Below are 57,671 nucleotides of genomic sequence, written 5' to 3'. Positions count from 1 at the left end.
ACTTGATCAAAAACTGCATAACCCAAGGCAACATAAGGTTGGGCACTGCTGGGCCTGAAACTGACAAAACGTTGTTCTGGCACGGTGCGTTGCTCGGCCAGTTCTGCCGACGCATATTCCCGCGGGTAAGCCCACATTAACACCGGCAATGGCCCCATTGAGACATCATACCCGGCTGGCAGATATAACCTGCCGCTAAGCTTAACGCCATCAGAGCGCTGATATTCCAGCCATTGCTGCGTTATCTGCTGATAAGCCGGTGCCGGGTGGTGCCGGGCCACCAGCTTTAATGTCGTGCCATCTGTATCCAGTTTAAATAGCTCCGGCGGCTGTGTTGGCGTTTGCCGGGTAAATAAGATGCCACCGAGCGGTAACATTTGCAGCATAGTGTCTTCGGTGTCACTGGCAGAGCGCCAGATAAGCTGCTGCTCACCGGATTGCGGCTGCACTGTATGCAGCTCTGCCTGCAAGGCGTTGTTGCGCCGTGTGGCAAAAAAAGCAGCGCTGTCTGTTTGCTGAATTACCCGCTGCTGATAGCGGTTATTAGCCATTACCGGCTCTCCCGGCAAAGCCTGATGATCTTTGCTATTGCGCTGATACCAAAGCTGAGGATTACTGGCAAAACCGGCAGGAAAAAACCAGGCTCGCTCCTGGTCGGTGTCAGAATCACTTTCATATAAAATAGCCAGTGCAGTGTCTGACCATAAAACACGCCGAAAACGCCAGGCAGTATCATACAACTTATGCGGTACCGCAGAAAAAGGCGCTGGCCACTGCCAGAGCGCGTCTTTGCTGGCTTTGTCATCACTTTTTTCTACCCAGTATAAGGTTGCAGGCTGCATAGGCTGCCAGGCTATGATACGCCGCCCATCTCTGGTTTTGCTGCTCTCATGCAACGCCAGCTCGCCAGCCTCTGCTATTTTTTCACCGCGCAGGTTATACACCTCGGCCTGGCGCGGAAAGTTGCTATAACGCACACGATAGGAATAAGGCCTGACAATACGCTGTGTCAGAATAAAGCGGTTGTCCGGCGATAGTGAAAAGCTGTGTAGCGGCAGCTCGGCAATAACAGTGCTTTTCAGGCGGGTTGAAATTCGCACCAGCTTTGCCTGAATTAACTGTTCAAAGTAAGCTGCATCGCTTTCTGACTGCAGCAATAACTGCAAAGTACGTAGTGCTGTTTTTTTACCGGTGGTTTCCCGTGCTTTCGGCTGCAAACCTGGCGCAGGTTCGGCTGGTGTACTGGCGGATGGCGCCACTGCCGCAATCAGGCCGGAGCTGTCAGCTAACCACTGGTATTGAATACCCAACACAGCATTCAGCCGTTGACGTACCCGTTTACGTTTACCGTTTTTAAGCTCAAGCAGTTCGATAAACAGCCCATTCTGTTCTGCCACTACTACACTCAGCCAATTGTCGTCTGGTGATAAACGGGGGCTAAACAAGCGCTGATGAGCTTGCGCCACGATTTGATAGCGCTTTTGCTGTTGCAGATGCTGCACACTGATTTGCTGATAACCCCGGCCCAAACCGGCACTAAGCTGGGCCAGATTAATATGCAGCCCTGCCAGCCCAACCGAGTGTTGCTGTATAACCTCCAACGCCGGGTTAACCGCTGTTTCAGTTTGAATTAACCAGTTACCACTGGCCGATACCTGCCAATCAATGCTGGAGCCCGCATCAACCAGTTGCACCAGCCGCTGATCCGGTTGCTGGTATGTTGAAGCAACTGCTGGCGGTAAAAACCAGCAGCAAAATAAAAATAACCCAATACGGTACATCAGTTGCTAACCTTAAAAAGAATAAAGCCCCGTTACCGGGGCTAAAACAAACAGCTTACAATCAGAAACGGTGTTCCAATGCAGCATAGAAGGTGCGGCCAATCACGTTGTAGCCCATGTTACTGCGGTAATACGGGTGATCATTACGATTGGGGTGACCTTCGGCATAAACTGGCGGCATGTTGTCGGTCAGGTTATTAATGCCTAATGTAAGCTTGGTGTCCCGGCTAAAGCGGTAGCTACTGTTCAGGTTAAGAGTTTTGTTCGCATCCAGCTTACTCCAGACCCGCTCCTGATAGCTGTTACCAGTGCCGTCAGGCAATGTCCAGGTACTCCAGCCTTCTGCAGTGCCAAGATAATACCAGCTCAGGTTTACGCTCAGATCTTGCAAGCTCCAGTTCAGCGATACCGTACTCTTCCATGCTGGCAGGTAGTCATCTTGTGTTTCTTCAACCCGCTCGCCGCCATCAAATGCCTGATACTCTTTTTTCATGGTATAGGACAAATTGGTTTTTAAGCGGAATTTACCAAAGCTGTTCAGATCCAGGTTGTAAGCCAGCTCGCCGTCAATACCCTGAGAAGACTCGTAAGAACTGTTAATAATACCGCGGCGTACGCATAAAACATCGCGGTAATCCTGTCCCGGCAATTGCTGTGTAATATAGCCGATAGACGTCAGATCATTACAAGATGACGCTTGTCCGGTCATGTCGTAGGCAGGATTTTGCAAAATCCGGTCAACAGTTTCAGTGTATACGGCGCCATCCAGCGAAATACGCCAGAAATCTACTGTAGTGCTGATGCTTTCGGTTAACTGCCCTACCACGCCAATATTCCAGAACTTGCCTTTTTCCTCCGACAGATTCAGGTTGCCAGCACTGATAGAATCATAGTTGTCATCCAGGCCAACCGGGTGGTTAGGGTCAACCTTAATAGTGGTACTGGAAAACGAACGGCTGACACCTGCATACATACGGTGTAAATCCGGCGCCCGGAAACTGCGACCGGCGTTTGCTCTTAGCAACCAGTCTTCATGCGGCTGATACGTCACCCCTACCTGTGGTGTCAGAGCCCCACCCACATCTGATTTGTCGTCATACTTGTCATAACGCACGGCAATGCTGGCGTCCATTTTGCCTAAACCTGATGAGCGGTCCAATACCGGAATAGCCAGCTCACCGGCAGCAGCATAGCGTTTGCGTTCTCCACGGCCATGAGTTCCACCCTGGCCTAACAAATTGCCGCTAAGCGTATGTTCGTCTTTGTTGTCGTAATACCAGTCACGGGCCCATTCTGCAGATACTGCAAACTGTATAGGACCGTTGGCGGTATCCAGCAGATCACCGGTCAGTACTGCCTGTACCTGGTTCATACCCGATCCGGCATCCGTCAGTGTTTCCGCGTATAAATACTCGGCTTGCTCCGGTGTCATCTTATCCAGCGGATACCATTTATCCGGATCGGCTGAATCTGCCGGGTTAAAGCTGATAATATCCAACAGCCGGTCTGCCCGCATCTGATTGCGGCCATAGCGGTCAAACTTACTCTTACCGTATGCCCAGCTTAGTTCCAGATCATAGTCACCGATCTGGCCGTTAATGCCAGCCGACAGGTTCATATTCTTTTCTTTGCCGGTGTAATCGCGGATCTGGCCATAATCATCCAGCCGGCGGTAAACGCGGAACTCACGCGTGCGATTAAAGTCTGTTGCGCTATAGCTGTAGTTGCCCGGATTATCCCGATCCATATAAAAGGTCGGGCTAACGCTTTTCTGGCCATTACCACGGGTGGTTTCTTTATCGCTGCCTTGCAGCAACAGGTTATACTGCCAGTTACTGCTTAACTCACCAGACTGGTTCAATACCAGATTGTATTCTTTCTTACCAGGGTGCAGACCGTCGTCCGTTGTTGCATCATAACGGCACTTGTACCGGCTTTCTTCGTCATTCCAGATGCCACGGTCGCCAAACAGGTCTGCACACTGCTGCTGGTTAGCCATAATGTAGCTGGCCGCAGAGCCTGACACGCCAACGTTATGAAACACTTTGTCGTAATCACGCAGATAAGCAGAAGTAGAGCTGTGAGTGTCTGTACCGTCAGGGCCGCCTTTTTGCGTAAAGTTACGCTGCCCTGCACGTAGAATTTCATCATCACTGTATTCCAGCACCAGCATGGTTTGGCCAAGCCGGGTTTCAAAGCCAGAAGTTAACGATGCCTTAGTGCGATCCCGTCCGCCGTGCTGTGGGTTATCATGGCGTAGGTTCAAAGTAGTACGGTCATACTTTTTCTTCAGGATAATATTAACCACACCGCCTACAGCGTCTGAACCATAAATAGCTGAAGCGCCACCGGTAAGAATTTCTACCCGCTCTACTGCGCTGGTCGGAAAGGTAGAAGTATCAACAAAGTTTGACGTACCCCCTGTTGCAGCCGGATATTGTGGTACGCGCTTACCATTTACCAGCACTAATGTCCGGTTGGCGCCCATGCCTCGCAGGTTGATGGTGGTGGCACCTTGTGTCCAGCTACTTTCATTGCCTTCAATGGTACGGCCCGCATTGGCTACAGACGCCTGCAGCACCTCTTCTACATTGCTAAAACCACTGAGCTCCATATCTTCAGCTGTAATAACAGTAACAGGTGCAACGCCTTCCATATCTGTACGTTTGATACGGGACCCCGTTACTTCAATACGCTCTACGGCATTTGCTGCCGTCTCCTGTGCATAACTGCCGGCGGTAAAAGCAACACTGCCAAACAACCCTGTCAGCATTGCTGTTTTAATGGCCAGAGCCACTGGTGTGTTTTTATTCATTATGTTATTCCCAAGTTCTTGTCACTGAATTTTTGTATGTAACATCCTGACGCGCTATCAGGCAGGTAAACCAGCAACGGAAAAACCACCGGCTTACTCTGAGCAGGTTTATCTCTCTGGTGTATGTCAATGCAATGACAACCAACTCCTTTCTTCACCAGTTCTAACTCTATTTAATATCTATCACTTATTAATCAGTACGATAGAAATGCCACTGCAAAATAAACAGCGGCAAAATGCCAGAAGGAAACGGGGTATTTAATTAGCCTGAATGTCTTTTTCCAACAAAGTACGCATTGGCAATTGCTCACCGGACACAGTACCACGTAGTAAAACACCGGCTTGCCACAGTAATATTTCACCACCTTTACCGTGTTTAATATTGCTGTCGACAGAGATAACCTTGCCACCAAAGTGTGAGAACACACCATCCATTGAGGTATGCCCTACCACTATTCTATTTACATTCAGCGTAGATAGCAGTTGTGTTAATACTGGCTCCGTCACGGCGTTCTCTTCACGAAAGTAACCGCGATACCATAAGGGCCCCAACGAACCATATAAGAAGTTCAGCACCGGCACCTCTTTCAACTTATCACGGGCAATGCCTAACGATTGCCGGAACTGCTCATTAACTTCCGACATCGACATGCCCAGCGAAAGATAGTCCGGATGCAGGCCTCCATGTACAAACAACATATCGTTTACCTGTGCTAATACAGGCCTGCTGCGTAGCCATTGGCCCAATACGGAGTTTTCATTGTAAAGCCCGGTATAATCAGTACCCAGACGCGTGGCAACCTGCTGATACTTTTTATTGATGTAGCGTAAGTCATTGTACAGCACCATAGTTTCATGGTTGCCCAACAGCAAATGCACCCTGCCACCTGCCGCTGCGGCCTGTTGCTCTAACTGATACAACCACCACAAAATCTCCGTTACTTTATCGCCACGGTCCATTACATCACCCACCACCACCAGATGACCATTACCGAACGCCCAGTTCAGCTGGCTATCAACTACTGCATTAGCAGTAAGTAGCTGTGTCATAACGTCATACTGGCCGTGAACATCGCTAATCACTGCCAGTTTCTCTGCACTGTAACGAAACAATGGCTCCAGCGCGTATTGCTGACGAACATTGATTTCTCTGGGGTAGGCACAAACAGGTTTAATAACCTCGGTTACCTGTTGTGTTTTTTCAATCAGTTGTTCGTTACACACCCATTTCAGCTCAAGTTGTTGATCATTCTTGCTGAAAAAAGCATAGGGTCCGTCGTCCAAAGCAGTATTTAAGCCCGGCGTTGCCGGTTCATTGTGAATGGAAGCAGGCATTTCATTGGGGTTTATGCTGTTGTCATACAAATACCAGCAATATGCCAGAACCGGGAAAATGATAATAAAACTGAATATCCATCGAACCATAGTCTTTTCCTGTGTTGTACTCAGATAAATAGATTACTGCAGGCACAGACATCGCCAGGCAGTGTGGCAGGCAGCATGAAGTAAGAAGGCAGGCAGAACAATCAACAGCCAGTGTCAGCAGCACTATTTTCAGCCGTTTTATTATCTATTGTTAATCTATTTGATATGATTCATAAGGTTATATAACCTTCGTCTTTCAAGATGCACGGTTGTTGGCTGCGCTCACTCACCCCAATCACATAGTATTGCTATGCTCATGGGGATTCACTCACTTGCCGCCTACGTGCATCTTGAAATTCATTGGTTATAAGTTTTGGTTTAGCTATTTAGCAATATAAAGCAAGGTTAAGCCTGTTGTAGAGATTGTTTGATCTGCGGCTCGGTAGCAGCCTGATAATAACCGGCAATAACATTACGGCGCAGTTGCATTTGCGCTGAGCTGGCCAGGGTATCGCGCTGCGGGTACACTGCGGTGCTGCCACCGTTATCATCTGACACACTGTAGCTAATATCGGTTTGCGCGACCTGTTCAGCAAAACCGGTACCGGTTGTTGTTTGTTCAGCTCCGTTGCTCTGCCCTGTGGCAGAATTTTGCTTAACCAGTTCGGCCTGTGCCTGAATTTGGCGCTGAGCGGCTTCTGCTGCAATACGTCTGTCTGCCGCCGAAGGCTCTGCCGGGGCCAAGGCAGCAGCACGTACCTGCTGCATTTTTTGTACTGTTGCCTGAGGGTCGCCAGGTATCGGCGAAATGTCTATCTGTACTTCACCGCCGACAGCATACTGCTTGCCATCAGGGCCCAGCTCGTAAGTGTAACCTGGTGCACCGGCATAACGGCCTCCCACTGCCGCATGAGCCTGCTCATGGGTTTTTACTTCCTGATCCCGTGCTTTAAGCTCGCGGATCTCTTGTTGTTCCTGCTGTTCGGCTTGTTGCTTTGGCGCCTGTTCACCTTTCCCGTCTTGCTGCTGGCTATCAGAGTTTTCACCACGACCATCTATCGCCTGCTGCGTTTCTGTTTCTTTGCCGCTGGCGTCGTACAGGCTAACCTGAGCCCCGCTGCTACCACCGGGCCGGGCTTTTTCATCGCTAGCAGCCGGTTTTTCTGCACCGGATTTGGCAGTTTCTTTTACCGGCTCAAATAAATCCCGCCGTACAGCATCACGCCGCGCCATCTCCGTTGGCGGGTTGGCGGTGTTAATACTGACATTAGGATAATGTGATACCAGCATTGTGCTCAGACCCGGATATCAATCACAGTACCCAATACCTCGTCAGCGGTTTGAATACTTTTTACATTAGCCTGAGCGTTACGCTCTTCCTGGCCTAACTGCACTAAGCTGCTGGTTAGTGAGCCGGGTTGTTCAGCGGTTTGTATCTGGCGCGGCTGCTCTGTAGCCTGGGTTGGTGTAACGGCCTGTTCAGTTTCATTCAGCCGGTTAGCACGGGTTTGGCGATTAATATCAATTGTCGCATCCGTGACACCGGCACTGGCACGCTGAAACCCCTGCATGCCTGAATACAACGCGGATTGAATGTCCATGGTACAACTCCTGCAACATCTGCTGATAATGGTTAATTATTAACCAAAACCCGCTAAAAAGAAAGCCAGCCCTGAGTACAGCACTTTAGCTGTACCACAGAATTCAGTTAAGCCACAGCCTGAGCCATTGGATAAACTCGTCCTGATGTGAAATAAAAGGCGCGTGCGATGCATGAGCTGCCACGACAAACCGGCCTTGCGGCTGCAACTGTTGCAGTAAATCAGTCACTTTTACCGGCACAAGCGAATCCAGGCGGCCAAAAAAGCCTGCAACAGGCTGGGTTAATGCCGCAAACTGCTGTCGTAGGTCAAGTTTAAGCAATTGCAATGCACCTTCCACCGCAGCGATATCTGCCATTGGGTATGCCATTATGGCCTGTTTCAGTACTTTTATATCTGCGCGGGCGCTGCTGCTGCCCATAGCCTGAATAGCCAGAAAACGCTCAATGGTAAGTGGCAGGTTTTCACTTAACGCATGAGCAAACTGCTGCATAATGGCTTCTGCCATACCGGGCCAGTTTTGTTGCGCCATAAAGCAGGGCGAAGCAGCAATTAAACCCAGCTGTTTTACTTTGTGCGGGTAACGGTGCGCCAGCGCTATAGCCAGCAGGCCGCCTAACGACCAGCCACACACATAACTTTGCGCCGGGATCTGCGCCGCCAGCATATCCACCACAGCATCCAGTTGATAAGGCTGCGGATAGTCGCGGCATAAGCCAAAGCCGGGTAAGTCCGGTGTCAGTAACTGCATTTTGTCGTCCAGTTGGTCTTCCAGTTGTTGCACTACACCGTGCCAGACGCCCTGGTTTACTCCCCAGCCATGTAACAATACCAATACCGGTTTGTCTGAAGTCATTTTCCCTGCCATAGTTACAAAGTTGTAAATTAAAATGGAGTTTGATTTGCTAAAGCAGCTTTTGTCTCAGTTTGGCCGCATGTGGCACCTACTGCTGCCCTCGCCATGCCTGTGGTGCAGTTTACCGGTACACAGCTCCGGCTGCCAGCTTTGCCACTGTTGCCAGCAAGCATTGCCGCAATTGCCGTATCAGCTTTGTCATTTTAATTTGTTGTGGCTGCCGCAGGTAAGCAGAGGCCTGAAAAAACCGGGGTTTGACACCCTGCTCAGCCTTGGGTATTACCAGCAGCCTTATCAGCACTGGTTACAGCGCTGGAAGTTTCAACAGGATTATGGTGCTGCAGAGTTGTTGCAACAGCAATTTGCAGCGTTACTGACATTATACAAAGCACAGTGCCAGCAATTGCCTGAAGCGGTAGTGTATGTGCCCATGCACCCTGCCAGACAGCGCAAACGGGGCTTTAACCAGGCAGAACTATTGGCAAAAACAGCGGCGGTAACCCTCGGCATACCGCTGCTGCCGTTATTGCAACGCCCTGGCAAACAAAAAGCTCAGGTTGGCCTTAGCCGCAAACAGCGCCAGGCTAACCTGCGTTATGCTTTTACCCTGCACCCTGAGTTTACTGTACCTGCCCACCTGGCATTGGTGGATGATGTTATTACCACCGGCGCTACCGCCAATGAGCTGTGCCGTTTGCTACGCCGCCATGGCGCTAAGCAGATCAGCCTGTGGACCATAGCAGTAACGCTGGCAGACTAATTTACCGCCGTGCTGAAACTACTGCCTAAATACAGTGCATTTACCAATAAACGGCTTGAGCCATAAAAATAACCCCGGAATACCGGATTGTCAGACATGGCTATCACCCGGCCTTTGCCGACATTGTGCGCCAGCAAAACTGCACTCTGGCCAATACGTGGTACATACTCTGGCGCAGTGTAACCGGCCAGTTGCGGCGCAGCGCTGTACAATGCCACATTAACAAAAGGGAATCCTGATGGCTGCAACAGGAAGGTGCTGTTTTTAAATACCGGCAAGGTGGTGCGGGTATAACCAAATGTCAGCGGGTGGCTTAAATCCAGCTCGGCCTGATAAATAGCCCCGGCAATACGTTGTTTGCCTGCCAACAACTCTTTGTCTTTGTAACTCAGGTCGTTGGCTGGAATAAGACTGCTCATCTCCGCACCCTGCCATACATCAGCTTTAAGCAAACCGGTTTGTGCCAGCCAGGCTGCACCACGCTTATGGCCCCACAGTACACCGCCGTTATCCAGCCACTGTTTTAACAAGCTCACTTCACTGTCGCGCCAGCTGCTGTAGTTACCATCCGGCAGCACTATATGGCTATACCGGGTAAGATCTAATTGCCTTAACTGCTGCGGTTCAGCCATTGATGGTGATACGCCTGCCAGCCGCTCCAGGTTGTACCAGACTTCACCGGCTTCGGTCGAATTAATACCCGGCCCGGCCATCAGTAATACCCTGGGTAAATTAACTACCGCAAAATTATGGCTGCCCAAATCGCTGCCCTGCGGCGTTAGGCCAGAATTAATGGCATACACCGGCAGCGAGAAACGTTGCTGTACACGTTGCAAACGGTTAAACCAGTCATCTTGCTGCTGCAAGCCTGCAGCAATTACCATAGTGCCGGCAGGCAGGCTAACTTCGCCATTGCCACTGAGTGCAGTAAAGTTTGCCATGGCAGAGCGCACTACCAGCTTTTCAGCTAACAGGGCATGTAACAGCAAAGGTGCTTGTTGGTCCTGCCAGCTAAACGCATAAGCATAGGCACCAGTGGGCAACACTGCTGGCTCAGCCGGGCGGGTTTGCCAGGTTTCGCTCAGACCCGATTGCGCCGGTTCACGGTTTACTGTATCAAAGCTTATGTTATAAGCATGGGGTAAAGTCCAGGCCGACACATCATAAAAGGTGTTATCCGGGAAGTTTTTCTCTGTGCTGAACATTGCTTTAATCAGCCGGTATTGGGGTTGTTGCAGTGGCACATAGTAGCTGCTGAACGCCGGGTATTTTTCGTTGTCTTCCTGCCAGTCGCGGCTTAACTGATACACCTCAACATGATGGCGTTGCAGTATGTCCAGCAGTGCAGCCAATCTTGTCTGATCCGCACTTTCGGTCAGCATATAGCCTTTAACTTTACTGTTTTTCGCTTGCTGCAGCGCAGATTTATAAAATTCCTGCTGATAAGACAACAGCTCACGCCGTTGCTCTACCGCACCGCGGATAGTCGATAAAGAGGTAGTAAGCTGGTTTTGAATAGTGGCACTGAAACTTAGCGGGCCATTGATACTGTCCTGTAGGTGGCCACGGCTACTGGCCTGTTCAAATAAAATGCCAACGCTGCCCTGAATATCAGGATAGGTAGAGCCTTTGCCCACATAAAAATCGTCAAAACTTTCTTCGGTGTAATACAGCTGCCCGGCCTGATCTAAAGCCGCAGCATGGTATTTTGCCAGTACACTGGTTAGCTCAAAATTACGCTTAGGCGTTAACGGGTAATTGCGGCTGGGAATACCCGGCTGAAAGAAGTAACTGCTGTTGGTGCCCATTTCATGGTAGTCGCCCACCACGTTGGGTAGCCATTGCTGATACTGGGCGATACGGGCCCAGCTTTCCGGGTGCTGCAATAATAACCAGTCACGGTTTAGGTCAAACCAGTAATGGTTGGGCCGGCCATTTGGCCACGGTTCGTTATGCTCGCGGTGCTGTGGATCTGCTACCGGTGATGCACCTTTATGCATATTGGCCCATAGTGCAAAGCGGTCATGACCATCCGGGTTCAGTGTGGGTTGCAGCAAAATAACGGCATTATCCAGCCAGTTGCGCACTTCATCATTATTGGCAGCAGCCAGATACTGAGCCAGCAAAATAGCGGCATTCGCACCGCTGGGCTCATTGCCATGCACGCTGTAACCCAGCCAGATAATCACCGGAGCATCGCTGCCAGAGGCTTCTCCACGGCGCGCAGCGGCAATATGCTGCTGGCGGATTTGATCCAGCCGCTGCAAATTCCGCTCAGATGATATGATCATCTGCAGCAAAGGCCGTTGCTCATGCGTGTAGCCAATTACTTCCAACTGGGCACGGCCAGACGCGGCTGCCAGTTGTTCAAAGTAACGCTGGATCTGGTCATGGCGCGCATGCCACTCACCAACCTGAAACCCCAGTACCTGTTGTGGTGCTGGCAGGCTTGAATCTGTCACCGCTGGCACATATGTAGTAGCTGCGGCACTGCAAAAACTGAGCAGAAAAGCGCTCAGGGTAATGTAATATTTCATAAATGATATCCTTTTGGCTGCGGCTAAGTTAGCCAGATCAGGCGGCAAAACTCAAGCGGGGCTGGCTTCAAAGAAACAGGAGGAGTATCATAGCCATTAACCTAGTAATTTAGTCAGGTACTATTATGATCACGATCTCAGAACAGGCACAGCAGCACTTTGCCAAGCTGCTGTCAAAGCAACCGGCAGGTACAAATATCAGGGTGTTTGTCGTTAACCCGGGCACAGCACAAGCGGAGTGCGGCGTATCTTACTGCCCGCCAGACGCCATAGAAGACACCGACCTGGCCCTGAACTTTAACGGTTTTGATGCGGTAGTGGACAGCGAAAGCCAACCATTTTTAGTGGATGCCGACATTGATTTTGTTACCGATCAGATGGGTTCACAGCTGACATTAAAAGCGCCAAACGCCAAAGTACGCAAGGTGAGTGACGACGCTTCGTTAATGGAACGGGTGCAGTACGTGATTGACAGCGAAATTAACCCGCAACTGGCTAATCACGGTGGCAGAGTCAGCGTAATGGAGCTAACCAGTGATGGCGTAGCTATTTTGCAGTTCGGCGGCGGTTGTAATGGCTGTTCACAAGTTGATTTAACACTGAAAGAAGGTATCGAGAAAGAACTGCTAAACCGCTTTAGCGGTGAGCTGAAAGGCGTACGCGATATTACCGAACACCAGCGTGGCGAACACTCTTACTACTGATCCCAGGCCGCTTACCTGACTAAAGCTGCGTTTAACGCCCGCTTGTGCTATAAAACGGCTTCGTTTTATTGCCATGCGGGTGCCCTGTTTATGAAAAAACTCTTTTGTTTTGTTGCATTGCTGCTTAGCCTGACATTGCCGGCACAGGCCGCGGTAATGCTGATTTACCATCATGTTGCCAGCGATACTCCGCGTGTAAGCAGTGTTACCGCCGACGAACTGCGCGGCCATTTGCAGTACTTTAAAGACAATAACCTGCAGGTTATCGGCCTTGACGTACTGATCAACCAACTGCAAAAAGGTGAGCCGGTTGCACCTGACAGCATAGTGATTACCTTTGACGACAGCTACGAAAACAACTTCACCACGGCGCATCCTATCCTGCAGGAATTTGGTTATCCGTACACCATTTTTATCAGCCCCGGCAGTATAGACAAAGGCAACGGTCCTTTACTGAACTGGCAGCAGGTAAAGCAAATGTCGGACGATGGTGTACTGGTAGCAAACCATGCTATGCGGCATGAACATATGGCCAGGCCAGAAACGGGCGAAAGCCAGGCCCAATGGCGTGAGCGGATGAAGCAAAGCATTCTGGCAGCAGAAGACAAAATTGAGCAGGTAACCGGCCAACGCCATCAATGGCTGGCCTACCCTTATGGCGAATACAGCCGTGAACTGGAACAACTGGTTACTGAACTGGGTTTTATTGGTATTGGCCAGCAATCCGGCGCTGTTGGTAACCATACGGTATTAACCCGTATTCCGCGTTATCCGGCAGCAGGGCAATATGCTGATTTAAAAGATTTGGCGCAAAAACTGCGTACCCTGGCGTTTAACATTACCGATTACCATGGTGTTAACCCGGTTATCAGCACTAACCCGCCCCAACTGAAGCTGTCATTAAAAGTAGAAGATTTCAACCGCAACCAACTGCAGTGCTTTGCCGGTAGTGAAGTGCTGCAACCACAGTGGCTGGACGACAGCACTTTTAGCGTTAGCGCTGGCAAAGCGCTTAACCGCGGCCGCAGCCGTTACAACTGCACCGCGCCGTCGCTGAGTAAAAAAGGCTATTTTTACTGGTATTCCCAGCCGTGGCTTAACTAGCGTTAAGTTTGTTAAGCACCAACGGAAAATCTGCTAACAGCTGCTCGGCGTTTATAACCGGCAGCTCCCCCACCTGCATTGGTGGTTTAAACATAGCCACCAGCTGCCCCTGCGGATTTATCAGCACCACTGACGCACTGTGATCAACCAGATAGTTTTCCTGTGTCGTGCTGCTAAGTGCATACATCAGCCCAAGCTGGCGTACAAAAGGGAATAGCTGATCATGGCCTGCTGTCATCCCCAGCACATTGGCTTGCTCAAAATAGCTGACGTAATTATTCAGCTGCTCGGTGGTATCCCGGTTTGGGTCTACTGAAATAAACCATACCTTAAGCGGTTGCTTTACCATTGCGGCTAACTCGGGCTGCACACCAGCCAGTTTAGCCAGGGTTAACGGGCAAATATCCGGGCAATAGGTGTAACCAACAAATGCCAGCGTCCACTGGCCGTACAAACGCTCACGGTTCACTGTTTCACCATGCTGATCGGTCAGTGCAAAGTCTGCCAGAGCTCTGGGCTGCGGATAAACTAGTGCCAGCTTAGGCTCAGCACTGGCCTGAGAAAACTGATACAACAGTACACCGGCAACCATTGCTGCTACGGCAAGCAAAACATAAATCACTTTACGAAACATAGATCGGCGATACCTTAAAGTAGTGGTCTACTAATAACAGCAGAAATAATACCATCAGATGAACAATAGAAAACTTAAAGGTTGCCATAGCAGTGCCGGCATCGGCATTAAATTTCAGTTTCCAGGCATACTGCATAAAACGCAGATTAAGCAGCGCACTGCCTGTCAGATAAATAGCGCCGCTCATCCCTACCAGATAAGGCATTAAACAGACAATAAATAACAGCACTGTATAAAGGCATATCACACTTTTGGTAAATTCAATGCCATGCGTTACCGGCAACATCGGCATATTTACTTTGGCATAGTCATCACGGCGGTGAATTGCCAGCGCCCAGAAATGCGGCGGTGTCCAGGCAAAAATAATCATCACCAGCAACAAAGCATGGCTGTGGATCTCGCCGGTTATGGCAGTCCAACCTAATAACGGCGGCATAGCACCAGCCAAGCCGCCAATAACGATATTTTGTGGCGTAGCACGCTTTAAAAACATGGTGTATACCACGGCATAGCCAAACAGGCTGGCCAGCGTTAACCAGGCCGTTAGCGCATTGACTGTCAGATACAACAGCACAAAGCCAATAAGTGCCAGGCTAAACGCAAAAGCTGTAGCTTCGGCGCCACTGACACGGCCTTTAGCCACGGGCCGGCTGTAGGTACGCGCCATTTGGGCATCAATACGTTTATCTACTACGTGGTTTATGGCAGCTGCCGCCGCAGATAACAAACTAATCCCCAACGTAGCAGCCAGTAAGGTGGTTAAATCGGGTAAGCCGGGCACTGCCAGCATCATGCCAACCCAGGCTGTAAGTACCAGCAAGGCCACAACTTTAGGCTTGGTCAGTTCCAGATAGTCGCGTGCCCGGCTGATACCCGCGCGTGAACGTGTAATGGCAGTCATAAGCTCTCCTTGCTGGCAGGCTGAGTTGTACGCAATTGCATGCAAATTATTACCAGCAACATTAATAAATTAGCCGCCACAAAGTTATGCGCCACCGCGTTAGCCAGCGGTAAATGCAGCGCTACATTGAGTACCCCCAGGCTAAACTGTAGCAGCAGTAACGCTGCTGCGGCTAAAGTAAGCCGCTTTAATAATGTGCTGGTCACATGGCGCCACAGTTGCAGCAGAAAAGCTGACAACACAATTAAAGTTATCGCAGCGCCAAAGCGGTGGAACACATGCACAGTCTGGCGCGCTTCCGCCGACATTACACCGTATTCGTAATCGTCATGCCCCAGGTGTAAATCAAAGGCTTCACTGATATTCATTCGTTGCAGCCAGCCGGCTTCACATACCGGTAACTCTATACAGGCCAGTGCCGCATAATTCGCTGCTGTCCAGCCGCCCAGGGCTATCTGCACGGTTAAAACAGCAATTGCCAGCATCGCAAAAGGCTTTAGTGATATAAGCTGTGGTTCATACACCCGGTAATCAGGATGCAATTTTAACCAGTACACGGCCAGCAAACTTAGCAGTGTAAAGCCACCCAGCAAGTGCCCCATTACCACCAGCGGCAGTAAATTCAGCGTTACTGTCCACATACCGAGCGCCGCCTGAAACACCACCAGTGCCAACAAAGCAGTGGGTATGACCTTACTACTTTGTTTGCGCAGTAAAGCGACGAAAAATATTGCCGCAATTAACAACCCCAGGCTACCGGCAAAATAGCGGTGCACCATTTCGTTCCAGGCTTTATGCGCTTCCAGTGGCCGCTCTGGAAATGCCTCCATAGCTGCCGCTATATGATGCTCCTGCTTGGGAACCTTTAAAAAACCATAACAACCGGGCCAGTCAGGGCAGCCAAGCCCGGCATCTGTCAACCGGGTATAGGCCCCCAGTAAAATAACGCCCATAGTAAGAAAAACGGCGATGGTCGCCAGCCATTGTTGTGTTTTCATACGCTGGCTCCCTCTCATACGCTAGTCCGATCATAGTTAAGCAGCTTAAGTAAGTCTTGACGGATAGCCCTGGCGGTATTTGCCAGTTCAGTTTGTGCTGACGGCACCGGGTAACTCAGCAGCACCAGCCCTTGTTGGTCAATCAGTAAAATGCGGTTTTGCAGTGTTTCAGGTACCGGCTGAGCAGCACTGTACCTTGCAAACGCGGTGTAAGCGTTCGGCGGGCTCTGTTCGCTGATCAGCACCGGTTGCACTTGCACCTGTTTGCGCCCCAGCCCGACATAAAGTTGTTGAATAGTATATAACGCCTGCTGACACGGCTTATCGCACTCTGCTTTGGGGGCAACAGCCAACCGCCAGTGCGCTTTAGCATTTGTAGCACTTAACAGAAACACTTCGCTTTGCTGCCACTCGCCTTTACTGGAAACGCCGCTATTAAACCAGCCAAACTCCAGTACCAATTTGGCCGCCAGCAATGGCAACGCGCAGCACAACACAAATAACAGCAGGAATTTTTTCTTATTCATATTTTGCTTTCCCCTGATGGCTGGCGGCTAACGCCACACCAACTACAGCAACTGCCAGCAAAAACCACTGCAGCGCGTAACCGCGGTGTTTCTCCGGTGATAATACAACTGGTTGATAATGCGGTATAAAATTACTAGCCTGCTGTTGGTACAACACAGCGGGATAAAGCTCGAGGCCACTTTGCTGCGCCAGTTCAGCATAATCTATCTGCTGGATACGCATTGGCCACTGGCCGTGGTCTTCAGCATTCTGGCCAAGTAACATCAGGCCATCTACCTTAGTACGCAGTAAACCGTCCAGTTCAACCTCGCTGGCCATATCAAACTGTGGCAATGTTTCACGGCTGTCAGCCCCGGCCAGCCAGCCCAGATTAACCAACAATGGCCGGGCCATACCCGCCGCCTGTACCGGCACTATTACGTCATAACCCACTCTGCCATTAACAATCTGGTTATCCAGCAACCAGATATAAGGCGCCAGCCAGTTGGCCTGGCCTTTTAGCGGCACGCCGTCAATATCTGCAGCCGCCAGTTGGGTTAATTGCGCAGGCGTAACGGCACCATCTGCCTGCAGTTGCGCCAGACGCGCAAGCTGCCCGGTTTTTTCAGCGGCACGGCTTAGCTGCCACCAGGACAAGTTGATTAAAATGGCAAAAGCCGTCAAAGTGAGAATGACCCACAGCGTATTAAGTGCGAAAATCTGGTTAGCCAGTTTAACGCGCATAACGCCGACCCCGGAGAGTGTTACTCATGTTGCTTAAAATTATTATCATAGCGCTACTACTTTTTATTATTGCTAATCTGGTACGTGCAGGGCTGATAATGCTGCGCCAACCTCAGCCAGAGATAAAAATGTCACGTTATCTTGGTCGGCGAGTCATGTTTTCTGCTCTGGTGTTGATCCTGATCTTTATCGCGCAGGCACTGGGGTTCTTAGATCAGAACCCCAGACCTTACTAACATCAGATCACGTAAACAAATACATAAAGGCACAACCAAACTACATCTACAAAGTGCCAGTACCAGGCAGCCGCCTGAAAGGCGAAGTGTTTCTCTGGCGTGAAATGGCCTTTAAGCACCCGGAAAAACACAAACAGCAAAATGATAGCCCCCAGCGTCACATGCATACCGTGAAAACCGGTCAGCAAAAAGAACGTATTGCCGTAAAACCCTGACGCCAGCGTTAATCCCAGATCACGGTAAGCATGAATATATTCATACACCTGTAAACCCAGGAAAGTAGCTCCCAGCAATAAGGTTACCAGCAACATTATTTTTAACTGGCTGCGTTTATTCTGCTCCAACCCGGTATGGGCAAAATGTAGCGTAACTGAGGAAAGCAACAGAATGGCAGTGTTAATCATCGGTAAGCCCGTTGCGGGCATAGCCTGGGTTTCAATGCCACCCGGCGTTTTCAGCAATGGCCACATAGCTTCAAAACTTGGCCACAGAATTTCAAATGTCATGGCGTTATTACTGCCACCGCTCAGCCAATCCAGCGCTATGACCCGGCCATAGAATAGAGCACCGAAGAACGCCATAAAAAACATGACTTCGGAAACAATAAACCAGCTCATCCCCTGACGAAATGAGCGGTCCATCTGTGCGCTATATAAACCACTCATCGATTCATCGATAACGTTTTTAAACCAGCCAAACAGCATAAAAATCAGTACGACAAAACCGGCTGCCAGCATATAGCCACCATAACCTGGTTGTTGTCTGGTCACTTCGTTAACATAGTTACCTGCACCAAAGGCAATTAAAAACAGCGCCACAGCGCCGACTATCGGCCATGGGCTTTGGGCGGGAACATAATATTTTTCGTAGGTTTTACTCATGTTATTCCCCAAGTTGTGACGACGCAGCAGTATCACCGGTCCAGGCGCTGGTTACGTCATAAAGCGTGTACGACAGCGTAATGGTGGAAAACTGGCTGGGCAGTGCCGGGTCGACATAAAACTGTAACGGCATCAGCATGTTTTTACCGCCCGCTAACTGTTGCTGGGTAAAGCAAAAACACTCTATTTTGTGAAAGTACAAGGCGGCCTGACCGGGTGATACTGACGGTACCGCCTGGCCAACAATCATGCGCCCCGTCGGGTTTTCTGCCAGATAATTCATAATATGAATTTCACCGGGGTGCACTGTCATGCGGCGCACCTCTGGCTTAAACACCCAGGGCATTTGTTTGTTTGGCCGGGCAATAAACTCGATCACCACTTCACGGCTGGTATCAATCAGTGCAGCATCTGCACTGGCAGCCGTTGCAGCGGTTTTGCCATTTAAACCGGTCAGATCACAGAACACGTCATATAACGGCACCAGCGCAAAACCAAAACCAAACATCGCCAGAGCGGTTACAGCCAGCTTAAAGGTTAACGGTTTATGTTTTAGTGCCATAACGCGCTCCTACTTAATTACCGGTGGCGTTTCAAAGGTATGATACGGCGCCGGAGAGGGTACTTCCCATTCCAGGCCTTCAGCCCCTTCCCATACCTGCGCTGTGGCTTTTTCACCACCACGGGCACATTTCACCAACACCGCGACAAAAATCAGTTGCGAAGCACCAAACAGAAAACCACCAATGCTGATAAAGGCATTAAAATCAGCAAATTGCAGCGCGTAATCTGGAATGCGCCGCGGCATACCAGCCAGGCCGACAAAGTGCATAGGGAAAAACAGCATGTTGACTGAAATCAGTGAGCACCAGAAATGCCATTGCCCCAGCTTTTCGTCATACATATGCCCGGTCCACTTGGGTAACCAGTAGTAGGCAGCAGCAATAATCGAGAACACCGCACCGGTTACCAGTACATAATGGAAATGCGCCACCACAAAATAGGTATCGTGGTATTGGAAGTCTGCCGGGGTAATCGCCAGCATCAGGCCCGAGAAACCGCCGATGGTAAACAGCACAATAAATGCCAGTGCAAACATCATTGGCACTTCAAACGTCATAGCGCCGCGCCACATGGTAGCCACCCAGTTAAATACTTTTACCCCGGTGGGCACCGCTATCAGCATGGTGCAGTACATAAAAAACAGCGCCCCGGCGACCGGCATACCCGTGGTAAACATATGGTGCGCCCATACCAGAAATGACAGCAACGCAATACTGGAGGTGGCATATACCATAGAGGCATAGCCAAACAGAGGTTTACGGGCAAAGGTAGGCACTATGCTCGACACTATACCAAAGGCCGGTAATATCATGATGTACACTTCCGGGTGACCGAAAAACCAGAAAATATGCTGAAACAGCACCGGATCGCCGCCACCGGCAGCATCAAAGAAACTGGTACCAAAGTATTTATCGGTCAGTACCATCGTCACTACACCGGCTAACACCGGCATTACCATAATCAGCAGGAAGGCGGTAATCAGCCAGGTCCAGACAAACAATGGCATTTTCATCCAGGTCATGCCAGGCGCGCGCAGGTTAAAGATAGTTACGATAACGTTGATGGCACCCATGATGGAGGATATACCCATAATGTGCACTGAAAACACAAATAACGCCGTGCTGTCGCCACTATAGGTAGTTGATAACGGTGCGTAGAAAGTCCAGCCGAAATTGGGGCCGCCACCGGGCATAAACAGCGACATCAACAGAATTAAAAATGCAAACGGCAGGATCCAGAAACTCCAGTTATTCATTCGCGGTAACGCCATATCCGGCGCGCCAATCATCATCGGTATCATCCAGTTTGCCAACCCGGTAAAAGCCGGCATTACTGCACCAAATACCATGATCAGACCGTGTACTGTCGTCATCTGGTTAAAAAAGTTAGGCTCAACAAACTGCATACCAGGTTGAAATAACTCAGCGCGTATCACCATTGCCATAGCGCCGCCGATAAAAAACATAATCAGCGCAAACACCAGATACATGGTGCCGATATCTTTATGGTTGGTGGTATATAACCAGCGCTTTATGCCACTGGGTTTATGGTCATGATGTTCGTGCTCATGATCTGTCACTACTGCACTCATCGGCTATTCCCCTTTACCTTGCATGACGGCATGCACATCAGCAGCCTGCACCAGTTCACCGGTATTGTTACCCCAGGCATTACGCTCATAGGTAATTACGGCAGCAATTTCTTTTAAACTAAGTTGCCTGGCATAAGCCTGCATAGCGGTTCCGGCTTTACCATTAAGCACCACATTGATGTGGCCCGGCTTATCATTCAGTGCCATGGCACTGCCTTTAAGCGCCGGGAAAATACCCGGCAAGCCCTCACCGTTAGGCTGATGGCAGGCAGCGCAGTAAGCGGTGTAGGTGCGCGCCCCGACGCTCATCAACTCTTCCATACTCATATTCATTGCCAGCAGTTCCTGCTCTTCGGCTTTTGCTTTTGCAATGCGCTCGGCCTCACCATTAACCCACTGCTCGTAGTCAGCCGGGCTCTTGGCTATCACCACCACCGGCATAAAACCATGATCTTTGCCACATAGCTCAGCGCACTGGCCGCGATAAATGCCCGGCTCGTCTACCCGGGTCCAGGCTTCGTTAATAAAGCCGGGGTTAGCATCTTTCTTAACTGCGAAGGCGGGTACCCACCAGGAGTGGATAACATCATCAGAGGTCATCAGAAAACGTACTTTTTTGCCGGTGGGGATCACCAGTGGCCGGTCAACCTCCAGCAGATAGTTTTCTCCTTTGGCAAACCTGTTGGTAATTTGCTCTTTGGGCGTGGCCAGCAAAGAGTAAAATTCAACATCATTCTCAAGGTATTTGTAATGCCATTTCCACTGCGAACCGGTTATCAGCACAGTGACATCAGCCTCTGTGGTATCTTCCATAGCAATAAGGGTTTTAGTAGCCGGAATGGCCATAACGATCAGAATTACTACCGGTATAGCGGTCCAGAGTATTTCTACTTTGGTACTTTCATGGAATTGGGCAGGCTGCACACCCCGCGCTTTTCGATGGCGAACGATAGACCAGAACATGATCCCGAACACCACTGCACCAATTACACAACAAATCCAGAAAATGGTCATATGCAAGTCATAAACCTGCTGACTGATTTCTGTTACGCCTCTGGTCATATTTAAAGGCATATCTGTTGCATTAACGGTTGCAGCTAAAAGCAGGGTTGGCAGCGACCAACGAAGACTACGCGTTTTCGTCACTGGACTTCTCCTCTGTCATTTTGCAAAGCAAACTGCAGAAACTAAGTACACAGTACTACACGGTTCTTACCCACCCACACCGAACCTATGTATGAAGTTTCATCAGTTTATTATTGTTATTATTACCCATGGTTTCGGGGCTAGCGCTGAAACCAAAAACTGACCTTTTGTTATTTTTTAATCAGTTTCAGCCTAAGAATTATCCAAATCTGCTTCAGTGTAAACCCCTAAATAACAAAAGCGCCGGCAAACCTCAGTGGTCATACCAGCGCTTATTAACAAATAACTTATTGAGGTTAGTACAAATTATAACCAACTGCCGTTACGGATAACACCTACAGCCAAGCCTTCAACGGCAAAATGCTGGGCGCGTAAATCTACTTTGATCACATCAAAGTCTTTATTTTCCGGTTGCAGTAATACGGTGTTACCGTCGCGCTGAAACCGTTTAACCGTCACATCTTCATCAACCCGGGCCACGATAACCTGACCAGGCTGCGCCTGGCTGGTTTTATGCACAGCCAGCAAGTCACCATCCAAAATGCCAATATCCTGCATACTCATGCCCTGCACCCGTAGTAAAAAATCAGCATGAGGTTTAAACAGGTTGGCATCTACCTGATAATAATCCTGCACATGCTCAGTTGCCAGAATTGGCTGGCCGGCTGCTACTTTACCAATTAACGGCAAACCCAACTGCTCCGGTTCATCAGTTTCTACCAGACGAATGCCACGCGATGTACCCGGCATCATTTCAATAACACCCTTTTTTGCCAGCGCTTTTAAGTGCTCTTCAGCAGCATTAGCCGATTTAAAGCCTAGTTGCTGGGCAATTTCAGCCCGGGTTGGCGGCATGCCACTATCTTGCTGATAGGTTTTTATCAATTGCAGAATTTCTGCCTGTCTTGGTGTCAGAGGTCTCATAGTGCTGGTTACCTGTACAGTGAATACTGTCAGTATATACAGCCAAAGTGCAAATGCAAGTATGGCTTGTTGCCGGCAATTTTCCCGCTAACGCTTCCATGCTATGCTAAGCGCCTTTTTTCCGGGGGGGCAGGTATGTTTCGGCCAGTTAAGTTATTTGCTGCCTTGTTAAAATGGCCGATGTGGCCATTGCTGAAGTACAAAGTTGTGCCGGAGCATCCGGTTGCGGAACTGGCACTGGATACCAGCCGCCCATTGTTTTATATCTGCACCACCGAATCTGCCGCAGATCTGGCGGCAATAAGGCGTATCTGTGCCAAGCTGACACTACCGGATCCAAATGATAATGTCAGCCTGAACGGCAGCCTGCACCCACGGACTTTATTTCTGGAAAAACCCCATACTCTGCTGTTTAAACGCGGTAAAACCACTGCTCTGGCGCAGGGCCAGGCGTTGCTGCAGGCCCACCTGGCTGATCCGGCATTAAATGCACAATTGGTACCCGTATCATTATTGTGGGGCCGGGCACCGGGTAAGGAGAACAGCATTAAAGGCCTGATAGGTGAAGCGCATGCGCCTAACTGGCTGGCAAAGTTATTAATTGTGTTGGTGTCTGGCCGCCACAGCCTGGCACGGTTTAGCCGCCCGGTATCGCTACAACAAATGGCGGCGCAGTTTGGCTGCGAAGAGCAAACTGCACACAAGCTATTACGGATGTCACGGTTTCACTTTTATCGTCAGCGCCTGGCGGCAAACGGACCTAAGCTGGTTAACCGCCCGCAGTTGTTTAATGCTTTGCTGGCAGCACCAGCGCTGAAAAAAGCCATTGAAGATGAAGCCAAAGCCAAGCGTATACCGGTAAAGGCCGCCCGCCAGGAAGCGCGGAAATTACTGCTGGAAATTGCCGCAGACTACCGCGCATCAACGTTGCGTGTAGGTGACAGAGTATTACGCTGGTTATGGCATAAGCTGTATACTGGCATTAAGGTAAATAACGCGGATATGCTGCGCGATCTGGCACAAAAAGGCCATGAAATTGTCTATATCCCCTGCCATCGCAGCCATATGGATTACCTGCTGCTAAGTTATGTTATTTACCAGCAAGGTATGGCACCACCACATATTGCTGCCGGTATTAACCTGAACTTCTGGCCTGCCGGTACCATCTTCCGCCGTGGCGGCGCATTTTTTATCCGTCGCAGTTTCAGCGGCAATAAACTGTATTCTGCGGTCTTTCGTGAATATTTGTGTCAGTTGTTCAGTAAAGGCTATTCAATAAAATACTATACAGAAGGCGGGCGTAGCCGCACAGGCCGCTTATTGCAACCGAAAACCGGCATGCTGGCGATGACATTACAGGCTATGCTGCGTGGTATAGAGCGGCCGGTAACACTGGTACCGGTTTATCTGGGCTATGAGCATGTAATGGAAGTAAACACTTACCTGCGCGAATTAAAAGGCTCAGGTAAACAGAAAGAATCAGCCCTGGGTGTAATCAAAGCCATCCGCAACCTGCGTGATTACGGCTATGGTTACGTCAATTTTGGCGAGCCTGTAACATTAAATAATTATCTGAACCAGCAGGTACCTGACTGGAAGCAGGATATCGATGCGCTGGAAGTACAAAAACCGCAATGGCTAAACCCGATAGTGGCGCAACTGGCCGATAATATGATGCAGCGTATTAATCAGGCTGCCGCGCTGAACAGCATCAATCTGCTCGCACTGTGTCTACTGGCAACAGACAAACACACACTAACGCGCACAGAGCTGGAACAGCAAATTGATTTCTATCTGTCGTTACAACGCAACGCGCCATACCATAAACAAGTGACACTGCCACAAGAGTCTGCTGCGCAGTTGCTCGATCACGCGCTTAGCCTGCAAAAAGTGCAGCAACACAATGACAGTTTTGGCCAGCTAATCGGCCTGACAGACGCCAATGCGATATTACTCAGTTATTATCGCAACAACGTACTGCATTTATTTATGCTGCCAGCCATTATTGCCTGCAGTATTCTGCATCAGCGCAATATCAACCGCCAGCAGTTAAATGCCGTGATACAGCAGCTGTATCCCTTGCTGCAACAGGAATTGTTTCTCAACATCAGCTCAGTTGAGGCGTACTGCACAGCTATATTGCAACAGATGGTAGATGGCGGCCTGGCAGAGCAAGACGGCGACAATTACCAGGCCCCAACACAGCACAGTAATGGCTACTTTATGCTGAGCCTGCTGGCCAATAACGCTGAGCACACATTACAGCGCTATGCCATGGTGTTGCAGCTAATCGAAAATCTTGGCCCGCAAAGCCGCGCAGATCTGGAAAAGCACAGCCATGAACTGGCACAACGCCTGTTAAACCTGCATGGTATTACTGCGCCAGAATACTACGACAAACAGCTCTTTAGTACATTGCTCAATGCGCTAAAAGACAACGGCTACACTCAAACCGATGAGCAAAGCCGTGTCACCTCAACCGCACAACTGCACCGGTTAAAAGACACCGTCAGCCGTTTATTGCGCAACGACGTACTGCAAAGTATACACAGTATTATACCCTCCAGCCTGCGTTAGCGGCTGGTTGGGTAAGCCCGGATCACACCTTCTTGTATAGTAGACGCCACCAGTACACCATCGCGGTTAAAAAACTGGCCACGAACCAGCCCACGGCCGCCTGACGCGCTGGGGCTGTCTACCGCATACAATAACCAGTCGTCAAAGCGGAAATCCTGATGAAACCACATGGCATGGTCTATAGTGGCTACCTGCATATTCGGCGCCATAAATGACTTACCATGCGGCTGCAGTGCTGTAGGTAAAAAGTTGAAATCAGAGGCATAAGCCAGCAAATATTTATGCACACGTAAATCGTCCGGCATTGCTCCGTTGGCTTTAAACCAGACATAGCGCCTGGCAGCACTTACTTGTGGTTTAAACGGGTTTTGAAAATCCACCGGGCGCATTTCTATGGGCTTTTCACAAATAAACTTGCTGCGCAGGCTATCCGGAATAAGCTCGGCATGTCGCTGATAAAACTCCAGATCGGATACCAGTTGTTCAGGGCCCGGCACTGTTGGCATTGCGTCCTGATGCTCAAAACCGCTCTCTTCAGCCTGAAATGACGCCGTTAAATAAAATATTGGCTTACCAAACTGAATAGCACTTACCCGACGCGTACTAAAACTTTTGCCGTCACGGATATTTTCAACTTCGTATACTATCGGCTTACTGGCATCTCCGGGGCGTAAAAAATAAGAATGAAACGAGTGCACTTTGCGCTCTTCGGCCATCGTTTCTTTTGCGGCAGATAACGCCTGCCCCATCACCTGGCCGCCAAATACCGCTTTAAAACCCAAATCCTGGCTTTGGCCGCGATACAGCCCCTGCTCTATGGTTTCCAGTTTCAGTAATGCCAGCAAATTCTGTAATACCTGACTCATCGCCTCACCTTCTGTTCCGTTGCGGTAAAATATAATGGTATTCTGCCGCAAACTACGGAGATCAGCAAAGATGGCCTACTGGTTATTTAAAACAGAACCTTCCGAATGCAGTATTGATGATTTTGCCAACGCCCCCGACACCGCAATAGTATGGGAAGGCGTACGCAATTATCAGGCGCGCAATATGCTGCGTGACGGTGTGAAAACAGGCGATAAGGTGTTTATCTATCACTCCAGTTGCAAACTGATCGGAGTAGCTGGCATTGCCAGAGTAGTACGCTCTGGTTATCCGGATCCCAGCCAGTTCAATTCGGCAAGTGTCTATTTTGACAGTAAATCTTCAACAGATAAGCCACGCTGGGTAGCAGTTGATTTGATATTTGAACAGAAATTGCCAGCGATAATTCCGCTAGACAAACTAAAAAGCTCCGCTAAGCTCAGTGAGTTGCCTGTTGTACAAAAAGGCAGCAGGCTTTCTGTTATGCCGGTTAACGCAGCGCAATGGCAAACCATAATGCAGCTTGTCTGATCCGCATAGCTGATGTAACCTGAAACCCGTTATCCCTGGTAGTTGGAGCCTGACATGACACATGAACGGCGCCAGATGGATAAGGATATACATTATTTCTGGGAAGATCTGAATCTGGCACAAAAGTTTTCTGTCGCTGAATTACAGCGATTTGGTTACGATTTATTGTTCGTCCGCCATATGGCTGAAGGTAACCTTGCGGTGCTGGCAGCTGGTGGCAAAATAGCCGCTATTGATATTGAAGGGCAGATAGACACCGAGCCCCGCGTTATTCTAAGACACTAAATACGAACTCAGGCGCTGTTAAGCTGCGCCTGCGTTTCTTCTGCCAGCGCCACGGCAACGGTACATAACTGCAAATACGATATCAGACTGTTGTTCTGCCATAATATCGTAAGGCGGCTATGTTTTACCATCATCAACTCCAGTTGACCAAACTCCAGCGTTTTATGCTGGCGTAAATACAATTTAATAGTTTGTTGAGCCGGTACAGCCTTGCTACAGGACTCACGGGTAACTAGTGGTAGTAACTGACATAATAATTGTATCGCCGCCATTTCCTGCTTATTTAAGCGCGGCTCAGCCAGCTTACCCAGCCGCTGCTCAAGCAGCATTTTTTGCTGCTCGGCCAGTTGAAACACAGCCTGCTGCATACGCAGCAACTCCTGCTCGCGTTGTTGTAGCTTAATTTGCAGGCTTTTGTTTGTTTTACCAATCAGCTCCATCTGCCACAGTATGTACAGCAACACTAAAACTAACACGCCTATCAACAACATCCATACCATGCGGCTTTACTTCCTGTTTGTTCCGGTTGCTGCCAGACTGTATTGCTAAACTTTTTGCTGCCGGGCAATGTAAGCACGCACTTGCTGCTCCAGCACCGCCAGTGGCACACTGCCGTTACTCAGCACTACGTCATGGAATTCACGCACATTAAAGCGATCGCCCAATGCTTGCTCGGCTTCAGCGCGTAGCTGCTTAATGGTAATTTCACCTAACTTGTAAGACAGCGCTTGCGCCGGCCAGCTAATATAGCGGTCTATTTCGGTTGTAACGTTATGCATAGACAAGGCGGTGTTTTCCGCCAGAAAATCTATTGCCTGCTGACGGCTCCAGCCCATAGTATGCATACCGGTATCAACCACCAGCCGCGCAGCACGCCACATTTCATAGGTCAGACGGCCAAAGTTGCTGTAGGGCTCTTGATAAAAGCCCATTTCCAGCCCCAGATATTCAGCGTACAACCCCCAACCTTCACCGAAAGCCGAGGTGTAAAAGCTGCGGCGATAATCCGGCAATTCAGCATGTTCACGGGCAAGTGCAATCTGCAAATGGTGGCCTGGCACAGCTTCGTGCAGTGTCAGAGCTTCCATTTCGTACAAGGGCCGGCGATCCAGCGCGTAAGTATTTACCCAGTAAAAACCGGCCTGGTCATCACGGCTAGGCCCGGAATAACGCCCAGTGGTGTATTTAGGGGCAATTTCTGCCGGTACCGGAACCACACCATAAGGGGTGCGAGGTAAGGTTTTGAATAACTTTGGCAATTCAGCATCAGCTTTCTTTGCCAGATAAGCGGCATAGCGCATCAGCTCATCAGGTGTTTTGGCATAAAATTGCGGATCGGTACGCAAATACTGAATAAACTCAGCAAAACTGCCGGTAAAGCCAAGCTGGTCAATTACCTGCTGCATTTGTGCCCGGATACGCTTTACCTCTTCCAGACCGGTTTGATGCACCTGCTGCGGAGTCAGTTTTAGCGTGGTGTAATGCTCCAGCCGGTTTTGGTAAAACGCCGCACCATCTGGTAAAGCGCTGGCAGCAATAGTCTCTCTGGCACCAGGCAGATACTCATTTACCATAAAATCATAAAATGCCTGATAAGCCGGGTTTACAGCCTGTGTAATCTGCTCTGCAGCCTGGGCGGTAAGCTGCTGCCATTCCGTTTCGCTGATAAATGCCGGTTTACGATTAAACGGCTGGTAGAACACGCTTTGTGTCGGGTCCTGTAGCACATAGGAAATAATGCTTTGCTCAAAACCTTTAAGTACAGCCTTAGGTTGCGTGACACCTTTAGCAAGGCCTAGCTTCATCCAGTCCGTTTGTTGTTGCATATAACGTGGAATAGCCGCGAGTTTTTGCACATAGTGCTGATAATCTGCTGCTGTTTTAAAACTACCACGCTGCACCATAAAGCCAAGGCTGGTGTGAAAACCGGATTCTGACGTCAGCGGCATTAAATGCGCACCAAAACGGTATTCATCAATCTGATCAGCCAGACGATACGATAAAATCGCGTGATTAATCTGGTTTTGCTCTGACAAGGCTTTCACATTAATTTGTTGTAACCTAGCCTGCCAACCCAGACGCTGTTGGTGGCGCTGCTCCAGTGCCTGCGGCGACATATCGGTCAGCTCACCCGGCGGCGTTTCATTTAACTGCTGTTGTGCCTGCCACAGTTGTTGTGCCAGTTCGGTAAATTGCTTGTCGTTGTTATGTGCTGTTGTTGCGCAAGCCGACAACAAAACTGTACACATTACAGTTAAAAACAGTGATTTAATATTTACAGTGGTTTTCATTTTTGGTTATTCCCACAAAAAAGACGCTTCGATTGTATCTGCTTTAATCACAGATTACAGGCAACTAAACCAGACAAAGCTGCTTTTTAACGTTTTTACTACCAAAGTATGCTCTGCCGGGTGTCGATAATCCGGTCAATTTGATGTTAAATTCGACAGCTGTGTTTTTTTGTAAGGCAGAGCTGTTGCCTGTCACATAGAATCGCGTACTATGAGCTTAGCGATTTATTCGTTAACAATTCAGGTAACCTCAATGTGTGCCTGTCAACGGAGTTATACGTGGTCTTATGAAGTATCAGGATTCACTGGAGCAAGCCAGCGAGAAAGCGGCGCAGGTAAAAGTATTTTTACAGCGTGCCGGCCTTGCAGCTCATCCGGTAAATTATGCTGTGTGCTACGACTATATCAGCGGTCATCACGCTGGGTTATGCACGGCCATTGAGCATAAGCTGAGTGCAAAAACTCCGTTTGACGATTTTATTATGGCGGATTTGTATAGCCGCTATCTGACACCTGCGAACCCACAACAAGAACAACTGCTGCAGGATGCCTCAGGCATCGTTAGCCGCCTTACCGGTTATACCGATCTGGCAGCGGAACAGGTTGCCGATTACCTGCAACAGCTGGATTTCAGTTTACTGCAACTGCAACAACAGCAAAATGGCGACACTATCCTTCCGGCAGTGGAACAACTGCGTCAGCAAACCCTGGCGTTTCGTAACGGCCAGTATCAGTTGCAGCAACAGTTGGAGCAGGCTAATCAACAAAGCCATCAGTTACGGCATGAGCTGGAACAACTTAAGTTGCAACGCCAACTGGACCCGTTAACCGGCTTATATAACCGCTCGGCAATGCAGCAGCAGCTGGAGTTATGGTTTACCGAGCAACCTGGACGGCGTGTGGCCGCTATTGCGATTGATCTGGACCATTTCAGCCGTTTTAACCAGGATTACGGCAATGCTATTGGTGACGTTATCCTGTCGAAAGTAGCACGTAAAATCAGCAGTTATGTACAAAGTAGTGGTTTACCGGTGCGCGCAGGCGGAGAAGAGTTTCTGATCCTGCTGCCGGATGTCGATCTACGCAGCGCCAGTGAAATTGCCGAGCAAGTGCGCCGCGGCGTGGAAAAACTGCGTTTTGTTTCAGCCCGCAGCAAGAAAGCTTTACCCAAAGTAACGATTTCACTGGGCGTATCTTTGTATCAGCACAGCGAAAACTTATATCAGTTTTTAGCACGCACTACCGATGTATTAATGCTGGCTAAACAGCGCGGCCGTAATCAGGTTGCCAGCGAAACCATGTTGGCATTGCCCGCTTAAGTCATAAAAGCCAACAGAGAAGTTGGCTGATGCAGCTTTATCTTTTACACTAGCCACATTTCTTCGCCAACAGGCCCGCAGCATGACCGATCAGAACCCCAACACTACGCACTTTGGCTATAAAACTGTTGCCGCCGAGCAGAAGGTATCAATGGTAGCGAATGTGTTTCATTCCGTGGCCGCCAAATACGATGTGATGAACGATTTAATGTCGCTTGGCATTCACCGGCTATGGAAGCGGTTTACCATTGATTGCAGCGGCGTGCGCCCGGGCCAGCAAGTGCTTGATCTGGCAGGCGGCACCGGTGATATCACAGCATTGTTTTCAAAACGGGTCGGGTCAGGCGGTAAAGTAGTGCTGGCAGATATTAATGCCTCTATGCTTAATGTAGGCCGAGACAAACTGCGTGATCTGGGTTTGGTGAACAATATCGAATATGTGCAGGCCAATGCCGAAGCGCTGCCCTTTGCTGACAACAGTTTTGACATTATCAGCATTGGTTTTGGCTTGCGTAACGTGACTGACAAAGACGCGGCGCTACGCTCTATGTTCCGGGTATTAAAGCCGGGTGGCCGCTTGCTGGTGCTGGAGTTTTCTAAACCAGAACAGCAATGGCTAAGTAAAGTGTACGATCTGTACTCATTTAAACTACTACCTACTATTGGCCAACTGGTTGCCAACGACAAAGACAGCTATCAGTATCTGGCTGAGTCTATCCGTATGCATCCGGATCAGGAAACGCTGAAAAGCATGATGCAGGGCGCGGGCTTTGCCGAAGTTAGCTACCACAACCTGACCGGCGGCATAGTGGCACTGCACCGGGGCTATAAATTCTAATGTTGCCGTTGCTGCCCCAGCTGCTGTGCGCCGTGGCAGAAAAAACCATGGCCAGATTAATTGCCATGGACCCACAAGCTATAACCAGGCTTAACCGCTTGCATGGTAAGCAGTTATCGTTCCGGCTACGGGAGTGGCCGGTTACACTGGTGCTCAGTGCCAGCGCACAGGGCATTTTATTTAATCAGCATGACGAAGCTGTAGATTGTGCTATAGCAACTGATCTAGCCAGCTTACGTTTACTACGCGATCCCAGCCAACTGACAAGGCTGATAAAAGCCGATGCACTGCAGATAGACGGCGATATTCAGGTAGCGCAGCAGTACAGTCATTTTTTTCAGCAACTGGATCCAGACTGGCAACAAACTCTGTCTGCTTATGTTGGTGATGCCGCCGCACATAAGATTGCACTGAGTTTACGCCATATACACCAGTACCTGAGTGATAAGATAGCTGATTTGCAACAACTTAGTGCTGAAATGGCGCAAGATGAATTGCAATTAACCCCCACAGCTATTGAGATGACCCGGTTTAGTGGCGCCGTCAGTGAACTGGCGGCCAGAGTTGATGTTATGCAACAGCAATTGCAAGCCTTTCAGGAGTTATAGTGCGTATCAGCCGTTTTTATCAAATCCAGAAAACCTTATTGCAATTCGGCCTGGACGAACTGCTCCCCGCACAATGGCAGCCCTGGTATGCGCGGATGTTGCGTCGCAGCTTATTCTGGCTGCGTAACCGCCATCCGGATCAGCCAGTTGGCGTGCGGCTGCGTTTAGCACTGCAAAGCCTGGGACCGGTTTGGGTAAAGTTCGGTCAGATGCTATCGACACGCCGCGACTTGTTTCCGCCACAACTGGCCGACGAGCTGGCCAAGCTGCAGGACAAAGTACCACCCTTTGACGGTGTTCAGGCACAGCAACTGATTGAACAAGCGCTGGAGCTGGACAACATTAACCAGCTGTTTGCTGACTTTAACCAAACTCCGCTGGCATCAGCTTCAATTGCTCAGGTACACACTGCACAACTACTGCAGGCCGACGGCAGCCTGGCAGATGTGGTTATTAAGGTTATCCGGCCGGATATTAAGCGGCAGATTCTGGCAGATTTAGCCCTGATGGATACTCTGGCTGATGCGGCAGCACGCTTTTTACCTGATGGTAAGCGATTACGGCCACGCGAAGTGGTATCGGAGTACCGTAAAACAATTCTGGATGAACTTGATCTGCAGCGCGAAGCCGCTAATGCTATTCAACTGCGGCGTAATTTTGAAGGCTCAGACTCGCTATACATTCCTTTTGTCTATAGTGATTACAGCCGCGCTAATGTAATGGTAATGGAGCGTATTTACGGTATACCGGTAGCCGATATTGCGGCACTTGAGGCGCAAGGCACCGATATGGAGTTATTGGCCAAACGTGGCGTGGAAGTATTTTTTACTCAGGTGTTCCGCGACAGCTTCTTTCATGCTGATATGCACCCTGGCAATATTTTTGTCTCCCGCGAAACCCCGGCAAACCCGAAATACATTGGCATTGACTGCGGTATTGTCGGTACGTTAAACGCCGAAGATAAGCGTTATCTGGCAGAAAACTTTGTGGCCTTTTTTAACCGCGACTATAAAAAAGTAGCCCAATTACATGTGGATTCCGGCTGGGTACCCGCCCATACTAAGGTAGAAGAATTTGAAAGTGCTATCCGCACCGTATGCGAGCCTATTTTTCAAAAACCGCTGGCCGAAATCTCTTTTGGCCATGTGCTGTTAAACCTGTTCAGCACAGCGCGGCGTTTTGATATGCAAGTTCAGCCACAGCTGGTGTTATTACAGAAAACACTGTTGTATATTGAGGGTCTGGGCCGCCAGTTGTATCCGCAACTCGATTTATGGAAAACAGCAAAACCGTTTCTGGAAAACTGGGTAAAGCAGCAGGTTGGCTTACCGGCTATATGGCGTCAGGTTAAAGATAACCTGCCTTTTTGGGCAGAAAAATTACCGCAGATGCCAAATCTGCTGCATCAGTATCTGGAGCAAGGCCCCAGACAGCAAAGGCAACTGTTACAACAGCTGCAGCAACTGGCCGCGCAACAGCAAAAAACCAGGCAACAAATAGTTGCGGCAACCTTTGCTGCGGCAGCACTGATTAGTGCTAGTATAGTGTTCAGTTTCGGCAGCCACGCTCTGGCAGCAATACTGCTGACAGTAGGTGCGGGCTTTGGTATTAAAGCGTTAGTGCGATAACAGATTTGTCATAACAACGACATATACTGCGCCAGACACAAACAGTGCCTGGCATTAATCAGAGGAAACAGCATGTTCGGCAATATTAGTATTTGGCAGTTACTTATCGTCTTAGCCATCATCGTTTTACTGTTCGGCACCAAAAAGCTGCGCGGTATAGGCTCAGATCTGGGCTCGGCAATAAAGGGGTTTCGCAGTTCAATTAAAGACTCACCATCAGACGACGAAGCAACAGAGCAGCCCGCACAGCTGAACGAACAAAGTAAAGCGGGTACCAGCACAGATAAAAATGCAGCCGGTCAGGCTGGCAACACTAAAGACAAAGTGTAAATGGGTTTCTGGGAGCTGGTTGTTGTTGGTGTTGTCGCCTTACTGGTACTGGGGCCTGAACGGCTGCCCGGAGCTATTCGCTCGGTAAATAAAACTGTGCGCAGTATTAAGCAGTTTGGGCAACAAATGCAGGCAGAGCTGAATGAAGATTTACGAACCCATGAACTGCATCAGAAGTTAAAAGATGCCGAAGCCAAAGGCCTGCTTAACCTGACAGAGCAGGAAAAAGCGGCACTGGCTGAGCTAAAGCAAGCGGCAGCTGATGTAAACACACCTATTTCTTCGATAACCAGCAGTAAAGACAATAAAAATGAGCCTTAATGCCAGCCCAGACAGTTTACTCGGACATTTAATCGAACTACGCAACCGTCTGCTGCGCTGCGTAGTAGCGGTAATTATTGTCTTTGCCTGCCTGGCAGCTTTTGCGCAGGATATCTACCACGTGCTGGCACAGCCATTGATGGCTGTATTGCCAGAAAATAGCAGTATGATTGCAACCGATGTCGCTGCACCCTTTTTTGCCCCGTTCAAATTAACCTTCATCGTAGCAATATGTGTTGCCATTCCCTACATTCTGCTGCAGGTATGGCAATTTATAGCACCCGCGCTGTATAGCCGTGAGAAAAGACTGATGGCACCACTGGTGGTAAGCAGCACACTCCTGTTTTACAGTGGTATAGCATTTGCGTACTTTATTGTATTTCCCATTATTTTCGGTTTTTTCACCAGTGTTGCACCCGAAGGCGTTACAGTAGCTACCGATATCAGCAATTACCTTGATTTTGTGCTTAAGCTGTTTTTTGCTTTTGGCCTGTCGTTTGAAATCCCGGTAGCTATTTTATTGATGGTCTGGACTGGCGTCACCACCCGTGCCGAGCTGGCAGAAAAACGGCCCTATATTATTGTTGGCGCCTTTATTTTAGGCATGCTGTTAACCCCGCCGGATGTGCTGTCACAAACCTTATTGGCGGTACCTATGTGGTTACTATTTGAACTAGGCCTCGCCTTGAGCCGCTTTTATCAACCAAGCACCATTGAAAAAACAGAAGAAAAACAGGAAGATTCTCTATGAAATTAATGTTAGCTGCTTTAATTGCTGTAACCAGCCTGCCGGTAGCCGCTATACCGTTAGATCAGGCGCTGGAGCTTTGCCGGGCTGAACAAAACGCTTTGCGTCGTTTAACCTGTTATGACGCCATTTCGGCAGTTACAGCAGGTAATGCAACAACAACTAATACCACCAAGCCTGCAGCGGCTACGCCAACGCCAGCAGCAATTGTACCTGCCGCAAACACTACAGCACAAAAGCAGCCTGAGGCAGACTTTGGTATCGAACATCGCAAAGTAGACGAAGACGCCCCGAATCAAATTTATCTGAGTGTTAAAGAGGTGCGGTACAGCCCGCGAAAAGAGCTGATTGTCGAATTTGATAATGGCCAAATCTGGCGTCAGAACGGCACTGAGTATTATAAGATCGCCGCAGGTGAACAACACTATATAAAACGTGGCGTGCTTAGCTCCTTTTTCCTCGGTAACGACACCAACAACCGTACCATTCGTGTCCGGCGCGAACAGTAATGTGGTGTGATATCGGTGTCAATCTGTTCAGCAACCAGTTCGACAGTGACAGAGTAGCTGTAATTGAGCGTGCAGCACTGGCTGGCGTAACTCAATTGTTGTTGATTGGCAGCGATATTGATGAAAGCAGACAAAATATTACTTTTTGCCAGCAGCACCATAGTTGTTTCAGTACCGCGGGTGTGCACCCGCATCAGGCTGCTAATGTTAAACCTGACTGGCTGATACAGTTGCAAACATTAAGCAAACAAGCTGAAGTGGTCGCGATTGGCGAATGCGGCCTCGATTTTAACCGTGATTTTTCATCCCGAGAGCAGCAACAGCATGTTTTTGCTGAACAGTTACAACTGGCAAGACAATCTAACAAACCGATTTATCTGCACGAACGCGACGCCTTTACTACTCAGCTTGCTATGTTAAAAGAGCAACAGATAAGCCATGGCGTAGCGCATTGTTTTACTGGCGATGTATTACAGCTAAAAGCCTATCTGGAACTGGGGCTTTATATCGGCATTACAGGCTGGGTGTGTGATGAGCGCCGCGGTGAAACACTGCAACATGCACTACGCTACATACCATCTGACAGGCTGCTGCTGGAAACCGATGCACCTTACCTGCTGCCCCGTACTATGCAACCTAAACCCAAAAGCCGGCGCAATGAGCCCGCCTACCTGCCGGTAATTGCACAAATGGTGGCGCAGCTAACCGGCCATACTATGGATGAACTGGCAACGCTGACCTGGCAAAACAGCCAGCGCTTGTTTGGCTTTCAACCCGGATTGAGTACTACTTATGCCTGAACTGTTGCCGTACTTTTTTATAGGCATAATAACCGGCATTGGTATAACCGGCATATTTGGCGCAATTAAACTAACACGCTGGCAGCGCACTGCTGCAGAGTTGGAAAGGCAATTACGCAGCCACAGCTTCGAACTGCAAATTACCCTGGAAGAGTTAGCAGAAAAAAACCGGTTGCTACAGCAACAAACCGAAATTGATGCGCTTTCCGGCGTATTTAACCGCGCCTATTTTAACCGGCAGATGCAGGCAGAATTGAAGCGTAGCCGCCGCGAACAGCGCCCACTTGCTTTGGTTTTATTGGATATTGATTATTTTAAACAAATCAATGACAACCATGGCCATCTGGCCGGAGATCAGGTGATAAAAACCGTTGCCCGGTTAATTCAGCAATGGGTAAAGCGCCCAGGCGACAAACTATGCCGTTATGGCGGTGAAGAGTTTGCCCTGATACTCCCTAACACAGACCTGGATGGCGCAGCAGAGTTAGCCGAGTACATTCGCCAGCAATTGCACAACAGTACACAGCAGCCAGCAGTTACCGTGAGCGCAGGGTGTTACAGTGCCATCCCGACGACACAAAGTGATTGTGACGAATATATAAATTTCGCCGATAAAGCCTTATACAGCGCTAAAGCAAACGGTAGAAATCAGGTACAGAGTTATCCGCCCGGGCAGCGCAGAATCAGCCCTGAGCGTACAGGAGAGCTACATGAACACTAACCGTTTTTTCCCCGCCAGCCGTTTACGCCGCATGCGTGAACATGATTTCAGCCGCCGCTTAATGGCGGAAAACCAACTGACGGTGAACGACTTAATTTACCCGATGTTTATTATTGAAGGTGATAATAAACGTGAAGCCATAGCCTCTATGCCAGGTATTGAGCGCCTTAGCCTCGACCTGTTGCTGGCTGAAGCAAAACAACTGGTCGAATTGGGTATTCCGGCTATTGCACTGTTTCCGGTTACCGCGGCAGATAAAAAGTCACTGCAGGCGGAAGAAGCGTGGAGCCCGGATGCGTTAGCACAGCGTGCGGTACGCCTGTTAAAACAGCATGTGCCCGAACTGGGCATTATTACCGATGTCGCGCTGGACCCCTTCACCACTCACGGCCAAGACGGCATTATCGACGACAACGGTTATGTCATGAATGATATTACCACCGCTGCACTGGTGAAGCAGGCATTGTCGCACGCGCAAGCTGGCGCAGATGTGATTGCCCCCTCTGATATGATGGACGGCCGCATCGGCGCTATTCGTGAAGCGTTGGAAGAGGCAGGCTTTGTTAACACCCGCATTATGGCCTACTCAGCTAAGTATGCCTCAAGCTATTACGGCCCATTTCGCGATGCAGTGGGGTCTGCCGGTAATTTAAAAGGTGGCAATAAAAAAACCTACCAAATGGATCCGGCAAACAGCAACGAAGCCTTACACGAAGTGGCACAGGATCTGGAAGAAGGCGCCGATATGGTAATGGTGAAACCCGGTATGCCTTATCTGGATATAGTACGCCGGGTAAAAGATGAATTTGGCGTGCCAACGTTTGCCTATCAGGTCAGTGGCGAATATGCCATGCATATGGCAGCCATTCAAAATGGCTGGCTGGCGGAGCAACCGGTTATTATGGAATCTTTACTCGCATTTAAACGTGCAGGTGCCGATGGCATTCTGACTTACTTTGCCAAGAAAGTAGCTACCTGGCTAAAGCAAGCTTAATCGACCGCAGCACCTGTATCGCACGGGATCTGCAATTCCACCAGCAAGGGTAAGTGGTCCGACGCTACCTTAGCCAATTGCGAGCGGGGTACGTCAATGGCAGTTACTACCAGTGTCTTACTGATAAAAATATGATCAATACGTAATGCAGCAAACCGGCTGGGAAAAGTACCTGCTGGCCGGTGCTGGGCCAGCAAAGTTTGCGAATCCTGCAATTGGGTGGTAATACGCCGGCACACTTGCGAGTTGGGCTGCGCGTTTAAATCACCGCACAGTACCACTGGTCCGCGACAGTCTGGATGACCAAGCCAGTCGTTGCCCAACAAACAGTCAACCTGCGCCAGCCGCTCGCGGGGTTGCAGCCCCAGGTGCGTATTAATAATCTGCACTTCCTGCCCATTAAACTGCACTGCAGCCCAAATAGCCCCCCGCGGTTCCAGTTTCGGCTTGTCAGCAAGCCCCGGTAGAGGCCCCGCTTTAATTAATCTTAACGGTAGATGGGTTAAAATGGCATCGCCGTAACGCTCCTCTTCCATATGCATGGCAGGGTGAAAATGAAACTCCATTTCCAGATAACGGGCAATAAGCTGAGCCTGATCTAACCCCTGGCTACGGTTACGCCCAACATCCAATTCCTGCAGCGCCACTACATCAGGATTAGCCTGCGCAATCACTCTGGCTATGCGCTCAACATCCACTTTGCCATCCAGACCGATACAGCTATGCACGTTGTAAGTCATTACCCGTAAGGTGTCTGTTTGTTTTGCCGGACGTGCTGAACGGCCGGAGGTTTGCGGTTGTTGCGCACGACCAAGATATTGCAAAGCGGCATGATACAAATCACGCGGGCGCAGATAATTGTTATTGCCAGACACTAAAGACGTATCTGCCGGAAGTAAAGCAAAGCCATTGGTTTCCTCTGGCGTAGCACCGGCATGGGCGCCATTCTCATCAGCAAATGATTGCGCCGTTACGCCTTTGCGCCAGCCCATTACCACCAGATCTCCGGCATCAGCGTGCTGGCACAGCCGCAATAAATCGTCACTGAGGCTGTCCAGAAACGGATGCTCAGCGCCGAATAGCCGCGCGCAATCCTGTGGCAGATAAAAATCACCGTCATCTGTTGTTGCCCTGAGCCGGTCGGGCGCTTCAAGCTGAAGTACCAGCGGCACTTTATGCTCCGTCGCCAATGCCGTAGCAACAAAGCGGCTGTCTTGCTCTGTCAGTGGCACAGGAAAATAAATATGCCCGACCGGACCAAGCGCAGTAACCTGAATTGTTGCCTCCGCTGCCTTCGCCGTTGCGCTCTCCGTAGCGTTGTGCCGGGCATCGCTTCCATGCACTGCAAGTAAGCGCTGTACTTTATTTCCGCCAAGTAATCTGGCCCGTTGAGTCTGAATGCTGCCAGCCTTCCATGCGGTGAGCCTGGCAGGCTGCGTATTTAATCCGGCAAAACTTTGCTCAACCGCCTGCTCTAACGAATAACCCCGTAGCTGATGATAAGGCCGCACCTTTGCCTGACCATGATCGGAATAGATCCAAACCTCATATTTGCGCCACTGCGAACGGTTAGCCGCATGCCACAACCTGGCGATACTGTCGTCAATGCCTTTTAGTGTCCAGTGCGCAAACAAAGACGCCGGTCCGCGCCGGTGTGATTGTTCGTCATAACCAAGAAAGTTGATATGTACTACCGGCATACCCCGGCTGAGATCAATTTTGCCGCCGATAACACACAGTTCACGCAACACGATAGAAATAGCTACCCGGGTAGGTACAAACTTCAGCTCACTGAAAAAATCATGCCCTTTGATTAAACCGCGGATAAAGTCGGCCAATGCCAGCCCCAGCTCAAGGAAAAACAGGCCAATAATTCGTAGCACGCTGTATAAGTTGGTAATAATCAGCACTAATAACACTAAAGGGTTTGCACTGCGCAGTGCCGGCCCCCACCCCAAAGCTGATGCACAAAAGTGCGACTCTGCAGCCCCGCCGGTATAAATATTTGAATACGCGCTGCCATCTTTTAGCAGTGCCGCAGCGCTTTTCTGCGTGAGTGCATCCTCCACCCGGGCAGCAGTATCTGGTTGCAACATTTTTACGCTGTTGCCAGAGCGGTGGTCGCAAAATGAAAATGCCGGTACGGCAGTTTTAATACCATAAAACAGTTCAGCCTGAACCGCCGGTGTGGTAGCCGGCAAGCCGGAATAATGCGCATGTAACGTGTAATGCTCTTTTTTTAGTAAGCGGCGCAAAAAGGGCATTTCACCCCGGTCTAAAGCGCGTTGTAATTCTGGCTGAGATAGTCCGTCAATTTGCAACATAAGAAGTCCTGGCCGTACCCCTGAGCCGGTTGAAACAGGTAACTGCAACAACTTTGCCAGCCAGTGACTGCGGCTCAGGCTGCGCCTGGCCCAGCGGAACCAAACTTCGATACGACTAAGCATAAATCTCCTTTTATCAGCAGGTTATAATGCTATCTAACACTTTTACTCTTTAGTGTCAGCAAATAAGGTACTGCCGACAGCAGCGGTGCCAGCCACTGCGACACTGCACAAGATATCCCACTCGGCTTTAACCCACTCCAGGACATCCTCCCAATCCCGCTCTGCTCTGCCGGCAACGGGCTGCTCTTCCAGCAAAGCATTAAAACACTGCAGTGCTTTCTCAGCCGAACTTGCCATGGAAAAAGCGTCAGCAGTTTCTCTGGCTGCTTGCTGCAGTGCTGTCAGTTGCTGTACCGGTGCTTCAACTAACCGGCGCAGCGCCGCACTGAATGCTGCGGTAGTTTTGTCATACAACAGCAAACCATTTTGACCGTCTTTTACCACTTCGCGCACACCGGGTGCATCTAATGCAACCACTGGCAAGCCGGCAGCCATAGCCTCAGCCAGTACTATGCCCTGAGTTTCACTGCCTGAAGCAAATGCAAATATGTTCATGGCATGCAGTGCATCTGTTAACTGTTGCTGTTGTAAAATACCTGTCATATGCAACTTGTTGCTAACACCCGCCTGAGTAAAAACTTGCCGTATCGCTTCTTCAGACGGCCCCTGGCCCACCACCAGAAAATGCACTGGCGCACATTCAACGGCAACATTTGCCACTGCGTGGGCTAAAAACTCCAGGTTTTTCTCTGGTGCCAACCGCCCAAGATGGCCTATCACAAAAGCATCTGCCGGGATCTCATTTTGCTGTCGTACTGCATCACCGTTACCTTTGGCAAACCGCCCGATACAAACACCGGTAGGGATCACAGTAACAGGCGTGGTTACTCCCCGCTGTTGCAACATATCAGCAATGCTCAGGCTGGGGGCTATAACCTGATCACATAAATTGGCATAGCGGGTTGCCAGCTCAATGGCAAAGCGCTGCATAGTGACCGAATCACCGGGTATATAGTGGGTATACTGCTCATATAAAGTGTGGTGCGTAAACACCAATGGCAGCTTGCGGTACCGGGCTGTACGCAGTGCTGTCATACCTAACAGAAACGGATGCTGAGAATGAATAATGTCTGGCGCAAACTCATCCAGTATTGCACTGAGCTGGTCATGGATCGGCAGGGCTACAGAAAAATCGCTGGCATTAAAATTCTGGATTGCAGCAATACGCACTACATCCGTTTCATCTTCGGGCATATCGGCAAATTCCGGCGCGACCACCAGCACTTTATGCCCCAGTTTGCGATACTCGGCAACAAAGGCTTCAACTGAACGCGCCACCCCACCAACATGCGGGGTAAAAGTGTTGGTGAATATTGCAATATTCATCTGCTACGACTCCTGTTTACTTAGGGTCACAGAGCCAGCTACAGCCTGTGTTGTTTCTGTCTGATACCCAGGCAAAGCTATCTCCATTACAGGTACACTGCCGTTATGCCAGTCAGCTTGCCATTTCACTACAATGCCCTCTTCTGCGCTGGTTGTGATCTCTATACTGATACTGCCAAAACTGGTGGGGGCCGGGCCAAAGTAGATAGGTGCATCCGGTGCCAGCCAGCGCTGAGGCACACCACCACATAACACCAGATGCTGTTCTTCCTCACGGACAAAACAGTTACGGATCATCAACAACCACTCTGCAGCCGCCCAGACATGATGGCCGTCGCCCATACAGCCGCCGCCGGTAGCCGGGTGAATTGCTTCAGGCCATTGCCCGGTAGGTGATGCCAGTGCGGCTACCGCATCCATTAACGTTAAATAACGCGGGTCTTTTGCCCGCAACAACACCTGTGCCACATGCAGGGTTAAATAGGCATTTAGCCCTGAATGGATCATATCCTGATAAAAAGCATCTTTAACAAAGCAGCGCTGTAACAAAAATTCGACTGTATCGAGCAGGCGGGGATCGTCAGGCGCCCATAACTGTGCAGGATAACCTGCAGCCAGTGAACCAATAGCTCCGGCATCCAGCCGCCGGTAAGGCGATGCCGGCATGCCGGGACGCTTTAAGCGCGCTTCGCACTGCGCCAGGCTTTTATCTATTGCTGCACTAAAGCGGGTAGCTGCCTGATTAAATTCCTGTTGCTGCTGCAGCTCTTCTGCACTGCCAAATAAAGCCGAAGCAGCCTGTAAACCGGCTACCCCCCAAAAGTCATCCCAATAGTAATAATCGTTTGGTCCAAGGTGTTCGGCGCTAAAACCCGGCGGCAATAAGCCGGCATGGGGAGCATCGATGTTATCCGACAAACGTTTACGGCTAATCCAGCGTGCACCACTTTGCACCGGACCATACCAGTCGGCAGGCATTTTGCGGCCGGTCATATCAAAATAGCGTTTGAGGATCCATAATACTTCTCCGTTGGCATCCCACTCGCCTTCCTGCGAACGAAAATAGCCCAACAATGTCTGGCGCGGCGGAAACTGATTCAGTGCCCGCTCGGCACGTTCAGTCAGGCCGGCACACAGTAAGGCATGAATAATAAAAGCTGCATCTCTGAACCAGAATCTTTTGTAGGTATAAGGGCCAGGATAAACATCTTCCGGCGAGTGCAAAATTAACGACGTGACAGCCGCGTCATATAAAAATTGATAGTGTGCGTCCGGGCATGTCAGCTTGCAGGTTTTCTGCTGCTCCTGTCGCCAGACATCTGCTTGCAGTTGTTCGTTACGCTCTGCTGCCAGCGGCACAGACACTTCCAGCTCTTGCCACTCGTCAGCCGGCAGCGGAAACAGCGCCGCAGCCGTAACCATACCAACATCACAAACACCGTCGATCTGTTCCTGGGCATCGTTCAGATGAATATAAACATCACCCTGCCGATAGGTTGAAACATGATGCCGCTCTGCCTTACGGCTAAACTCTACCCGTTTATTGTCATCAACCTGCCAGGCGGTCCGTTCTGGATTCAGCCTTACACGGTGAATAAAACTGATACCTTCCGGGTTTTGTGGCCGCAGCGCCAGTACCAGATAACCCGGTTTATCAGACCTTGCCCGCAACCGCAATTTACATACGGCAATGCCGTCTTCAAGCTCGACTGATGCCTGACTCACCAGCGCCATACCCTGCAATATCGTTTCTGTACGGATACTGACATCGCCAGCCATCCGCAGTTGCTGCTGGCACTGCACAGCCCTGGACGGCAACAAATACTCCCCCTGCTGTGGCATAATCCAGGCGTCCAGCGACCAACCATCCAGAAAGGGTGTAAGCAAACCTCTGGGATCAACGATCGGCAGTTCAGGGCAATCCGGCAAACCTATCGCCGTCCAGTTACGATGGGTCAGGTTAATATGGGTAATGGAAAAAGCCCGCGGGATAAACGACATATCATTAGGGTCAAATTGCCGCTCAATCCAGTACGGCCATACCCAGTCCAGGTTATGCTGGATTACCCGGCTGTTAATAAGGCCACGGGCATGAAATACCACACCAGCCCGCAGCAGCTCAATCGGCTCGCCCACTTCTGACGGCTGGGCAAAGTTATGCAACCTCGCCAGCAAGGCCACAGGGTCTATAAAGCCATGTTTGTGCGCAACATAGCGCACCACATAACGCCACGGCAGCCATTTTAGCCAGGTCATCAGTCAGGCTCCTTTTGCGTATCTTGTTCGGTATACTGTGCCAGTGCCCGGCTGGCCAAACGGTTAAGATAAATAATCACTGCCACAGCAGCCAGCAAACCTCCGGCATACAGCCCCCACTCCCATACTGAGCGCTCGCGTGAGGCAAAATCAAAACTGGAGATATCAGCGATCAACGAGCCCAGATAAACATTGTGCACAGTAAACGGAATAAACCCCAGCAATGATCCACCGATATACCCCCGTAGCGAAAACTGTGTTAAACCAAAAAAGTAATTAGAAATTTTACCGGGGAAAAACGGGATCAACCGGGTTAGCAGTACTATCTTCCAACCGTTTGGCGTCAGTTCGTCGTTTACCAGCTTTAGCTTCGCCCGCGCCATAACAAACTCTCTGGCGCGCTGGCCAAAACAGTAGCGTGCAATCAAAAACGCTAACACGGCACCAAAGGTGGTACCCAGCAACACATAGACTGAACCAGCCACTACACCGAAAACAAAACCAGCACCAACGGTAAATAGCGCTCCCGGCAACAGCAATACCACTACAGCGGCCATAATTAACATAAACAACACAGGTGCCCAGGCGCCCTGTTGCTTAAACCATTCCAACAGATGCAACACTTCTTTGTGCACACCGAAATGTACCAGCAATAGCAGCACTACGGCTACGAACAACAAACTGCCGGCCACACCCAGCAGGGCCGACATTTTGCCGCGAGGCTTTATATTGCTGTTAGCCGTTTTACGGCTTTGCGTAGTGTCTGATGTCACAATAACAGATCCTTCAAAGGTTATTTAATGCCTGCTACTTCTTTACCCAGTGACCAGCCTCATTCTTTTCATAACTCTGCTTCACCGCGGCCCAGGCCACTTTATGGGCGACCTCTTCCCGGCTGTCATCACCGCGCCGCTTATCCGGGTCGGCATATTCATCCCAGGCATTGTTAAACGCTGCCTGATAAATATCCTGAGCGTGGCCGGGTAAAGTGTCCTTCACACTATCGGGTAATTCGCTGCGCGTTTCATAAGGCATGACATATCCCCTGCTGGCTGCTCTATCTGCTGTTTCTATAGAAAGGCAAAGCTCATGCCATTTTTGCAACCTGTAGTATTGGCGCTAAATTTGCAGCCCGGTAATGAAGGTTCGTGTTATTTACTTAATGTTGAAGGAGATATTATGAAACTGCGGATATTACCCCTGCCATTACTCGCTGTCGGCCTGGTACTGGGCTGCAACCCGGATCCAAACCCACCGTCGGCGCCAGGTAGTATTAGCACACCGGCACCCGTGCCCGGTAATGCAGGCCAGCATGCCGGCAACAGTATTACAGTACGGATGAATACCGTTACTGCTGAAGGAGTGGGCGACAGTGCAGGTACTATTACTGTTACTGAAACAGCAGATGGTTTGGTATTTAAACCAGAGCTACAGGGCCTGCAAGCGGGGGAGCATGGTTTTCATGTCCATCAGAATCCCAGCTGTGAGCCGGCAATAAAAGACGGGAAACCTCAGGCAGCCGCCAGTGCTGGCAGCCATTTCGATCCGGCAGATACTAGTAAACATGCTGGCCCGGACGGGCAAGGCCACCTCGGCGATTTACCGATGATTCGTGTTGATAACAGTGGTAACCAACAGCAGGTAACAGCCGGACGGATGAAGCTGGAGGACTTGAAAAACCGCTCATTGGTTGTGCATCAGCAAGCAGATGACTACGCAACAGCGCCTTCAGGCAACAGCGGGAGCCCAATTGCATGCGGTGTCATACTGTAAAATGATCAGCGCTTATTTTAGCAGCCCGTTTTGCTGACTTTTGGCAGCGGGCTGCTGCGCAAAAATTACACACTTCGCGGTAATATTTACCCGCTCAGCAGCCTATTTTATAATCAGTTCCCAACCGGTTTGCTGCTGATATTGCACTTCCTGCTCCAGCTCAGCCCGCATCAGCGGATGTTGTTCAAGCCAGCCATCCGGCATTTTCAACGTGAGTTGCTCGCCTTTGCTGCTGATATTCACCTGCGGTAATACTTCATGCCGCCGGCGCATAGATAAAATTACGGCCAAACGCAAAATACGCGTTAAACGTACTGTTAACAGCACTGATGTCATGGTCTGGCGGGCAATAATTTCGCGGCTGATGTCAGCTCTGTGGTTGTGCACCAATGCCATTACTAGCTGCTGTTGGGCACGGGTGAAGCCAGGTAAATCGGAATGGTTAATAATATAAGCACCGTGATGATGGTGATTTTTATATTCAATCAACAAACCCAGCTCATGCAACAAAGCACCACTTCTGAGCATGCTGTGGCCTTCAAACTTCTGCAAGTCCCAGCGGCTTTGTAGCTGATTTGCCAGCTCACATGCCATATCGGCTACCCGCTCAGCATGGCGCTGATCAATAAAATAGCGCACCATCAAACTGGCCACAGTACGGTTACGTACATCCGTATGCTGTAATTGAGGTAACATACTGTATAGCACACCCTCACGCAGCGCACCGCCAGACAAGGTCATACCACTAATATTCAGCTTACGAAACAACGCAATTAAAATAGCCAGCCCGGACGGAAATACCTGCTTACGTTCTTGCGCCAGACCAACAATAGTCAGTTGCTCCATCCGGCCACACGCCAGTGCCTGCTGCATAATATCTTCCAGCCGGCTTAGGGTTATCACTTCATCTTTGCCCTGGGCAACCAGTATTTCCTGCATGGCCTGCACCGTGCCGGATGCACCTACTGCCAGTTGCCAGCCAGCTTGCCGGTACTGTTCGGCAATAGAAGCGGCCTCATGCTCTGCTGCAGCTATAGCCTGACTGAAGTTATCTTCACTTAGCTCGTCATCACTGAAATAACGCTCCAGATACGTAACACAGCCCATATTCAGGCTGGACAACAGTTGCGGCATAAAACCAGCCCCAATCACCACTTCAGTGCTGGCGCCACCGATATCGATCACCAAGCGGTTGCTATCACTATTTGAGGTATGGGCTACACCAAGATAAATAATGCGGGCTTCATCTTCGCCACTAATAACAGTTACTTTCTGGCCTAAGATGGCCTCGGCTTCTTTAAGGAAGGTTTTAACATTTTTGGCCAGCCGCAGCGTAGCGGTACCAACTATACGGATATTTTGCGGCGGTATGTCCTGCAGCCGTTCAGCAAATAATGCTAAACATTCCCAGCCACGCTTCATTGCTTTGCGGCTAAGTACCAGGTTTTCGTTTAAACCAGCAGCTAAGCGTACTTTGCGCTTTACCCGGCCAATTACCTGCACCGAGCCACCAACAACCTTGACCATCAGCATATGGAAGCTGTTGGAGCCAAGATCAATCACCGCATAGATATCCTGATGCGGTGACTGGTCGGCAGACAGTGCCGGATCAACGAGGACGGTTGCGAGGAGCTCTTGCGCCATTACTGCTACGTCCGCCCGGGCCGCTGCGACTACCGGTTCTGGCCTGACCGGCGCGGCGGCGAACCCGCGGTTTCGGCGTTTTAATATCATCCAGCAAAGCACTGGCATCGTACTGACTTACCGGGATTGGATGGCGGATATAATCTTCAATTGCAGTCAGGTTAAGCGCATAACGCTCGCAGGCAAAACTAATGGCTTTACCGCTTTCACCTGCCCGGCCAGTACGGCCAATGCGGTGTACATAGTCTTCACAGTCGTCCGGCAGGTCATAGTTAAATACATGGCTTACTTTAGGAATATGCAAGCCGCGCGCCGCAACGTCTGTCGCGACCAGAATATCCAGCTTGCCGTTGGTAAAGTCTTCCAAAATACGCAGGCGCTTTTTCTGGATCACATCACCGGTAAGCAAACCAACACGATGGCCATCGGCTTCCAGCCAGGCATGTACTTCCTCACACCAATGTTTGGTGTTAGCGAATACAATGGCTTTATCCGGCCATTCTTCTTCCATCAGCGTTAACAGCAACGGTAGCTTATGTTCGTCTGACGGATAAAACAGCTCTTCACTGATACGGCTGCCGGTCATTTCTTCTGGTGCAATATGGATATGCACCGGTTGATTCATTTTTTCAAACGCCAGTTCCTGTACCTTATAAGACAAGGTAGCTGAGAACAACAAGCTTAAACGCTCTGTCGCCGGCGGCATACGGTTAAACATAAAGCGGATGTCTTTAATAAAGCCTAAATCGAACATACGATCAGCTTCGTCCAGCACCACTACCTGAATTTGGGATAAGTCGTACAGGCCCTGCTTTAAATAATCTATTAAGCGACCCGTGGTACCAATTAAAATATCTACGCCATTTTCCAGCAACTGGCGTTGAGTATCGTACCCCTCGCCCCCATAAATTAGGCCAAGACGTAAACCGGCTTTATCAGCCAGTATTTTTGCGTCCTGATGGATCTGAACCGCCAGCTCACGCGTAGGAGCCATAATAATGGCACGCGGCTGACCAGAACCTTTGGGCTCGTGGGTAAGCAAATGGTGGAAAGTCGCGGTTAAGAACGCCAGTGTTTTACCAGTACCAGTTTGGGCCTGGCCGGCTATATCTTTACCGGCAAGTGCGAGTGGTAAACATTGAGCCTGAATAGGCGTACAATAGCCATAACCTTGCGCAGTTAACGCGTCAAGAACCTGTGGCGCCAATGCGAAATCGGCGAATTTATGTGAAGTTAAGTGTGTTTTATTCATACGGCGCTAAGCATAACCGTTACGCTTGCAATAAGGAACAGCCACGTTTAAATTGATAACACTTTTTTGCAGCCGGGCTGCATCGTACTAGCGGAGACATTAATGAGCGAAAATATTTTACAGGTTTCTGATGATAGTTTTGAAACCGACGTGCTAAAAGCCGATGCACCGGTTTTAGTCGACTTTTGGGCGGAATGGTGTGGTCCATGTAAAATGATCGCTCCTATTCTGGAAGACGTGGCAAAAGAATATGCCGGTAAAGTAACCGTGGCCAAAGTTAACATTGACCACAACCCGAACACACCGCCAAAATTCGGTATTCGGGGCATTCCTACCCTGCTATTATTTAAAAACGGTCAGGTTGCTGCCACTAAGGTTGGAGCCCTGTCAAAAACTCAGTTAAAAGAGTTTCTTGACGGTAACATCTGAAAAAATTGAAAAAGGCGTATTTTTATACGCCTTTTTCTGTTTCAATGCTGGACGCACCAGTAGCCAACTGCTATTGTGTAGCCAATTAAACGTTCTAAACCACGCTTGTCTGTCGAAAAAACCACTTCCAAACCTTATTTTATCGAACCGATAAGCATTACCCTGTTTATATATCAACAAGAAACCCAATCAATATGCATTTAACAGAACTGAAACTGAAGCCAATTAGCGAGCTGGTTGAATTGGCTGAGTCTATGGGCCAGGAAAATATGGCTCGTCTGCGCAAACAAGACATTATTTTCGCCATTTTAAAATCACACGCCAAGAACGGCGAAGAAATTTTCGGTGATGGTGTACTGGAAATCCTGCAAGACGGTTTCGGTTTTCTGCGCTCCAGCGACAGTTCTTACTTAGCAGGCCCGGACGACATTTATGTTTCACCCAGCCAGATCCGCCGCTTTAACCTGCGTACCGGTGACAGCATTTCCGGTTTAATCCGCCCGCCCAAAGAAGGCGAGCGTTACTTTGCGCTGTTAAAGGTAAACGAAGTTAACTTCGGCCGCCCGGAGCAGGCACGTAACAAAATTTTATTTGAAAACTTAACCCCGCTGCATGCTAACTCCCGTTTGCGTATGGAGCGTGGTAACGGCAGCCGTGAAGACATCACCGCCCGGGTGCTGGACTTAGCTTCACCTATCGGTAAAGGCCAACGCGGCTTAATCGTGGCACCACCTAAAGCCGGTAAGACGATTTTGCTGCAAAACATCGCACAGTCTATTGCCGCTAACCACCCGGATTGCGTATTAATGGTGCTGTTGATAGACGAGCGGCCGGAAGAAGTTACCGAAATGCAGCGTCTGGTGAAAGGAGAAGTTATTGCTTCTACCTTTGACGAGCCAGCCAGCCGCCATGTGCAGGTTGCTGAAATGGTTATCGAAAAGGCTAAACGGCTGGTTGAGCACAAAAAAGACGTTATTATCCTGCTTGACTCTATTACCCGTTTAGCCCGCGCCTATAACACTGTAATTCCCAGCTCAGGCAAAGTATTAACCGGCGGTGTTGATGCCAACGCCCTGCATAAACCGAAACGTTTTTTTGGTGCGGCACGTAATGTTGAAGAAGGCGGTAGCTTAACTATTATCGCTACTGCGCTGGTCGATACCGGCTCTAAGATGGACGAAGTAATTTACGAAGAGTTTAAAGGTACAGGTAACATGGAACTGCACCTGTCGCGTAAAATTGCCGAGCGCCGTGTATTCCCGGCTATCGACTTTAACCGCTCAGGTACCCGCCGTGAAGAATTGCTGGCGTCGCCGGAAGAGCTACAAAAAATGTGGATCCTGCGCAAAATTCTCAACCCGATGGATGAAACCGAATGTATGGAGTTTTTGATAGATCGGTTGCTGATGACCAAAACCAATGACGAATTCTTCGAAGCCATGAAACGGCAAAAAAGTTAACTGAAAACCGGCCTTGTTGCCGGTTTTTTCTTGCCTGTGGTTTAACAGCAAGACGTTGTACTGCTTTATTTTTCACAGAAGGAAGTCGCATATGACACGCCCGCGCATAGTGGTTGTTGGCGGAGGGGCTGGCGGCCTCGAGTTGGCAACCCGCTTAGGCAACAAACTTGGCCGTAAAGGCAAAGCGCATATCACCCTGATTGACCGCAACCACACTCATATCTGGAAGCCGCTGCTGCATGAAGTTGCCACCGGCACACTGGACGTGGAAATTGATCAGCTTAGTTACCGGGCTCATGCCGCTGCCCATGGCTTTGATTTTCAGTTGGGTAGCTTTTACGGCCTGGACCGGCAGCAAAAAACCGTTACGTTAGCGCCGGTATATGCCGATGATGGTGAAGAGGTACTGGCTGCGCGCCAACTGGCCTATGATTACCTGGTGTTGGCAATTGGCAGTGTGTCTAACCACTTCAATACGCCAGGTGTGGCTGAACATTGTATCTTTTTAGACAGCCCGTCTCAGGCACAGCGTTTTCAGCGCCATTTGCTGGACGCCTATTTAAAACTGAATTCACCCGGCCATCCCAAAGATAAACTGAATATCGCTATCGTAGGTGCTGGCGCTACCGGGGTTGAACTGGCGGCAGAGCTGTATCACGCCGCAGCTGAACTGAATTTATATGGCTTTGCCGATTTACGCAAAGACCGGTTAAATATCAGTGTGATAGAAGCCGGGCCCCGTATTTTACCGGCATTGCCGGAGCGTATTGCCGCGGCAGCCTTAAAAGAACTGCAAAAGCTGGGTGTAAAAGTACGCACTAACACCAAAGTAACAGCAGCCGATGCCAACGGGCTGCAATTGGGTGACGAGCATCTGGATGCTGAATTGATGGTGTGGGCAGCCGGCATTAAAGCCCCGGATTTTTTGCATAATTTAGCTGGCCTGGAAAATAACCGTATTAATCAACTGCTGGTAAACAGCAAACTGCAAACCACGCTGGATAACCGCATTTACGCCATTGGCGATTGTGCCGGTTACCCGTTACCAGACAATAAGTGGGTGCCGCCACGGGCACAGTCGGCCCATCAGATGGCCAGCCTGGTAGCAACAAATATTCTGGCTGAGCTAAATGCCAAACCGCTACGCGACTTTAACTACAAAGATCACGGTTCGCTCATTTCACTCAGCCGTTTTGGTACTGTCGGCAGTTTAATGGGCAATTTAGTGGGTGGTGCTATGATGATAGAAGGCCGTATTGCCCGGCTGGCTTATATTTCGTTGTACCGTATGCATCAGGTAGCACTGCACGGCTGGATAAAAATGCTGGTGGTCAGCTTAGTGGCCCGTATCAACCGTATTGTCCGGCCGCGGCTTAAGCTGCACTGACATTTGCTGCAGATCAGTGCTCAATCTACGTTGGGCACTGCTATCCAGCCAGCGCTGCATCGCCTGCTGATACTCTGCAGTTTGCCACAATACCGGCAATACCTGATTTATTGCCTCAATTGCTGCTTGCCCTACATTATCCTTACTACAGGTAATATAAGATACGCTGGCTACATTGGCCCCCGCTATCGCCCGGTGTTCCAAATCAGCGGGTTCAGGTAGTAACTGATTGTAATACTGCATCCGCTCCGGATACTCCACCACATAGTCAACCCGGTTACCAAGCAGCATACCTGCGGCATTGATCTCGCTGGTAAAAGCATAGCTGCTCAGATTACTGTCAGGGTGCTGCAACAGCGGCGCGATCACATCGGGGTATAGCCGGTTGGGTTGAAATGCACCGCGGATCGATGTATCCAGCGCCAGCATACGGATATCAACGCCATCTGCCTGCATAGCCGGGTGTGCCGTCAATTTACCTGTAATATAACCTACTGCCAGCGCTGGCCCTACAGCCATAGGTAAAGAAAATAACCGGTTTTGCGCGCGTTCTTCTGAATACAAGGTTCCCAGCGCACAGCTAGCGGCTTTGGGTTGCTGAAAAATCTGCTCTAATCGTGGCAGACTAACCAAACGGGTTTGATGGCTAAACTGCGGCAGCGCCGCCATGATGTGTTGTTGCAATAAGTCAAAAGTACCCTGATCCTGAAACGGGCCGCTGACGATTTGATGTGGCGGCCAGTCGGTTTGTAGCCAGGTAAGTTGTGGTTTGGCGTATGCACTGCTGGCCAGTAGCAAAAGCAGACAACGTAATAGCATGAATGCGCCCCGTTATTGATTGGTTTAACTGTAGTCAATAACGGGGCGCAACGTCAATCAGCCACTCTCTCAACCAATAGTATGATGCACCAGCGGATAGGGTTCTGCTACTGTAGCCACACTCAGTGTAGCCAGATATTCATTTGCGGCACCTGTTGCTGCATCTTTACTACCAGCATGCACTTTGGCAATCACATCGCCCTGCTGCACCTTGCTGCCTGCCGGCAGAATATGGCTAAAGCCTACCGCGGGGTCAATTTGTTGGCTGGGGTGCGAACGGCCACCACCTAAGCGCACCACCGCCATACCTAAGCCTACAGTATTGTGGTAACTCAGGTAGCCGCTTTGTGGGGCTATAATATCCTGCACCACCGGCGCTGCGGCCAGATACTGCTGCGGTTTTTCAATTAAATCGGCCGGGCCGCCTAAAGCGGCCACCATTCTGGCAAAAATCTCTGCAGCTTTACCTGAACTTAAGCTCTGTTCCAGCGCAGCAATAGCGCTGGCTTTGTCCTGATAAAGCCCGCCCAGTTGCAACATATTGGCTCCCAGCTCCAGCGTAACCTGATGCAACCTTGGCTCACGGTATTTGCCGGTTAAATAATCCAGCGTTTCGATCACCTCCAGTGCATTACCAGCCGTAGTGCCTAAGATCTGGTTCATATCTGTCAGCAATGCCCGTGTGGGTACACCGGCACCATTAGCAACATTAACAATGCTGGTAGCCAGTGCCGAAGCATCATCAACACTACGCATAATGGCGCCGTTACCTATTTTTACATCCATGACCAGCGCATCTAAACCTTCGGATAACTTTTTCGACAAAATAGAGGCGGTGATCAGCGGAATAGATTCTACCGTGGCGGTAACATCACGAATAGCATATAAACGCCGGTCGGCCGGTGCCAACTGGCTGCTCTGGCCGACAATAACGCAACCTAGCTCAGGCAATAGCTGCTGAATTTTTTCCAGCGGTTGAGTACAACTATAACCGGGAATCGTTTCCAGTTTATCTACCGTACCACCGGTATGGCCCAAACCACGGCCGGCAATACTGGGCATAAAGGCGCCACAGGCTGCAACCATCGGCGCCAGCATCAGAGTAACTTTATCACCAACACCACCGGTACTGTGTTTATCTACCACCGGGCCATTTAACTTACCCTGCCAGTTAAGCACTGTGCCACTGTCACGCATTCCCAGCGTTAACGCTACAATTTCGTCAGTCTGCATGCCATTCAAATAAATAGCCATTGCCAGCGCTGCTACCTGGCCTTCGCTGAAGCTATCGTCGGTTAAACCGCGGACAAATTGCTGAATTTCAGCCTGATTTAAATTGCCGCCGTTACGTTTGGTTTTAATAATTTCCTGCGGGATCATCTATTACGCTCCAACTTTAGTGCTGTTGGCCAGATAGGTTGGTGTAAAAGCAGCTGGCAGTAATTCGCCTAAGCTCCAGTTTTGTTGCTGGTGCAAATGGTTACAACTGGCTATAGGTGCATTGGGGCTGAAAAATTCGGCGATCACCTGACGACAGATACCGCACGGCGGCGTTAGCATTTGTTGCGGTGTGTACACCATTAAAGCCGTAAATTTACGCTCACCTGCTACTACAGCTGCACCTATGGCATTGCGCTCGGCACACACTGTACCTCCGTATGAGGCGTTTTCAACGTTGCAGCCGGTATAAATTTTGCCACTTTCGGCCAGTACTGCTACGCCAACAGGGAATTTGCTGTAAGGCGCATAAGCCTGCGCCGCGGCGTATTGTGCTGCCTGTTGCAGGGCAGCCCAGTTAATTTCGCTCACTGGTTAAACTCATGTTGGTTATGGCCGTATAGTGTTACTGCGAATACCGCTGTGGTCAAGCCCTGACTAAACGGCGCTGAAACAGCCACAAACAGCCAAATAACCAGAGACTGGCCAGCGGTATCAGCCAAAATGCCTGCGCAATACCAGCCTGCTGCGCCCAAACTCCGGTTAACAAACCGGCAAACTGAAAACCAATTGAGCTACCGATACTGGCAATACCGGATAGTACAGGGCCGTTGTCGCTGTCCAGATCCATGGCAGTAGATAACATCAGCGGAAACAAACCACCCACACCAAGCCCCAGCAGAAAATTACCCAGTGCCAGCAATTCGCTACCCGCGCTTAACTTAACCACAAAAGCACCAACTACTGTAAAAGCACCTAACAGCAGCATTAGCCGGGCGCTGCTTAACCAGCGTAGCAGCAGCGCAAAGCCCAACCGGCTTAACACCATACCACCGGTAAACCATGCTAATAGTAAACGGGCATTTTCAGCCTGATAGCCTAAACCGTCTACCGCGTAACTAACAAACCAGTTGCCCTGGCCCCACTCTGCCGCACCGTAGCCAACCATCACCAATAACAGCAATAAAAAAACAGGCTGGCGCAGCACAGTAATATAAGACAGGCTTTTACCACCGCCAGGGCTGCGCCCGGCCAGCACAGGCTGCATTCTGGCAACCTGCCAGCTGTATAAGCCAACAATCAGTAAACACAGTGCAATAATGCGTATTGGCCAGCGCCAGTCATCCAGTACCCAATACAGCATCACCACCCATAACGGCGCAGTTAGGGTGCCAAGGCTGAACATAAAATCCATTAATCCCATCATGGCAGCACGTTTATTGGCAAACAACCGGGCTATAAGAGTATGGCCTATGGTAAACATTACCGAATAAGTCAGCCCCACCAGAACAATCAGTGGCAGCAACAGCTGCCAGTTAACCACCACCGATAGCAGGCTTAACAAAATCGATTCAGTAATGGCTAAAAATGCAAACAGGCGCAGAAAATGAAACTTCTGCACGTATTTTCCGCCAATGATGGCACCGACAATAGTACCTGCCGACATTAAGCTGAAAAACACGCCACTGATCGCTGGAGCCATATTTAACGCCTTGGCCATGTCAGGTAGCAGCATACCCCAGAGAATAATCAGGTTACCCAATAAGAAAAAACCGCTGAAGATCACCGCGGTGGGGTGTAAGCGCGACATAGCCGTTCCTTGTAATGCCGGTAAATGGTAATACCGGTAAATGAAAATACTGCAGGACTGTAAAAGCTTAGCTCAGCACAAAAGCATCAGCATCAAGATGGGCCGGAAATAGTTGCCGGTACTGTTTAAGCTGTGCATAGTCTACCGCAGCACGCAGCACACCGGCTTGTGCCGGAGCATGATCTGCGACAATCTGCCCCTGGTAATCGACAATCAGGCTGTCACCGCTATATTCCACGCTATTGCCGTCGCTCCCCACACAGTTACAACCCAGTACAAAGGCCTGGTTTTCTATCGCCCGCGCCTGCAACAATGTACGCCAGGCATGGCGTCTTGCGGCTGGCCAGTTGGCAACATAAAGCGCGATATCATAATCGTTGCGGTTGCGGCTAAATACCGGAAAGCGCAGGTCGTAGCACACCTGCAACAAAAAGCGCCAGCCGCGCCAGTTCACTATTACCCGCTGCTCACCGGCAATGTAAGCCTGATGTTCACCTGCCATGCGAAACAGATGTTTTTTGTCGTAAAAACTGACATCGCCCTCAGGCGTAACAAAATAGCAGCGGTTTACACAGCCGTTGCCGGTGCGGGTTGCCACCGAGCCCACCAGTGCAGCGCCTGTCCGCCGTGCTTGCTCTTGCAACCAGTCCAGGGTATCGCCTTCAGGTTCAGCTATATGCTGGCTGTGCATCGAAAAACCGGTAGTAAACATTTCCGGCAATAAAATGATATCTGCCCCCTGAATGCAGCTGATTTGCCCGGCCAGTTGTTGCCGGTTTGCCACAGGGTTTTGCCAGACCAAAGCCGTTTGCACCAGGGCAATATTTAGCGCTGTTGTTATATCCGGCATAACACCTCCGCAGCAGCGGCTAGCGTACTGCTTTGTTTGGCAAAACAAAAACGGACGATTCGCCGCTGTGGGGGCTGGTTATAAAACACCGACAACGGGATCGCCGCAACTTTGTGCTCAATAGTCAGCCAACGGCAAAACGCCACATCGTCCAGATCGCTAACAGCGCTATAATCGGCCAGCTGAAAATAGGTGCCCTGACAAGGCAATAGTTGCAACCGGCTACCTTGTAACAGGCTGGCAAACTGATCACGCTTATGCTGATAAAACGCCGCCAGGCCACTAACCTGCTGCGACTGATGCTGCAGCATACCTGCAATAGCATGCTGTGCCGGAGTAAAACTGGAGAAGGTGACATACTGATGAATTTTGCGAAATTCTGTCATTAACGCATCGGGCGCCACGCAATAACCCAGTTTCCAGCCGGTAACATGAAAGGTTTTACCAAAAGACGATACGATAAAAGTACGCTGTGCCAGATCAGCAAAATTGTTGGCACTTAGCTGTGGCATGCCATCAAACACCATATGCTCGTACACTTCGTCGCTGATACAGTACAGATTATGCTTTAAAACCAGTTGCTGCAGAGTTAGCCAATCTCCGTTACTGAATACCATACCAGTCGGATTATGCGGGCTATTAACAATAATCAGTTTGGTACGCGGGGTTATTGCCTCAGCAACTTGCTGCCAGTTAATGCGGTAATCCGGCGCATTAAGCGCAATATGCACCGCTGTGCCACCGTTTAACTGAATGGCAGGTGCGTAGCTGTCGTAAGCCGGATCAAACACAATCACTTCATCCCCCGGCGCTACTACGGTACTAATGGCAACAAACAGCGCTTCTGTTGCGCCGCTGGTTACCGTTACCTGCTGCCCGGCACATACTATGCGGCCATAACAACGCTGTACCAAAGCGGCTATTTGCTCACGTAACGGTGCTACACCCGGCATCGGTGCATATTGATTAAGCCCTTGCTGGCTGTAA

The 57,671-nt window shown here is 49.9% G+C and carries 54 protein-coding genes and 1 pseudogene (2 of these 55 cut by a window edge); 22 read left to right on the top strand and 33 right to left on the bottom strand.

Features of this window, described 5'->3' with window-relative positions; all coding sequences use genetic code 11:
* From M2404_RS13660 to bioH, 6 genes are all read right to left on the bottom strand, one after another.
* Positions 1–1,781: the 5' portion of an alpha/beta hydrolase family protein gene (locus M2404_RS13660; RefSeq protein WP_259240307.1), read on the bottom strand. 586 nt of this gene lie to the left of the window's left edge; the window shows 1,781 of its 2,367 coding nt (coding positions 1–1,781); the start codon lies at positions 1,779–1,781; its stop codon lies beyond the left edge, outside the window.
* Positions 1,782–1,842: 61 nt separating this feature from the next.
* The gene (locus tag M2404_RS13655) at positions 1,843–4,596 is read right to left on the bottom strand and encodes a TonB-dependent receptor plug domain-containing protein (protein WP_259240306.1); all 2,754 of its coding nucleotides are present in this window, start codon (positions 4,594–4,596) and stop codon (positions 1,843–1,845) included.
* 258 nt (positions 4,597–4,854) lie between these two features.
* A complete protein-coding gene (locus M2404_RS13650) occupies positions 4,855–6,021 on the bottom strand; it encodes a metallophosphoesterase (protein ID WP_259240305.1) in 1,167 nt (388 codons plus the stop codon).
* 345 nt (positions 6,022–6,366) lie between these two features.
* Entirely contained in the window at positions 6,367–7,251 is an 885-nt protein-coding gene (locus tag M2404_RS13645; RefSeq protein ID WP_259240304.1) for a putative metalloprotease CJM1_0395 family protein, read from the bottom strand.
* Positions 7,252–7,256: 5 nt separating this feature from the next.
* Positions 7,257–7,562, bottom strand: a complete 306-nt coding sequence (locus M2404_RS13640) for an excinuclease ATPase subunit (RefSeq protein ID WP_259240303.1) — start codon at positions 7,560–7,562, stop codon at positions 7,257–7,259.
* 103 nt (positions 7,563–7,665) lie between these two features.
* Entirely contained in the window at positions 7,666–8,418 is a 753-nt protein-coding gene (bioH, locus tag M2404_RS13635) for a pimeloyl-ACP methyl ester esterase BioH (RefSeq protein WP_259240302.1), read from the bottom strand.
* A 46-nt stretch (positions 8,419–8,464) separates the two neighbouring features.
* On the opposite strand from bioH, the gene M2404_RS13630 reads away from it, so the two are divergent.
* On the top strand, positions 8,465–9,178 hold the full coding sequence (locus M2404_RS13630) for a ComF family protein (protein ID WP_259240301.1): 714 nt from the start codon (positions 8,465–8,467) through the stop codon (positions 9,176–9,178).
* Here the strand turns inward: M2404_RS13630 and M2404_RS13625 are convergent.
* Positions 9,175–11,715: a M14 family zinc carboxypeptidase gene (locus M2404_RS13625; protein WP_259240300.1), complete on the bottom strand. Its 2,541-nt coding sequence runs from the start codon at positions 11,713–11,715 to the stop codon at positions 9,175–9,177. The genes M2404_RS13630 and M2404_RS13625 overlap by 4 nt on opposite strands.
* Positions 11,716–11,840: 125 nt before the next feature.
* Here M2404_RS13625 and nfuA point away from each other — a divergent pair, with 125 nt between their 5' ends.
* Together nfuA and M2404_RS13615 are read left to right on the top strand one after the other, a co-directional pair.
* Positions 11,841–12,419, top strand: a complete 579-nt coding sequence (nfuA, locus tag M2404_RS13620; protein WP_259240299.1) for a Fe-S biogenesis protein NfuA — start codon at positions 11,841–11,843, stop codon at positions 12,417–12,419.
* A gap of 90 nt (positions 12,420–12,509) precedes the next feature.
* On the top strand, positions 12,510–13,523 hold the full coding sequence (locus tag M2404_RS13615; RefSeq protein WP_259240298.1) for a polysaccharide deacetylase family protein: 1,014 nt from the start codon (positions 12,510–12,512) through the stop codon (positions 13,521–13,523).
* Here the strand turns inward: M2404_RS13615 and M2404_RS13610 are convergent.
* From M2404_RS13610 to M2404_RS13590, 5 genes are read right to left on the bottom strand one after another with little or no spacing between them, the layout of a single operon-like run.
* Positions 13,516–14,157, bottom strand: a complete 642-nt coding sequence (locus M2404_RS13610; protein WP_259240297.1) for an SCO family protein — start codon at positions 14,155–14,157, stop codon at positions 13,516–13,518. The two genes, M2404_RS13615 and M2404_RS13610, sit on opposite strands and share 8 nt — an antisense overlap.
* A complete protein-coding gene (gene cyoE, locus M2404_RS13605; RefSeq protein WP_259240296.1) occupies positions 14,147–15,058 on the bottom strand; it encodes a heme o synthase in 912 nt (303 codons plus the stop codon). Before cyoE ends, M2404_RS13610 begins: the two co-directional genes overlap by 11 nt.
* Positions 15,055–16,056 (bottom strand): COX15/CtaA family protein, encoded by a 1,002-nt coding sequence (locus M2404_RS13600; RefSeq protein ID WP_259240295.1) that lies wholly within the window; start codon positions 16,054–16,056, stop codon positions 15,055–15,057. The genes cyoE and M2404_RS13600 overlap by 4 nt, the downstream gene beginning before the upstream one ends.
* Positions 16,057–16,070: 14 nt before the next feature.
* Positions 16,071–16,583, bottom strand: a complete 513-nt coding sequence (locus M2404_RS13595; protein WP_259240294.1) for a hypothetical protein — start codon at positions 16,581–16,583, stop codon at positions 16,071–16,073.
* A complete protein-coding gene (locus M2404_RS13590) occupies positions 16,576–17,307 on the bottom strand; it encodes an SURF1 family protein (RefSeq protein ID WP_259240293.1) in 732 nt (243 codons plus the stop codon). Before M2404_RS13590 ends, M2404_RS13595 begins: the two co-directional genes overlap by 8 nt.
* A 26-nt stretch (positions 17,308–17,333) precedes the next feature.
* Here M2404_RS13590 and M2404_RS13585 point away from each other — a divergent pair, with 26 nt between their 5' ends.
* Entirely contained in the window at positions 17,334–17,543 is a 210-nt protein-coding gene (locus tag M2404_RS13585; protein WP_259240292.1) for a DUF2909 domain-containing protein, read from the top strand.
* Between the two features lie 2 nt (positions 17,544–17,545).
* On the opposite strand, the gene M2404_RS13580 is transcribed toward M2404_RS13585, so the two are convergent.
* The 5 genes from M2404_RS13580 to lexA form a co-directional block, all read right to left on the bottom strand.
* Complete coding sequence (locus M2404_RS13580) at positions 17,546–18,424, bottom strand: cytochrome c oxidase subunit 3 (RefSeq protein ID WP_259240291.1); 879 nt, start codon at positions 18,422–18,424, stop codon at positions 17,546–17,548.
* 1 nt (position 18,425) lies between these two features.
* Positions 18,426–18,986, bottom strand: a complete 561-nt coding sequence (locus tag M2404_RS13575; RefSeq protein WP_259240290.1) for a cytochrome c oxidase assembly protein — start codon at positions 18,984–18,986, stop codon at positions 18,426–18,428.
* Between the two features lie 9 nt (positions 18,987–18,995).
* Positions 18,996–20,579, bottom strand: coding sequence for a cytochrome c oxidase subunit I (ctaD, locus tag M2404_RS13570; protein ID WP_259240289.1), 1,584 nt, complete (start codon positions 20,577–20,579; stop codon positions 18,996–18,998).
* A gap of 3 nt (positions 20,580–20,582) precedes the next feature.
* On the bottom strand, positions 20,583–21,725 hold the full coding sequence (coxB, locus tag M2404_RS13565) for a cytochrome c oxidase subunit II (RefSeq protein ID WP_310503094.1): 1,143 nt from the start codon (positions 21,723–21,725) through the stop codon (positions 20,583–20,585).
* Between the two features lie 306 nt (positions 21,726–22,031).
* Complete coding sequence (gene lexA / locus M2404_RS13560; protein ID WP_259240288.1) at positions 22,032–22,649, bottom strand: transcriptional repressor LexA; 618 nt, start codon at positions 22,647–22,649, stop codon at positions 22,032–22,034.
* A 135-nt stretch (positions 22,650–22,784) separates the two neighbouring features.
* Between lexA and plsB the strand changes: the two genes are divergently transcribed.
* Positions 22,785–25,226 carry a glycerol-3-phosphate 1-O-acyltransferase PlsB gene (gene plsB, locus M2404_RS13555; protein WP_259240287.1) on the top strand — a complete coding sequence of 814 codons (2,442 nt, stop codon included), beginning with the start codon at positions 22,785–22,787 and terminating at the stop codon, positions 25,224–25,226.
* Here plsB and tesB read toward each other — a convergent pair.
* A complete protein-coding gene (gene tesB / locus M2404_RS13550) occupies positions 25,223–26,092 on the bottom strand; it encodes an acyl-CoA thioesterase II (protein WP_259240286.1) in 870 nt (289 codons plus the stop codon). The genes plsB and tesB overlap by 4 nt on opposite strands.
* A 70-nt stretch (positions 26,093–26,162) precedes the next feature.
* Here tesB and M2404_RS13545 point away from each other — a divergent pair, with 70 nt between their 5' ends.
* Together M2404_RS13545 and M2404_RS13540 are read left to right on the top strand one after the other, a co-directional pair.
* Positions 26,163–26,621, top strand: coding sequence for an EVE domain-containing protein (locus M2404_RS13545; protein ID WP_259240285.1), 459 nt, complete (start codon positions 26,163–26,165; stop codon positions 26,619–26,621).
* 54 nt (positions 26,622–26,675) lie between these two features.
* Positions 26,676–26,906 (top strand): hypothetical protein, encoded by a 231-nt coding sequence (locus tag M2404_RS13540; RefSeq protein WP_259240284.1) that lies wholly within the window; start codon positions 26,676–26,678, stop codon positions 26,904–26,906.
* Between the two features lie 8 nt (positions 26,907–26,914).
* Here M2404_RS13540 and M2404_RS13535 read toward each other — a convergent pair whose 3' ends face one another.
* Together M2404_RS13535 and M2404_RS13530 are read right to left on the bottom strand one after the other, a co-directional pair.
* The gene (locus M2404_RS13535) at positions 26,915–27,406 is read right to left on the bottom strand and encodes a hypothetical protein (RefSeq protein ID WP_259240283.1); all 492 of its coding nucleotides are present in this window, start codon (positions 27,404–27,406) and stop codon (positions 26,915–26,917) included.
* Between the two features lie 45 nt (positions 27,407–27,451).
* The gene (locus M2404_RS13530; RefSeq protein WP_259240282.1) at positions 27,452–29,197 is read right to left on the bottom strand and encodes a DUF885 domain-containing protein; all 1,746 of its coding nucleotides are present in this window, start codon (positions 29,195–29,197) and stop codon (positions 27,452–27,454) included.
* Positions 29,198–29,484: 287 nt separating this feature from the next.
* Between M2404_RS13530 and M2404_RS13525 the strand changes: the two genes are divergently transcribed.
* The 11 genes and pseudogenes from M2404_RS13525 (at position 29,485) to hemB (ending at position 38,013) form a co-directional block, all read left to right on the top strand.
* Positions 29,485–30,516 (top strand): GGDEF domain-containing protein, encoded by a 1,032-nt coding sequence (locus M2404_RS13525; RefSeq protein ID WP_259240281.1) that lies wholly within the window; start codon positions 29,485–29,487, stop codon positions 30,514–30,516.
* Positions 30,517–30,598: 82 nt separating this feature from the next.
* On the top strand, positions 30,599–31,354 hold the full coding sequence (ubiE, locus tag M2404_RS13520) for a bifunctional demethylmenaquinone methyltransferase/2-methoxy-6-polyprenyl-1,4-benzoquinol methylase UbiE (RefSeq protein ID WP_259240280.1): 756 nt from the start codon (positions 30,599–30,601) through the stop codon (positions 31,352–31,354).
* A gap of 47 nt (positions 31,355–31,401) precedes the next feature.
* Positions 31,402–31,962, top strand: a complete 561-nt coding sequence (locus tag M2404_RS13515; RefSeq protein WP_259240279.1) for a ubiquinone biosynthesis accessory factor UbiJ — start codon at positions 31,402–31,404, stop codon at positions 31,960–31,962.
* Complete coding sequence (ubiB, locus tag M2404_RS13510; protein ID WP_259240278.1) at positions 31,962–33,590, top strand: ubiquinone biosynthesis regulatory protein kinase UbiB; 1,629 nt, start codon at positions 31,962–31,964, stop codon at positions 33,588–33,590. The genes M2404_RS13515 and ubiB overlap by 1 nt, the downstream gene beginning before the upstream one ends.
* Positions 33,591–33,662: 72 nt before the next feature.
* Positions 33,663–33,795: pseudogene (gene tatA / locus M2404_RS20350) on the top strand (twin-arginine translocase TatA/TatE family subunit); the annotation flags it as partial.
* 125 nt (positions 33,796–33,920) lie between these two features.
* Positions 33,921–34,241, top strand: coding sequence for a Sec-independent protein translocase protein TatB (gene tatB / locus M2404_RS13500; protein WP_259240276.1), 321 nt, complete (start codon positions 33,921–33,923; stop codon positions 34,239–34,241).
* A complete protein-coding gene (tatC, locus tag M2404_RS13495; protein ID WP_259240275.1) occupies positions 34,231–34,992 on the top strand; it encodes a twin-arginine translocase subunit TatC in 762 nt (253 codons plus the stop codon). Before tatB ends, tatC begins: the two co-directional genes overlap by 11 nt.
* Positions 34,989–35,498 carry a hypothetical protein gene (locus M2404_RS13490; RefSeq protein WP_259240274.1) on the top strand — a complete coding sequence of 170 codons (510 nt, stop codon included), beginning with the start codon at positions 34,989–34,991 and terminating at the stop codon, positions 35,496–35,498. The genes tatC and M2404_RS13490 overlap by 4 nt, the downstream gene beginning before the upstream one ends.
* Positions 35,498–36,298, top strand: a complete 801-nt coding sequence (locus tag M2404_RS13485; protein WP_259240273.1) for a TatD family hydrolase — start codon at positions 35,498–35,500, stop codon at positions 36,296–36,298. The genes M2404_RS13490 and M2404_RS13485 overlap by 1 nt, the downstream gene beginning before the upstream one ends.
* Positions 36,291–37,019 (top strand): GGDEF domain-containing protein, encoded by a 729-nt coding sequence (locus M2404_RS13480; protein ID WP_259240272.1) that lies wholly within the window; start codon positions 36,291–36,293, stop codon positions 37,017–37,019. The genes M2404_RS13485 and M2404_RS13480 overlap by 8 nt, the downstream gene beginning before the upstream one ends.
* The gene (gene hemB, locus M2404_RS13475) at positions 37,009–38,013 is read left to right on the top strand and encodes a porphobilinogen synthase (protein ID WP_259240271.1); all 1,005 of its coding nucleotides are present in this window, start codon (positions 37,009–37,011) and stop codon (positions 38,011–38,013) included. The genes M2404_RS13480 and hemB overlap by 11 nt, the downstream gene beginning before the upstream one ends.
* Here hemB and M2404_RS13470 read toward each other — a convergent pair.
* The 5 genes from M2404_RS13470 to chaB are packed head-to-tail and all read right to left on the bottom strand — an operon-like array spanning position 38,010 to position 45,077.
* Entirely contained in the window at positions 38,010–40,460 is a 2,451-nt protein-coding gene (locus M2404_RS13470; RefSeq protein WP_259240270.1) for an endonuclease/exonuclease/phosphatase family protein, read from the bottom strand. The genes hemB and M2404_RS13470 overlap by 4 nt on opposite strands.
* 42 nt (positions 40,461–40,502) lie before the next feature.
* Positions 40,503–41,786 (bottom strand): glycosyltransferase, encoded by a 1,284-nt coding sequence (locus M2404_RS13465; RefSeq protein WP_259240269.1) that lies wholly within the window; start codon positions 41,784–41,786, stop codon positions 40,503–40,505.
* A gap of 3 nt (positions 41,787–41,789) precedes the next feature.
* Entirely contained in the window at positions 41,790–44,042 is a 2,253-nt protein-coding gene (locus tag M2404_RS13460) for a hypothetical protein (RefSeq protein ID WP_259240268.1), read from the bottom strand.
* Complete coding sequence (locus M2404_RS13455) at positions 44,042–44,815, bottom strand: TVP38/TMEM64 family protein (RefSeq protein WP_259240267.1); 774 nt, start codon at positions 44,813–44,815, stop codon at positions 44,042–44,044. Before M2404_RS13455 ends, M2404_RS13460 begins: the two co-directional genes overlap by 1 nt.
* Before the next feature lie 34 nt (positions 44,816–44,849).
* Positions 44,850–45,077, bottom strand: coding sequence for a putative cation transport regulator ChaB (gene chaB, locus M2404_RS13450; RefSeq protein WP_259240266.1), 228 nt, complete (start codon positions 45,075–45,077; stop codon positions 44,850–44,852).
* Between the two features lie 144 nt (positions 45,078–45,221).
* On the opposite strand from chaB, the gene sodC reads away from it, so the two are divergent.
* Positions 45,222–45,815 carry a superoxide dismutase [Cu-Zn] SodC gene (gene sodC, locus M2404_RS13445; RefSeq protein ID WP_259240265.1) on the top strand — a complete coding sequence of 198 codons (594 nt, stop codon included), beginning with the start codon at positions 45,222–45,224 and terminating at the stop codon, positions 45,813–45,815.
* A gap of 102 nt (positions 45,816–45,917) precedes the next feature.
* Here the strand turns inward: sodC and gppA are convergent, their stop codons facing one another.
* Positions 45,918–47,459, bottom strand: a complete 1,542-nt coding sequence (gene gppA / locus M2404_RS13440; protein WP_259240264.1) for a guanosine-5'-triphosphate,3'-diphosphate diphosphatase — start codon at positions 47,457–47,459, stop codon at positions 45,918–45,920.
* The gene (gene rhlB, locus M2404_RS13435; protein ID WP_259240263.1) at positions 47,425–48,711 is read right to left on the bottom strand and encodes an ATP-dependent RNA helicase RhlB; all 1,287 of its coding nucleotides are present in this window, start codon (positions 48,709–48,711) and stop codon (positions 47,425–47,427) included. Before rhlB ends, gppA begins: the two co-directional genes overlap by 35 nt.
* A gap of 102 nt (positions 48,712–48,813) precedes the next feature.
* Between rhlB and trxA the strand changes: the two genes are divergently transcribed.
* From trxA to M2404_RS13420, 3 genes are all read left to right on the top strand, one after another.
* Positions 48,814–49,140, top strand: a complete 327-nt coding sequence (gene trxA / locus M2404_RS13430; RefSeq protein ID WP_068237566.1) for a thioredoxin TrxA — start codon at positions 48,814–48,816, stop codon at positions 49,138–49,140.
* A gap of 194 nt (positions 49,141–49,334) precedes the next feature.
* Positions 49,335–50,600, top strand: coding sequence for a transcription termination factor Rho (rho, locus tag M2404_RS13425; RefSeq protein ID WP_215398895.1), 1,266 nt, complete (start codon positions 49,335–49,337; stop codon positions 50,598–50,600).
* A 91-nt stretch (positions 50,601–50,691) separates the two neighbouring features.
* Positions 50,692–51,987 (top strand): NAD(P)/FAD-dependent oxidoreductase, encoded by a 1,296-nt coding sequence (locus tag M2404_RS13420; RefSeq protein ID WP_259240262.1) that lies wholly within the window; start codon positions 50,692–50,694, stop codon positions 51,985–51,987.
* Here the strand turns inward: M2404_RS13420 and M2404_RS13415 are convergent.
* The 6 genes from M2404_RS13415 to M2404_RS13390 form a co-directional block, all read right to left on the bottom strand.
* Complete coding sequence (locus tag M2404_RS13415; protein WP_259240261.1) at positions 51,937–52,806, bottom strand: TIGR02285 family protein; 870 nt, start codon at positions 52,804–52,806, stop codon at positions 51,937–51,939. The genes M2404_RS13420 and M2404_RS13415 overlap by 51 nt on opposite strands.
* A gap of 69 nt (positions 52,807–52,875) precedes the next feature.
* A complete protein-coding gene (deoA, locus tag M2404_RS13410) occupies positions 52,876–54,186 on the bottom strand; it encodes a thymidine phosphorylase (RefSeq protein WP_259240260.1) in 1,311 nt (436 codons plus the stop codon).
* A gap of 3 nt (positions 54,187–54,189) precedes the next feature.
* Positions 54,190–54,615 carry a cytidine deaminase gene (locus M2404_RS13405; RefSeq protein ID WP_259240259.1) on the bottom strand — a complete coding sequence of 142 codons (426 nt, stop codon included), beginning with the start codon at positions 54,613–54,615 and terminating at the stop codon, positions 54,190–54,192.
* A gap of 55 nt (positions 54,616–54,670) precedes the next feature.
* Positions 54,671–55,834, bottom strand: a complete 1,164-nt coding sequence (locus M2404_RS13400) for an MFS transporter (protein ID WP_259240258.1) — start codon at positions 55,832–55,834, stop codon at positions 54,671–54,673.
* 67 nt (positions 55,835–55,901) lie between these two features.
* Complete coding sequence (locus M2404_RS13395) at positions 55,902–56,684, bottom strand: amidohydrolase (RefSeq protein ID WP_259240257.1); 783 nt, start codon at positions 56,682–56,684, stop codon at positions 55,902–55,904.
* Positions 56,672–57,671, bottom strand: the 3' portion of a protein-coding gene (locus M2404_RS13390) for a methionine aminotransferase (RefSeq protein ID WP_259240256.1). It continues 146 nt past the right edge of the window; only the last 1,000 of its 1,146 coding nucleotides appear in the window; its start codon lies beyond the right edge, outside the window — the gene reads right to left on this strand; it ends in the stop codon at positions 56,672–56,674. The genes M2404_RS13395 and M2404_RS13390 overlap by 13 nt, the downstream gene beginning before the upstream one ends.

It is taken from the genome of Rheinheimera pacifica, from assembly GCF_024809855.1.
Classification (GTDB): Bacteria; Pseudomonadota; Gammaproteobacteria; order Enterobacterales; family Alteromonadaceae; genus Alishewanella; species Alishewanella pacifica_A.
Note: the sequence above shows the minus strand (reverse complement) of the source record. Positions and strands in the feature narration are given on the sequence as shown.

What these genes read in the sequence shown, in the direction of transcription:
- M2404_RS13515 (WP_259240279.1), top strand. Translation starts at nt 31,402, where the DNA reads ATGGCCAGATTAATTGCCATGGACCCACAAGCTATAACCAGGCTTAAC.
- tatB (WP_259240276.1), top strand. Translation starts at nt 33,921, where the DNA reads ATGGGTTTCTGGGAGCTGGTTGTTGTTGGTGTTGTCGCCTTACTGGTA.
- M2404_RS13540 (WP_259240284.1), top strand. Translation starts at nt 26,676, where the DNA reads ATGACACATGAACGGCGCCAGATGGATAAGGATATACATTATTTCTGG.
- hemB (WP_259240271.1), top strand. Translation starts at nt 37,009, where the DNA reads ATGAACACTAACCGTTTTTTCCCCGCCAGCCGTTTACGCCGCATGCGT.
- cyoE (WP_259240296.1), bottom strand. Translation starts at nt 15,058, where the DNA reads ATGACTGCCATTACACGTTCACGCGCGGGTATCAGCCGGGCACGCGAC.
- M2404_RS13580 (WP_259240291.1), bottom strand. Translation starts at nt 18,424, where the DNA reads ATGAGTAAAACCTACGAAAAATATTATGTTCCCGCCCAAAGCCCATGG.
- nfuA (WP_259240299.1), top strand. Translation starts at nt 11,841, where the DNA reads ATGATCACGATCTCAGAACAGGCACAGCAGCACTTTGCCAAGCTGCTG.
- M2404_RS13465 (WP_259240269.1), bottom strand. Translation starts at nt 41,786, where the DNA reads ATGAATATTGCAATATTCACCAACACTTTTACCCCGCATGTTGGTGGG.
- M2404_RS13590 (WP_259240293.1), bottom strand. Translation starts at nt 17,307, where the DNA reads ATGCGCGTTAAACTGGCTAACCAGATTTTCGCACTTAATACGCTGTGG.
- M2404_RS13535 (WP_259240283.1), bottom strand. Translation starts at nt 27,406, where the DNA reads ATGGTATGGATGTTGTTGATAGGCGTGTTAGTTTTAGTGTTGCTGTAC.
- M2404_RS13600 (WP_259240295.1), bottom strand. Translation starts at nt 16,056, where the DNA reads ATGAAAACACAACAATGGCTGGCGACCATCGCCGTTTTTCTTACTATG.
- M2404_RS13585 (WP_259240292.1), top strand. Translation starts at nt 17,334, where the DNA reads ATGTTGCTTAAAATTATTATCATAGCGCTACTACTTTTTATTATTGCT.
- M2404_RS13610 (WP_259240297.1), bottom strand. Translation starts at nt 14,157, where the DNA reads ATGTTTCGTAAAGTGATTTATGTTTTGCTTGCCGTAGCAGCAATGGTT.
- plsB (WP_259240287.1), top strand. Translation starts at nt 22,785, where the DNA reads ATGTTTCGGCCAGTTAAGTTATTTGCTGCCTTGTTAAAATGGCCGATG.
- M2404_RS13485 (WP_259240273.1), top strand. Translation starts at nt 35,498, where the DNA reads ATGTGGTGTGATATCGGTGTCAATCTGTTCAGCAACCAGTTCGACAGT.
- M2404_RS13470 (WP_259240270.1), bottom strand. Translation starts at nt 40,460, where the DNA reads ATGCTTAGTCGTATCGAAGTTTGGTTCCGCTGGGCCAGGCGCAGCCTG.
- ubiE (WP_259240280.1), top strand. Translation starts at nt 30,599, where the DNA reads ATGACCGATCAGAACCCCAACACTACGCACTTTGGCTATAAAACTGTT.
- deoA (WP_259240260.1), bottom strand. Translation starts at nt 54,186, where the DNA reads ATGATCCCGCAGGAAATTATTAAAACCAAACGTAACGGCGGCAATTTA.
- bioH (WP_259240302.1), bottom strand. Translation starts at nt 8,418, where the DNA reads ATGACTTCAGACAAACCGGTATTGGTATTGTTACATGGCTGGGGAGTA.
- M2404_RS13575 (WP_259240290.1), bottom strand. Translation starts at nt 18,986, where the DNA reads ATGGCACTAAAACATAAACCGTTAACCTTTAAGCTGGCTGTAACCGCT.
- M2404_RS13420 (WP_259240262.1), top strand. Translation starts at nt 50,692, where the DNA reads ATGACACGCCCGCGCATAGTGGTTGTTGGCGGAGGGGCTGGCGGCCTC.
- M2404_RS13400 (WP_259240258.1), bottom strand. Translation starts at nt 55,834, where the DNA reads ATGTCGCGCTTACACCCCACCGCGGTGATCTTCAGCGGTTTTTTCTTA.
- M2404_RS13595 (WP_259240294.1), bottom strand. Translation starts at nt 16,583, where the DNA reads ATGAATAAGAAAAAATTCCTGCTGTTATTTGTGTTGTGCTGCGCGTTG.
- M2404_RS13545 (WP_259240285.1), top strand. Translation starts at nt 26,163, where the DNA reads ATGGCCTACTGGTTATTTAAAACAGAACCTTCCGAATGCAGTATTGAT.
- ctaD (WP_259240289.1), bottom strand. Translation starts at nt 20,579, where the DNA reads ATGAGTGCAGTAGTGACAGATCATGAGCACGAACATCATGACCATAAA.
- M2404_RS13615 (WP_259240298.1), top strand. Translation starts at nt 12,510, where the DNA reads ATGAAAAAACTCTTTTGTTTTGTTGCATTGCTGCTTAGCCTGACATTG.
- rhlB (WP_259240263.1), bottom strand. Translation starts at nt 48,711, where the DNA reads ATGAATAAAACACACTTAACTTCACATAAATTCGCCGATTTCGCATTG.
- M2404_RS13460 (WP_259240268.1), bottom strand. Translation starts at nt 44,042, where the DNA reads ATGACCTGGCTAAAATGGCTGCCGTGGCGTTATGTGGTGCGCTATGTT.
- M2404_RS13525 (WP_259240281.1), top strand. Translation starts at nt 29,485, where the DNA reads ATGAAGTATCAGGATTCACTGGAGCAAGCCAGCGAGAAAGCGGCGCAG.
- M2404_RS13480 (WP_259240272.1), top strand. Translation starts at nt 36,291, where the DNA reads ATGCCTGAACTGTTGCCGTACTTTTTTATAGGCATAATAACCGGCATT.
- M2404_RS13490 (WP_259240274.1), top strand. Translation starts at nt 34,989, where the DNA reads ATGAAATTAATGTTAGCTGCTTTAATTGCTGTAACCAGCCTGCCGGTA.
- rho (WP_215398895.1), top strand. Translation starts at nt 49,335, where the DNA reads ATGCATTTAACAGAACTGAAACTGAAGCCAATTAGCGAGCTGGTTGAA.
- tatC (WP_259240275.1), top strand. Translation starts at nt 34,231, where the DNA reads ATGAGCCTTAATGCCAGCCCAGACAGTTTACTCGGACATTTAATCGAA.
- chaB (WP_259240266.1), bottom strand. Translation starts at nt 45,077, where the DNA reads ATGCCTTATGAAACGCGCAGCGAATTACCCGATAGTGTGAAGGACACT.
- M2404_RS13415 (WP_259240261.1), bottom strand. Translation starts at nt 52,806, where the DNA reads ATGCTATTACGTTGTCTGCTTTTGCTACTGGCCAGCAGTGCATACGCC.
- sodC (WP_259240265.1), top strand. Translation starts at nt 45,222, where the DNA reads ATGAAACTGCGGATATTACCCCTGCCATTACTCGCTGTCGGCCTGGTA.
- M2404_RS13645 (WP_259240304.1), bottom strand. Translation starts at nt 7,251, where the DNA reads ATGCTGGTATCACATTATCCTAATGTCAGTATTAACACCGCCAACCCG.
- trxA (WP_068237566.1), top strand. Translation starts at nt 48,814, where the DNA reads ATGAGCGAAAATATTTTACAGGTTTCTGATGATAGTTTTGAAACCGAC.
- M2404_RS13650 (WP_259240305.1), bottom strand. Translation starts at nt 6,021, where the DNA reads ATGGTTCGATGGATATTCAGTTTTATTATCATTTTCCCGGTTCTGGCA.
- tesB (WP_259240286.1), bottom strand. Translation starts at nt 26,092, where the DNA reads ATGAGTCAGGTATTACAGAATTTGCTGGCATTACTGAAACTGGAAACC.
- M2404_RS13625 (WP_259240300.1), bottom strand. Translation starts at nt 11,715, where the DNA reads ATGAAATATTACATTACCCTGAGCGCTTTTCTGCTCAGTTTTTGCAGT.
- gppA (WP_259240264.1), bottom strand. Translation starts at nt 47,459, where the DNA reads ATGGCGCAAGAGCTCCTCGCAACCGTCCTCGTTGATCCGGCACTGTCT.
- M2404_RS13395 (WP_259240257.1), bottom strand. Translation starts at nt 56,684, where the DNA reads ATGCCGGATATAACAACAGCGCTAAATATTGCCCTGGTGCAAACGGCT.
- M2404_RS13640 (WP_259240303.1), bottom strand. Translation starts at nt 7,562, where the DNA reads ATGGACATTCAATCCGCGTTGTATTCAGGCATGCAGGGGTTTCAGCGT.
- M2404_RS13530 (WP_259240282.1), bottom strand. Translation starts at nt 29,197, where the DNA reads ATGAAAACCACTGTAAATATTAAATCACTGTTTTTAACTGTAATGTGT.
- M2404_RS13655 (WP_259240306.1), bottom strand. Translation starts at nt 4,596, where the DNA reads ATGAATAAAAACACACCAGTGGCTCTGGCCATTAAAACAGCAATGCTG.
- lexA (WP_259240288.1), bottom strand. Translation starts at nt 22,649, where the DNA reads ATGAGACCTCTGACACCAAGACAGGCAGAAATTCTGCAATTGATAAAA.